This window comes from Euzebya rosea, assembly GCF_003073135.1.
Taxonomy (GTDB): Bacteria; Actinomycetota; Nitriliruptoria; order Euzebyales; family Euzebyaceae; genus Euzebya; species Euzebya rosea.
This window is the reverse complement of the sequence record NZ_PGDQ01000008.1, coordinates 110,834-166,601: the sequence shown is the minus strand read 5'-3', so window position 1 is coordinate 166,601 and position 55,768 is coordinate 110,834. Positions and strand designations below refer to the sequence as shown.

Genomic DNA, 55,768 nt, shown 5'->3' with positions numbered 1-55,768 from the left:
TGCTGCTCCGGGCTGGGGTCGTGCATGTGTCTGGCTCCTCCCCGTGGGGTCATGGGTCACGAATGCGACACCACGACAATACATACGAGGAATAATTAGATCAAATAGTCCTCGTGTATATGTATGCCAGGAGGAGCGCCACGCGAACACAACGGCACGAGCCGGCATCGGGTGATGCCGGCTCGTGAAGCTCGTGGCTGTACTGGCTCGTGGCTGTACTAGAAGGGGACGTCGTCCGGGGTGGGCGGTTCGGCCGGGGGCGGCGCGCTGCCTCCTCCGCTGGACGGGCGGGGTCCACCGCCACCGCTGCGGACCTTGCTGACGCTCGTCTTGGCCCAGCGCAGGCTGGGGCAGACCTCGTCGGCCTCGATCTCGGTGGACCAGCGGGTCTGGCCGTCGCGGTCCTCCCAGGACCTCTTGGTCAGCCGACCGATCACGACGACCCGGTCGCCCTTGTTCAGCGACTCGGCGACGTTCTCGGCGTGGTCACGCCAGATGTTGACGTCGAAGTACCCGTCGAGCTTGTCCTCCCACTCGTTGGTGTCCTTGTTCCGCACGCGCCGGTTGACGGCGACGCTCAGGCTGGCCACGGCGATGCCGGACTGCGTGTAGCGGAGATCGGGATCCTTGGTGAGGTTGCCGATGACGGTGATGTTGTTCTGCTCGTTCGCCACAGTGTGTGTGCTCCTCGGACTGAAGTTGGAGGATTCGTACCACAGGGGTGCGACAGCGGCAGGCGCCGGGTCGGGCGACGAGGCCCGAGCAGCCGGGTCAGAGCTTCTTGCTGCGGACCTCGGGGCGCACGAACTTGTGGCGCACGACCTCTTCGGCGTTGCCGAGCTGACGGTCGAGCTCCTTCAGGCCGTCGCCGTCGATCTCGAGGTCGACAACGGTGTAGTAGCCGCTGTTCATGTGGTTGATCTCGTAGGCAAACTCGCGCTTGCCCCAGTGGTCGACGTTGAGGACCTTGCCGCCCTGCTCGCCGATCAGGCCGGTGAACCGGCGGATGTTGGTGTCGACCGCGACGTCGTCGAGGTCGCCGCGGGAGATCATCATGAGTTCGTAGGTTCGCATCGCAAACCATCCTTTGGACTAGTAGCGGCCCTCACGTCGAGTGCGCGGTTCGCACGCGTGGAGGACAGGACGGACGCGAAAGCGTACACCGATCCCGGCTGATCGGCTCGTCGAGGCCTTGTCCGGTCGTCGGCGCCGACCGGGGGTCAGGCGGCGCGGGCGGCCAGCTCGGGGGTGGCCTCGGCCGTCGAACCCGAGTCGTCGTCGGGGTCCTGGTGGGTGGCCACCGGGCGCGGCTCCAGCCGGGTCCAGGCCTGCCAGCGCAACGACGGCCCCAGCTCCTCGGCCTCGATCTCGTGGGTGTAGCGCGTCTCGGTCTTTCCCTCCCCCAGGTCGGCCTCGTAGGGGCGGCGCATCATCCGGCCGACGACGGTGACCCGGTCCCCCTTGCGCAGGGCCGTGGCGGCGTGCTGGCCGAGGTCGCGCCACGCGGTCACGTTGAAGAACCCGTCCTGGCGGTCCTCCCACTCCTTGGTTTCGGTGTTCTGCACGCGTCGGCTGACGGCGACGCGCATCCGCGCGAACGGCACCTCGGCGCTGGTGCGGCGCAGCTCGGGGTCGGCGGTGAGGTTGCCCGACACGGTGATGGTGTTGACGGAGGTCATGGCACGGGGTCCTTTCTGGACGGCTGTTGGGTGCGATGAGCGCACCGTAGGCAGCAGCGTCCGACCCCGTCCGACTTCTTCGGCCGGGTTGTGGACAACCGGTCCGGTCGGCCTCAGCCCAGCGTGTCCACCCATGCCTCGAAGAGGGTCTGCCCGGCGGCGCGGTGTGCCGCGTTGCGACGGCGTGCCTCGGTCACGAGCTCCTCGGGCGTCCAGCCGTTGGCCCCCAGGTAGCGGGCCACGCCGGGCGCCTCGACGTAGCCGGCCACGAAGGAGGCGTCGATCTCGGGGTGGTGCTGCAGTCCGAGCGCCGCGGACAGCCGGAAGGCGTGGACGTCGGTGTCGGCGGAACGCGACAGCAGCGACGCGCCCGGGGGCAGGGACACGAAGTCGGCGTGGGCGTTGAAGAAGGGCGTGCCGTCGGGGACGGCGGCGACGACCGGGTCGTCCCGGCCCTCCTCGGTCAGCTCGATGGGGATCCAGCCGATCTCGGGCGTGCCGTGGTGCACCGACCCACCGCCGGCTTCGGCCAGCAGCTGCGCACCGAGGCACAGGCCCAGCGTGGGGACGGCCTCGTCCAGCGCCACGCGGAGCAGGTCGCGGACCTCGCGGAGGTGTGGCCAGTCCTGCTCCTCGTCGGTGTTCATGTCCCCGCCGAGGACGACCAGCGCGTCCATCCCGTCCAGGGTCGTCGGGACCGGCTCGGCCCAGGCACGGCAGCGGACGACGTCGATGTCGCGGGTCACCAGCACCTCGCCGAGCACGCCTTCGTGTTCGTGGGGCAGGTGCTGGACGATCAGCAGGCGGGTCACGGGGTTTCCTTGAAGAGGCGCTCGACCATGCCGTCGAGGTCGGTGACGGTCTCGACCAGGTCGCGCACGTCGGGACGCAGCGTGCCGGCGTCGACCATGTGGTCCAGCAGGGCGTGGAGGGGCGCCCAGTACCCGTCGACGTCGACCAGCACGATGGCCTTGTCGTGGTACCCCAGCGAGCGGGTGGTCAGCACCTCGACCAGCTCGTCGAGGGTGCCGATGCCGCCCGGCAGGACGACGTAGGCGTCGGTCCGGTCGTCCATCAGCTGCTTGCGTTCGGCGAGGGTGTCGCACAGCACCAGGTCGTCGATGTCGTCGAAGGCGACCTCACGGCGGTTCAGCGAGTGCGGGATGATGCCCGTGACCGGACCGCCGGCGGCCAGCGCCGCCCGAGCGACCTCACCCATCAGCCCGACCTGGCCGCCGCCGTAGACCAGCCTCCAGCCGGCCTTCGCGATGGCGGTCCCGACGTCGCGGGCCAGGACGCGGTAGCTGTCGGCCACCCGTTCCGAGGACGCGGTGAACACACAGACGGCGAAGGTCGTTGGGTCGGGGCGGGAGGTCATCGGCGGCACTGTACGTCGTGGGGCCGGGTGCGTCGGGCGCCGGGGCCTCGCCCCGTCGGCCGGGTCCGGGACGGAGCGTGACGGTCGCCCGTCAGGTGCCGGCGAGCAGCGCCCGTGCCCGACGTGTCGCGTCGGGTGTGGCCCGCACCTCACCGGTGGCGATCCACCACAACCTGGCGATGTCGTCGGCCTCGGGCGGCAGCGCCTGCACCCATGCGATGGCCTCGGCCGCCTCCTCGGCGTGGCCGTCGCACCAGCCCTCCACTCCGGCGGCGATGGCGCAGCGGCGGCCGAGCGCCCAGTCGGGGGTGGCAGGCCCGGACAAGCCGGCGGGTGGCGGCCCACAGGGCTGCACCATCCGTGGCTCGTGGCCGCAGCGATCGCACTCGCCTGCCGCGACCGACTGGGGGCCGCGGTCGGTCTCGGCGAGGAACGGATATCGCTCGCGGAGGACCCGTCGAAGGGCAGCCCGGTCCAGCTCGTCGCTCACCGATCCCACCACAGGGTGGTCAGGGGCTGGTCGGGCATCCGCACCCGCCCGTGGTCGTCGGTCACGACCACCTCCGCGAGCGCGTCGGCGATGGCTGGATCGTGGTCGGCGGTCAGGCACAGCCGCTGGCGCTGATGGGCGACCAGCTCCGCGAGGGCGTCGTAGCGGCCGCTCGGCCGGGTGTGGCCCTCCATCAGGGCGGTGACGCCCAGCACCTCCTCGATGACCTCCCCGAGCAGCTCCACCGTGGGCCCATCGGGACGGTGGAGGTCGTGGAACCGCCTGAACAGCGGGGAGGTGTCGCTCCACGGATGGGTGGCGGTCAGCTCGAGCACGACACGTCGTTCGGCGGCGTCGTGCAGCGCACGCAGGAAGGGGCCCACGTCCTGCACGTCGTAGAGGACGTGGGTGGACAGCACCACGGGTGCCGTTCCCACCGCGGGCGCCAGCTCCGGCCAGCGGCCTCGGTGGACGTCGATCCCGCGTTCGGCGGCCGTGTCGGCCAGCCCATCGCGGGGCTCGACGCCGACGACACGGAAGGTGTCGGTGAACGCCCCGGAGATCCTCCCAGCCCCGCAGCCCACGTCCAGCAGTGACTCACCCGGTGCGAGCCGTTCCAGCACGCGCAGGCCCGTCGGGGTCGTCAGCGGATCGACGGTCGGCGTCGTGATCGTCCCCGGTGGGAAGGCGTAGGGGTTCGCGGGTGCGGCGCGCAGGATGGGCTCGGGGATCGCCCACGCCTCCAGCTGCGCGCGCCAGGACCGGGCGGCGGGTCCATCGGAGGGGTCGCTCATGGGTCCGATCCTGCCACCGCCCGTCTCGTGCCAGAACCGCCCGGCTCGTGCCAGAGTGGCGGGCGATGAGCAACGACGACGCGCTGCCGCCGGAGCTGGACCTCGAGCTCGGCCGCATGGCCGCCGAGCTGGACGCGGAGATCCGGGCCGAGCAGGCGGAGTACGAGGCCATGGCGATGCAGGCCGCCTGGCGTGCCCGGCGGATCGTCGACGTCGCGCGGGCCTGGATGGTGCACGGCGACACCGTCGAGGTCGCCGTCGGCGGCGTGACGCTGGTCGGGACGGTCATCCACACCGGCACGGACCTGATCGTGCTGCAGACGGACCTGCGTGGCCGGGTCGACGTGGCGGTGGCGGCCAGCCCCCTGCTGCGGCTGGTCCGTTCCGCCGACCGCGGTGGGGTGCCTCCCGGCCCGGGCCCGCGCACGTTCGTGGCACGCCTGACCGAGCACGAGGTCGCCGCCGCCTCGGTCGTGCTGGTGCTCGACGACGGGGTGCAGGTCGACGGGACTGTCATGGCGGTGGCTGCCGACCACGTGCTGCTGGACAGCCGCCAGGGGCAGCGGGTCGTGCCGCTCTCCCGTGTCGCGCTCGCCTGGCTGGCCTGACCGAAGCGGAACGCGTGCCGAGGCCGCCGTGCCGGTCGGATGCCGGCAACGCCGGTCAGCTGGAGGAGGCCTGCTCCTCGACCTCGGTCTCGTGGGCGGGCAGGCCCCGCAGCCACTCCACGACCTCGTCCTTGAAGTACCTGAACGCACGTCCGCCCGGCATCTTGTGCGCCGGGATCTTGCCCTGCCGCGACATCTTGCGGACGTAGTCCAGGTTCATGCCCAGCATCTCCGCGACGTGGGCGGCGGTGAGGATGTCCGGGAACTCGTCCAGCCCTTTGTGGTCGGCCATGCTGGCCTCCTCGAAGTCGGGGGTGTTCGGGGCGAGTCTAGCGGTGACGGGGTGGACCAACGGGAGTTCTCCACATCCGAGCGGAGGCCGAACGGACGGTGCGTCTGGGCCTGCCGCTGGGTCCCCGACCGGCCGTAGCGTCGCCGTCGACGGCCGCTCCCGGCCGAGGAACGACCCATCGCCGTGACCCAGCAGATCGACCGGACCACATCGACACCCGCACCCGCGGGCCGGCCCCCCTCATCCGGCCCGCGGGTGCATCGGGGTTGGGCGCTGATGGTCGTCGCCGGGCTGATCGCCGCGGTCGCCAACCTCGTCGCCCTGGGCGGCGGCACTGACGGGGTCGAGGTGCTCGCGGTCGCCACCGACACCCCGCCGGGCACCCCCGTGGGCCAGCTGGCCACGACCGTCGTCACGCTGGCCGTGGACGACCCCGCGGGGCTGCACCTGATCACGCCGGAGCGGATGGGGGCCGGGCTGTCGGGCACCGTCACCTCCACCCGGCTCGCCGAGGGCGACCTGCTGCGCGAGGGTGACCTGCGCCCGGCGGCCGACCACTCGAGGGCGGCGATGAGCGTGCCGATCGACGCCAGCCGGGCGGTCGCCGGGGCGATCGCGCCGGGCGACGTCGTCGACGTCCTCGCCGAGGTCGACGAGGACGTGGTGGTGATCGTCGACGACGCGGAGGTGCTCGACGTCGCCACCGGCGGGGACGGCTTCGCGTCCACCAGCACCCTCGCGGTGGTGCTGTCGGTCGACGAGGACGACGCCATCGCGTTGTCCACGGCGATGCGACGGTCCGAGCTGGACATGGTCCGGACCGCGGGTGGGGCAGGCGGGTGATCGAGGACCCGTTCGTGGTGCTCGCGGCGACCCCGCGGGCGTGGGCATCGACCCTGCACGCCCACGCCGCCGACCACGGCGGGATCGTGGTGCGGGCGACCGTGCTGACCGACCCCGACGCCCGCCGGGAGCAGTGCGACGTCCTGGTCGTCGACGACATCACCTCGTTCCTGACCCCGGCGCTGGTCGCGGCGGTGCACGAGGCCGGCCGGGCGGTGCTCGGCGTGTTCGACCCCGACGATCCGCAGGGCAAGGGCGACCTGGTCGACGCCGGCGTCGACGCGCTGGTCAGCGCCGAGGCCGACCCCGACGAGCTGGTCGGCGCCATCCGCGGGCTGGCGGGCAACCGCCGGATCGCCGATCCCGAGGCACCCGCAACACCGATCGCCACGCCCGTGCGCCGCGACGCGATGACGATCGGGGTGACCGGTCCGACGGGCGGCGTCGGGGTCACCGAGATCGCCATCGAGATCGCCGCCGTGCTGGGCACGACCGGACGGCACACGGTGTTGATGGACCTCGACGAGCTCGGGCCGTGCCACGCCCAACGGCTCGCACTCGCACTCCAGCCCAACCTGCTGGGTGCGATCGACGCAACCCGCCGACGTGCCGACGTCACCCTCGGGCTGCATCGGCTGTCCCGACGACACCCGCTCCAGGCCCTCCCCGGCATGACCACCGGGCAGGACTGGACCCACGTCCCACGCGGCGCCGTGGCCGAGCTGACGGCGGACCTCCAGCGCCAACGGTCGCGCCTGGTCATGGATCTGGGACACTGCCCCGAGGTGGTGGAGGGGGCGGGCGGGCCGCGGTTCGGGCACGCGCTGGGCACGGCGCGGGCGTGCACCGACCTGGTGCTGGTCACCGCCCCGACGCCCATCGCCATCGCCCGCACGATCGAGCTGTTCAGCCGGGTGCACCACGGGACACCGCAGGATCGGCAGCGCGTCCACGTCGTGCTGAACCGGGTGGGCAAGGATCGTTGGGCCATCGAGGAAGCCATCGCCGAGCTCCGACGCGGCCTGGCCGTCGACGTGGTGCACACGGTGCCCGAGGACCGTCGCGTCGCCCGGGCGGCCTGGCAGGGCGAACGGGCCGACCGGGGCCGCTTCTGCACGGCGGTGGCCAGAGTCGTCGCGGGCTGCGGCTGGGCGTCGACGTGACCACCTACGACCGGCTGCGACGGCAGCTCCTGGACCGCCTGGACAGCGACCGCATCGACCCGGCCGACCAGCCCGACCGGGTCCGCACCATCGTCGCCCGGCTGGTCGCGGAGTATCAGCGCGACGCCGAGATCGGCACCGAGGCCAGGCTGCGCGACGTCGGGCAGATGGCCACCCGGCTGGTCGAGTCCGTCACCGCCTACGGGCCGCTGACCCACATCCTCGCCGCCCCGGACGTGGAGGAGATCTTCGTCGAGGGGCCGCGGGTCACCTGGATGGATCGCACCGGCCGGCTGCACGGGCTGGACGTCCCCACGACGGAGGAGGAGAACCGCGCCGTCATCGACCGGCTGCTGGTCCCGACCAGCCGCAGCCTGGACACCCGCAACCCGATGGTGCAGGCCCGCGTGCTGGACGGTGCGGCACGGCTGTCGGTTGCGGTGCCGCCGGTGGCCGAGGGGCTGTCGGCGACGATCCGCCGGCACACCCGCCGGCGTCACAGCCTGGGCGACCTCGTCGGCACGGGGTCGTTGTCCCAGCCGGCCGCCGATCTGCTGACCCTGTGCATGCAGGGCTGGTCCAGCGTCCTCGTCTCCGGCCAGCCGGGTGCCGGCAAGACCTCGTTGCTGACCGCGCTGCTGGGGGCAGTCCCGTCGGAACGCTGCGTGCGGGTGTGCGAGGAGATCCGCGAGCTGACGGTGCCGCTGACCCACGGCTCGTACTACGAGACGCGGCCACCCTCGGCCTCCGGCGACGCGGCGATCACCCTTCGGGACCTGCTGAAGTTCTGCCTCGGCATGCGCTGCGAGCTGCTCGTCGTGGGTGAGGTCAGAGGGGCGGAGGCCTTCGAGCTGACGAGGGCGGTCAACGCCGGCTGCGGCTTCGCATGCACCGTCCACGCCAACTCGGGGCGTGACGCGCTGGAGGCCATCACCAACGCCGCGATCATGGCTGGGGAGAACGTGCCCGAGTCGCTGGTCCGCAAGGTCTTCTCCTCCGCCATCGACCTGGTGGTGCACGCCGACCTGCACGACCGGGGTGACGGGGGCGGTCCCCGGCGGGAGGTGCGCGAGATCGTCGCGGTCATGCCGGCCGTCGCCGAGACCTTCGCCACCGAGCCGATCTTCACTCGCCCCGCCGGCCCCGGCACTCCGCTGCAGTGGACCGGCCTGGTCCCCCCGACGCTCGAGCGGTTGGCGCGCTTGCTGCCAGCGGGTCGGACCCTGCGCGACGTGCTCTCCGCGGTCGACCAGCCACCGGGGATCACCGCCACCGGGGACCGCACCGCGGGCGCCACCGTCCCTCGCCCACGGCCGGCATCGTTCGACCCGGATCCGCTGGCCGGGGTCGGCTGAAGACGCCGTTGACGGGCCGCTCCGGAACGCGTTGTATGCGCATGTCGGGAGTCGCGGCGCACGCCGTGTCAGGAGCAGGGGGCGGGGGTTGAGGCTGGGTCCGCGGTGTCGCTGCAGGACGGATCGCCGATGCTGCCGATGCCCAGGATCCACCCGCACCCACCTCGCCGACGTTCGCGCGTGTCATCACCAGCGCGACGTCGCCCAACCGAAAGCACGTGCTCGATGACCACTCCAGACCCCACGGGACCGTCCCAGGCCACCCCGCCCACGTTCGACCCCGCCGCCACGGCCGTGATCGGCGCCGACCTGCTCCCGGCCACCGGCACACAGCCACCTGCGTCTGCACCGGTGCAGCACTCCGTCGGTGCCCCGGTGGGCGTCCCCGTGGCCTCCCACCTGCCGGTGGACGGGTACGCCGCGGGGCCCCGTTCCCTGTCCTCGGTCGGCAGGCTCATCCTGGCCGCCCTCCTCGACGGCATCCTGATGATCGTCACCCTCAGCATCGGCTGGCTGGTGTGGGCATGCATCACCGCATCCGCAGGGCAGACCCCCGGCAAGAAGCTGATGGGCATGCAGGTCGTCGATGCTCGCACCGGAGCGCCGCTGTCGTGGGGGAGCTACGTCGGCATGCGCGGCATCGTCGGCGGCTTCGTGGGCGGCCTCGCCAGCACCCTGACCCTCGGCGTGCTGTCGTTCATGCCGCTGTGGGACAAGCAGAACCAGTCCGTCGCCGCCAAGGTGTCCAACAGCGTCGTCGTCGACGTGTAGCCGTCGGCCCCGTGCGGGGCGCGACGCCGCTGCCGGCCGGCTGACACAGCACAGGAGTACGCTCCCCCCGACGTCCTCGACGGCGTCGGAGGGAGAGGGATGGCCATGGCCCAGGAGGACCGGACCGCACCAGCCGGCGGGGAGTCCGTGCCGGACCGTGCCGTCGTGCTCGTGCACGGCATCGGCAGCCAGCAGCGCGGCACCGTCCTCAGCGGCTGGGTGCAGGCCATCCTCGGCTGGGTCGAGGACACCGAGGGACTGCGGGCCCAGATCGACCGGGTGCATACCGACGATGACGGACCGGCGTGGGCCGACGTGGTGCTCGGCCACCCGGCAGGCATCGACACGGTCACGACGAGGGTGCGGCTGTACGAGGCCTTCTGGGCCGATGTCATCAGACCGCCGTCGTTCACCACGCTGGTCCGCTGGTCGGCGTCGATCCTCCCGAAGGTCATCAGCCACCACCTCCTCAGCCTGGTCATGGTCTGGCCGGAGCAGAGTTTGGCCGACCTCGCCGACGACGGCTGGGCGACACGGCTGCGGGGGGTCATGCGGGCCGTTGCGACCGTCGTCCTCCTCCCGGTCATGCTGCTGGCCCTGACCTTCGGCGCGGCTGCAGGGCTGCTGGCCGTCGCTGCCGTCTGGGTGCTGGGCCTGGTCGCGCTCGTCCCGGTCCTCAGGGGCCCGGCCAAGGCGTTGCAGAAGGTGGTCGCCACCTCCGTTGGCGACACCGCCTACATCACCACCAACGACATGCAGCGGGCCTACGTCGTGGACCGGGTCAAGCAGGCCATCGGCGCCGCCATCCACGACGTCGGCCCCGACGCGCCCATCACCGTCCTTGCCCACTCCCAGGGTGCGGCGGTCACGTACTACGCGTTGACGGAGGGGACGCCGCCGTCCCGGCCGGTCGACCTGGTCACGTTCGGTCAGGGGCTGACCAAGGTCGAGCGGATCCGCGTCCCGCTGCGCGACGCCTGGTTCGTCACGATCCCCTACCTGATGTCGGCGGTCACCGGAGTGGCCGGGTGGTGGGTGATCCGTCGTGACGCGGTCGACGGCCTGCCCGAGGCGGCCGAGGTCGTCCTGCTCGGCCTCGTCCCGCTGACGGCGACAGCCCTGTTGGTGCTGCTCGGACGGTGGCTGTGGTCGCTGGAGTCCGTCCGACCGCTGATCCGCCGCATGGGGCGGGCTCTCGGCGGGGCCCCGTCCGACGACGTGGACCGGCTGGCCTCCAGCGTGCGTCCGTGGCTGCACGCCGGACTCGGCTGGCTGCTGGCCGGGCTGGCGGCAGTGGTGGCCGGCTGGTGGCAGCTCATCGGGGCGATGGCCATGGACGTCGACCGGTCGGCGGTGGCCCTGGTCGGCCTCGTCGGCGTCGCCATGTTCGTCGGTGCCATCCAGCTGTGGCGTCATGCACGGACGCCGGCCGTGGCGTTGGCCCCCGGGCTGACGGGTGCCGCGGCGACCACCGCCGAGCAGCGGGCCAACACCGCACGGTCCCACGGCCTGCGTGTCCACCTCTCCTGGCCCTCGACGCTGCGCACGTGGACCGACCTGTGGGCGACGTCGGACCCCGTGCCCGGCGGGGCGCTCCGGACCCCTGCCGGCGCCCCGGCGGGGGCGTTCTCCTCCCGCGGCGTCGTGAACCGCCAGTCGATCCTGGGCGACCACACCAGCTACTGGGCCAACCGGCACGACTTCGTGACCACGGTCGTGGCCATGCTGCTGCCGGCGGACTGGACGTTGCGGGCGGGCCACCGGGATGCGGGCGAGGAGGGGCAGGCGCTGCGTCGCGGCTACGGCGTGTTCAACTGGTACGCCCGCGTGCTGGGGTACAGCGCCTTCCTCGCCTATGGCCTGTTCGGTCCGCCGATCCCGGTCGCCCTGCCGGTCGGCTGGATCCCCGCCGGCGTCCGGGACCGGGTCGTGGAATGGACGGCCATGTCCGCCGGTCGGCTGGAGAGCCTGGTGGTCGTCGGCGTTGCGGTGGCGGTGTTCCGCCTCGTCACGACGTGGGCCAGCGGCCGCGCAATCGACCGACGCTGGGCGCCGACGGTGACCGTCGACGTCCTCGCCGCCCAGGCCGGGCCGTTGGCGGACGCAGCCCCGGACGTGGACGGCGCGGTTGAGCCCAACGAGGTGGAGATGGCGGACGAGGTGGAGATGGCGGACGAGGTGGAGATGGCGGACGAGGTGGAGATGGCGGACGAGGTGGAGATGGCGGACGAGGTGCCCGCCATGGCGACATCCGTGGAGGCCGGTTCCCAGCCGACCGCCGAGGAGTCCCAGGCGCCGGCGCCTGCCGCCGGAGAGGACCTGGAGGTCGTCTTCTACCTCGACGGCACGCCCGTGTACTCCACCAGGAAGGACTGAGTCGCCGGGCGTCCCCCGCGTTGGGCCTGCCGCTGGGCCCCTCGACACCCGTAGACCAGACCTCGTGCATCACACCGCCGACGTCCACGCCATCGCGTCGCGGACCCCTGCCCGTCGGGTTGGCCGATGACCGTGGTGGCCGCGCTGTCCACGGGGGTCTTCGTGGCCCTGCTGGTCGCGATGTGCTCCGGCGGGCTGCCGGCACTCAGGCGCACTCCGCGACCGCGCGGGCCTTCGGCGTTGGTGGTCCAGCTGCAGCAGGCCGGGGTGACGTGGACGCCCCTGCAGGTTCGCGCGGTCACGGTCGTGGGTGCCGTGCTGGTCGCCGCCCTCGTCTGGGCGATGACCGGGATCCCGGCAATGGCACTGGTCCCCGGGGCGCTCGTGCTGGCCGCACCACAGGCGCTGCTGCGCCGCCGTGCGCTGACGCGCGTTCGGTCGGTTCGCGAGGCCTGGCCCGACGCGCTGGCGATGATCGGCGGCAGCGTCCGCAGCGGGCGGCCGCTGAGCCATGCCGTGGTGGACGTGTCGCTGGACGGACCGGTTGCCCTGCGCGGTCCGATGGCCGGTCTCGCCGCGCGCATCCAGACCGTCGGGCTGGTCCCCGCACTCCAGGCGGTGGCCGACACCGTCGGCGACCCGGTGACCGACCGGGTCGTGGAGGTGCTGTGCCTGGCCCACGCCGAGGGTGGCCGCATCGTCACCGACGTCGTGGCCGACCTGGCCCACAGCATCGGCGCGGAGGTCCAGGCCGGCGAGGAGATCGACACCCTGTCCCTGGAGGGCAAGCTGAACGCCCGCCTGGTCTTCGCCCTCCCGTGGGTCGTGCTGGTCGTGTTGACCGCACGGCCCGGCCCGTTCGCCGAGTTCTACTCGGGACCCGGCGGGGCGATCGTGATCGGCCTCGGCGCGGTCGTGTCGCTGATCGGCGTGGCCCTGGTCAGCCGGCTGTCGCGGATTCCCGACGAACCGCGGGTGCTGCGCCCGCAGGCGGCCGAGTGAGCTCCCTCCGACCGGTGACGGCATGACCGGCGTGGACCTGCTGGCCGCCACGGCCACCGGCGCCTTCGTGGCCTCGGTGATCTGGACGGTCCTGCGGCCGAAGCGCCGGCTGGCCGGACGCGTCCGCCCGTACGCCCTGTCGTCGCTGAGCGCGCTCGGCCGGCCCGTCGATGCCCGCTCGGTCCGAATCGCCTCGGGTGAGGTGGCGCCGGGGCGGGCCGGACTCGGCGGGCTGCTGGAGCGTGCGGTCGAGCTCCTGCTGTTGCGTGGGGACGCCGACGACGCGCTGCATCGAAGGCTGGTGCAGGCCAAGGTCTACGCCGTGCCGGAGCAGCGGCTGGTCGGCGAGCACCGGGTCCGCCAGGTGCTGGCTGGTGTCATCGGGATCGTCGCCGCCACCGCAGCCGGCACCGCGGTGGGCCTGTCGGGGGTGGGGACGGTCGCCCTCGGTGTGGTGGGACTGGTTGCCGGGGTCGCGCGGCCCAGCGGTGCGGTCGACCGTGCCATCACCCGTCGTCGTGAACGGATGCGCGCCGAGCTGCCCCCCGTCGCCCAGCTGCTGGCGATGCGGGCGCGCGCCGGCGGTTCGATCACCACCGCGCTCGTGGCAACCGCAGATCGCTGTCACGGACTGGTCGCCGACGACCTCGGGGATGCGCTCTCCCAGCACCGTGCCGGCAGGCCGCTGGAGGACGCGCTCGAGACGCTGGCGTCGACCACACCCGAACCCGAGGCGGCTCGCCTGTACCGGCTGCTCGCCGGTGGGATGCGTTACGGGCTGGACGTGGCGCCCGAGCTGCTTCGCCTCGCTCGCGAGGGCCGCGAACACCACCTGACCCGCCTGCGACGCGAGGCGACCAGGCGGCGGGCGACCCTGCTGCTGCCGATCATCGGCCTGCTCGCCCCGTTGATGCTCCTCTTCGTCGCCGCGCCCCTGCCCTCGCTGCTCGGCGGCTGACGAGACGAACAGGGGGTCCTGTGTCGACGCCGCGTCGAATCGACGCACGACCTGTCGCACGAGATCACCGATCGCGCCAGCGGGAGGTCCACGGAGGAGCGTCGCCGACGAACGATGCCGCGCGGCTCAGGCGAAGGGCAGGGACACGAAACGGAGCTCGGTCATCTCGCGCACGGTGTGCGCAGGCCCCTCACGGGTGTTGCCGGCGTCACGTACCCCGCCGTAGGGCTGCTGGTCGACCCGGACCGTCGGGACGTCATTGACGACGACCCCGCCGAAGTCCAGCTCGCGGACGGCCCTCATCGCGACGCCGAGGTCATCGGTGAAGACCGACGCGTGCAGCCCGAAGTCGGTGTCGTTGGCGATGGCGAACGCCTCGTCGAGGGTGTCGAACGGGATGATGACGACCACCGGCCCGAAGGCCTCCCTCCGGCAGAGATCCGCATCGGCCGGCGGGTCGTCGATGACGGTGGGCAGCATGATGCCGTCGTCGACCTTCCCGCCGACGAGCACGGTCGCACCGGCCGCCGCCGCGTCGTCGATCCACCCCTGCAGGCGCTGGGTCTCGCGATCGGAGATCATCGGCCCGACCTCGGTGGCCTCGAGCGCTGGATCCCCGACGACGATCTGCCCCACCTCGCGGGTGAGGGCATCGCGGAGGTCTGCGTGGATCGTCCGGTCGACGAGGACCCGCTGGACGGAGATGCAGCTCTGGCCGGCGTAGGCGAAGCCACCGGCACGTACCTTCCCGGCGACCAGGCCGACGTCGGCATCGGCCGTCACGATGACCGGGGCGTTGGAGCCGAGCTCGAGCGCAACCCGCTTCCTCGGGGCAGCAGCCGCGATGGCCCAGCCCACCCCGACGCTGCCGGTGAACGTGACCATGCGCGGCACAGGGTGGGTGACCAACGGCTCGCCGGCCTCTCGGCCGCCATCGGTCAGCGTCTGCACCCAGCCGGCCGGCATGCCGGCCTCCTCGAGGAGCGCCACGAAGCGCAAGGAGGTCAGTGGGGTCTGGGGGGCTGGCTTCAGCACGACGGGGCAGCCGGCCGCGACGGCTGGGGCGACCTTGTGCGCCACGAGGTTGAGCGGGAAGTTGAACGGGGTGATGGCGGCGACGACGCCGAGCGGGACACGCAGCGCGAACCCCAGGCGACCGGCCCCCGGTTCGGACGCCTCCATCGGGACCATCTCCCCGACCAGCGAACGCGCCTCGGCCGCGGAGAAGCGCAGTGTGTCGATGCAGCGTGCCACCTCCCCCCTGGCGGCGGTGATCGGCTTCCCTGCCTCGCCGCTGATCAGCCGTGCGAACGCATCGGACTGCGCGTCCAGCAGCACCGCCGCACGATCCAGGGTCGACGCGCGTGCGTGCTGGGGGAAGATGTCGCCTCGCAGGTTGGCCTCGAGCATCTGCTGGGCGGCGGTGCAGGCACGGTCCACGTCCTCTGGACCGTGACGGGGCACACGGCCGAGGACGCTGCCGTCGAAGGGGTTGCGCACGACGACTGGGTCATCCCCGACGGGCGCGGACGTGGGCACGGTGTTCACAGGGACGCTTTCGGCGAGGCGATAGGGTGGCGAGTTCCCACACAACCAGAGCGCCTGTACGATTGTCAACAATCTACTAAAGACCGTGCCTCGGTGATGTCCCGTCGGAGGTGCGTGCGAATGGGAGTACGCCCCGTGACCGCTTTCGACAACCTCCAGCCGCTCGCGGCAGCCCCGACCAACGCGCTCATCGCCGACCGCATCCTGGAGGGGATCATGGACGGCAGCATCCCTGCCGGGTCCAAGCTCACCGAGGCGCGACTCGCGGAGCGGCTGGGGGTCAGCCGCGGCCCGATCCGGGAAGCCCTCCAGCGCCTGGTGGCCCAGGGCGTGCTCGTGTCGCACCGTGGGCGCGGCGTGTTCGTGGCGACCCTCGAGCCGGAGGACGTGCTCGACGTGTACCGCTGTCGTGCGGTCACCGAGGCCGCCGCGGTCAGGCTGATCATGGCCGGCGGCGGGCGGGGACTGCAGGAGCTCGAGGCTGCGGCGGAGGACCTGGCCGCGGCGGCCCGGGACGGCGACTGGAAGCGGATCGCGAGGGTCGACCTGCGCTTCCACGAAGCGCTGGTGGCAGCCTCGGGCAGCAAGCGCCTCGCACGCATGTTCGCGACGCTGCTCGTCGAGACGCGGATGTGCCTCATGCGGTTGAAGCCCGCCTATCCGGTGCCCGCGGAAATCGTCCCCCAGCACCAGGACCTCGTGGAGGCCATCCGGTCCGGCGACGAAGCCGCCGCGCTGGCCCTGGTGCACGGGCACATGCGGCGAGCGGTCGTGCTGCAGCTGGGGGACGACGGGGTGCTGTTCCCCGAGCTCTGAGACACGGGGTGTCCGAGCGCGGGTGGTCGGATTCTCGATAATTTGTCTTGCGCAACGACAAAGTCTGCTCCTAGATTGTCAACAATCTGCAAGTCAACGATTGTCGATTCAAGGAGCCGAGCCATGCCCGCCAAGGTGCTGATCCTCGCTGGGGACGCCGCAGAGGACCTCGACGCGATGTACCCGATCTTCCGGCTGCGGGAGGCCGGATACGACGCGGTGGTTGCCTCTCCCACGTCGAAGCTCATCAAGCTGGTCGTCCACGACTTCGAGGACGGGTGGGACGCCTACACCGAGCGGCCGGGGCGACACCTGCCCGTGGACGTCACCTTCGCCGACGTCCGGCCCGAGGACTACGCCGCCATCGTCATCCCCGGTGGGCGTGCGCCGGAGTGGATTCGCCTGGACCCCGACTGCGAGCGCATCACCCGACACTTCTTCGACGAGGACAAGCCGATCGGCCTGATCTGCCACGGCACGCAGGTGCCGCAGGCGTTCGGCCTGCTCTCGGGACGGACCACCTCCGGGTACCCGCCGCTGGAGAGCGACATCGTCAACTCCGGGGCGATCTATCGCGCGGGCAAGGACGTCGTGGACGGCAAGATCGTGTCCTGCACCGGCTGGCCGGACCTCCCCGAGTGGTCGCGGGCCTTCATGGCCGTCCTGGAGGCCCACCTGGAATCCGAGGCGTCCCGTGGCTGACGGGGCCGCTCCAGGGGGTCGACTGGCGGGCAAGGTCGCGGTCGTCACGGGCGCCGCCGCGGGCTTCGGCGAGGGCATCGCCCGACGCTTCTGCGCCGAGGGTGCCCGTGTGCTCCTTGCCGATCTCGACGGCGAGAACGTCGAGGTGGTTGCCAAGGACCTGCGGGAGGCGGGGCACGACGCCATCGCCGCCGCCACCGACGTCACGGCCGACGCCGACGTCAGGCGCGCGGTGGGTCTCGCCGTGGATCGATGGGGCCGCGTGGACGTCATGGTGAACAACGCGGGCATCGCCCAGGCCCCGACGAGGATCGAGGACGCCACCGACGAGCTCTTCGATCAGCTCGTTGCCGTGAACATGTACGGCGTCTTCGCGGGATGTCGGGCCGTCGTGCCGGTCATGAAGGCGCAGGGAGGTGGCGTCATCATCAACACGGCATCGACCGCCGCGGTGCGCCCGAGGCCGCTGCTGAACCTCTACAACGCCTCCAAGGCCTTCACCCTCAACCTGACCAAGACCCTCGCGCTGGAGCTGGCACCGGACCGGATCCGGGTCAACGCCATCAATCCCGTCATGGGCGAGACCGGCATGCTGAAGGTCTTCACCGGTGAGGAGGAGATGGACAACGACCGCCGTGCCGCGGTCGTGGGCACCATCCCGCTGGGTCGCATGTCCACCCCCGACGACATCGCGTGGGCCGCGGTGTACCTGGCCTCCGACGAGTCGTCGCTCGTCACCGGCCACGGCCTCGAGGTCGACGGCGGCCGCGACGTCTGATCGCCCGCGCGGCCATCCCACGATCATGTCGACGAACCTCCACCCCGCGGTCGCCGCCCACCTGGCAGACAGCGCCGCGATGGGCCTGCGCCCCTACGAAGAGCTGACACCGGCCGACGCCCGTGCCCAGTTCACGGCGGTCGCGGCTGCCCGGCGCGGGGCCGACCACCGCCCCCCTCCCCCCGGCAGCGTCGCCGACCGGGCGATCGAGGTCGGCGATCGGACCGTCGTGCTGCGCATCCACCGCCCCGAGCCAGCGGCACGCCCTGCCGTGGCGACGGTGGTGTTCTTCCGTGGCGGTGGCTGGGTCATCGGCGATCTCGACACCCACGAGGCGCTGTGCCGCCGGATCTCGGCGGCACTTCCGGCGGTGGTCGTGGCCGTGGACTACTCCCTGGCGCCTGAACACCCCTTCCCAGCGGCGATCGAGGATGGTGAGGCGGCGACCCGCTGGGTGGCCGCACACGTCGGCGAACTCGGCGGGGACCCCGATGCGCTGGTGGTCGCCGGGGACAGCGCCGGTGGCGCGATGGCCGCGGTCATCGCGCGGCGAGCTCGGGACGCCGGAGGTCCGTCGCTGGCCGGGCAGCTGCTGCTCTACCCCGTGACCGACCTGACCATGTCGCACGCCTCCTACGTCGAGATGGCGACGGGCAAGGGCCTGACGGCGGCCACGATGGCCTGGTTCATCGGCCACTACGGTGCCCCGGCCGACGATCCCGACGCCTCCCCGCTGGCCGCCGAGGACCTCACCGGCCTGCCGCCCGCCGTCGTGACGACCGCAGGCCATGACCCGCTCCGCGACGAGGGCGATGCCTACGCCCACCGCCTGCTCGACGCCGGAGTGCCCACCGTCCATCGCCGCCACGACGGCCTGGTGCACGCCTACGCCCTGATGGACGCCGTACCGCCTGCCGTGCAGGCCATCACCGCCGACCTCGCTGCCCTGACCGACCTGCTCGCCAGCTGAACCCGAGCCAGACACGACCCCGATCCAGGAGCCGACAGATGATCGCAACCCCCCACGCCCGCTTCCGCCTGCACCGCCTGCTGGTGATGGCCCTGACCCTTGCGCTGCTGGCCGTTGCCTGCGGTGACGGATCCGCCGGGGAGGGCGCTGACCCTCCCGCGTCGGACAGCGAAACCGGCCAGGCCGACGCCGGCCAGGACGACGGCGACGGTGCCGATCAGGACGGTGCTGATCAGGACGGTACCGATCAGGAGGACCCCGGCCAGGAGGATGCCTCCTCCGACGAGGAGGTCACCCTGCGCATGGTGTGGTTCGAATGGGCACCAGCCCAGGCGCTGGAGGAGTTCGCCAACACCCACTACGCCGAGGTGGATCCGAACATCAGCTTCGAGGTCGAGACGGTGCCGTTCGGCCAGTGGCACGACGCGATCTTCACCCAGTTCGCCGCCGGCGAGACCAGCTTCGACATCCCCATCCTCGACAGCCAGTTCATCGGCGAGGCCGTGACCGGGAACCACATCGCCACCCTGACGGAGTTCGCCAACGACAACATCGACCTCGACGCCTACCCGTCGAACCTCCTGGCCGCGTACTCGCAGTACCCGGTCGCACCGGACGGACAGTTCGACCCAGACGGGGACGTCTACGGGCTGCCCCTGCTCGCCGATACCTGGGTGCTCGTCTACCGGAAGGACCTCGTCGGCGAGCAGCCGCCCGGCAGCTGGGAGGAGATGCTCGAGGTCGCCGCGCAGTGTCAGGCGGACAACCCCGACATGGCCGGCCTGGCCTTCCACGGCGCGCCTGACTACGACACCGCAGGGATCACGCTGAACCAGGTCATCTGGGTGAACGGCGGTGAGATCTGGGACGGCGAGGGACAGGTCGAGGGCATCATCAACGACGAGGTCGGCCTCGCCGCCATCGACCAGCTCGTCAACGAGATGGTCCCGCTCGCACCCGACGGCGTCGGGACGGCGTTCATCGGCGAGGTCAACGCCGCGATCAACCAGGGACAGGCCTGCATGGGCATGAACTGGGTCGCGGGCCTCGAGGGCATGCAGGACCCGGCCAACTCCACCCTCGGCGACACCGAGGAGGAGATCCTCGAGAAGCTCGGGTTCGCCGAGCTGCCGGACGGCGCCGCGGATGTCTCCCCGATGGGTGGCATGGGCATGCACGTGTCGGCCTACTCGCCCAACCAGGCGGAGGCGCTGGCGTTCATGGAGTGGTTCCAGAGCGCGGAGGTCCAGCAGATGTGGGCCGAGGCCGGCGGTGTTCCCGCCCGGACCGACGCCCTCAACTCCGAGGCCTTCCTGAGCGCGCGACCGTGGAACCAGGCGTTCACCGACTCCGTGGACAGCCTGAAGGACTTCTGGGCCATCCCCGAGTTCTTCCAGATGATCGACGTCCACTCCACCCAGGCGAACGCCGCGATCACGGGGACGCAGGGACCGGCGGAGGCCCTCGACTCCCTGGCCGAGCAGGAACAGACGATCCTGGACGGCGGTATCTGATGACTGCCAGCGCGCCGCCGACCGAAGACGTGGCAGGGCGGACGCCGATCTTCGCTCCGCCACCGGCGGCGGCGCGCTGGCGATGGCTGCCCGACCGCTGGCTGGCCAGGCTGTCGGTGGCCCCGACGCTGCTGCTGCTGTTCGGGTTGTTCATCTTCCCGCTGCTGTACGTCCTCGTCCTGTCGTTCACCGACTTCTCCGCCAGCGGGAACCAGGCCGTCAACGGCGTGGGCCTGGAGAACTACGGCCGGCTGCTCACCAGCGACCAGGTCCGGGCCAAGGCGCTCACGACCGTGCTGTTCGTCATCGGCGCGGTCGGCCTGCAGACGGTCCTCGGGTTCGGCCTGGCCTACCTCGTCCATCGCCAGAAGCGCGGCGGGGGCTTCCTCACCGTGCTGTTCCTCATCCCGATGATGCTGTCACCGGTCATCGTCGGGGCGTTCTGGCGCCTGATGCTGGACTCCAGCTTCGGGGTGGTCAACGGCACGCTCTCCCTGATCGGCGTCGACGGGCCGCAGTGGCTCAGCCAGCAAGGTGTTGCGCTGGTGTCGTTGATCTTCGTCGACACCTGGCAATGGACCCCGTTCATCATGGTGATCGCGCTGGCAGGCCTCAACGCCGTGCCCGCCTATCTGTACGAGGCAGCCGACATCGACCAGGCGAGCGACTGGTTCAAGTTCAAGAGCATCACCCTGCCGATCGTGTGGCCGATCCTCCTGATCGCGATCCTCTTCCGCGTCATCGACGCGTTCCGGCTGTTCGACATCGTCCTGATCGTCACGGGCGGCGGTCCCGGCGGCACCACGGAGACCCTCAGCTTCCACATCTACAAGCTGGCGATCCGCAACTTCCAGACCGGGCTGGCCTCGGCGTACGGGGTCCTGATGCTCGTCGTCGTCAACGTCATGGCCGTCTTCTTCATCAAGTACCTCGAGAGGCTGCAGTCGAAGTGAGCGTGATCACGTGAGAACCGTCATCGAGAAGTCCCTGCTGCTGGTGCTGGGGATCTTCATGGTCTTCCCGATCTTCTGGATGCTCGAGGCATCGGTGAAGGACCAGTCCACGATCCTCGCCAACCCGCCGTCGTTCGTCGGCTTCGAGCCGACCCTCGACAACTACCGGGACGTCTTCTTCGCCCGCGGGACCGAGGGCGAGGCGAGAGCGGCATCCGGGCTGGTCACCAACTTCGGGACCAGCGTCGTCGTGGCCGTGTCCGCGACGATCCTCGCGACGGCGATTGGTACGCCGGCCGCCTGGGCCTACTCGCGGTTCCCGCTGAAGGCGGGCAAGGACCAGCTGTTCTTCATCCTGTCGACGCGGTTCATGCCGCCGGTGGTCGCGGTGATCCCGCTGTTCCTGATGTTCAGGACGCTGGGGCTGCTGGACTCCCGGCTCGGACTGATCCTGCTGTACACCGCGTTCAACCTGCCCTTCACGATCTGGATGCTGAAGGGGTTCGTCGACGAGATTCCCGCCGAGTACGAGGACGCGGCGATGGTCGATGGCTACTCCCGCGTCCAGGCCTTCAGGCAGGTACTGCTCCCGCTGCTGCGGCCCGGCATCTTCGCGACGGCGGTCTTCTCGCTCATCTTCACCTGGAACGAGTTCGTGTTCGCCATCTTCCTGACCCCGGGTGGTGGAGCGGTTCGCACCGCCCCTCCGGCCATCGCCGGCCTCTTCGGCGGCACCGAGACCCAGTGGGGGGTTGTCGCGGCGTCGGCGGTGGTCTTCGCGCTCCCGGTCCTGGTGTTCGGCTACCTCGTCCGCAACCACCTCGTGGCGGGCATGACCTTCGGAGCAGTGAGGCGCTGATGGCCGGTATCTCCATCCAGGCCCTCAACAAGCGGTTCCCCGACGGGACCGTGGCGGTGCACGAGATCGACCTCGAGATCGAGGACGGTGAGCTCTTCGTGCTGCTCGGGCCCTCCGGCTGCGGCAAGACCACGACGCTGCGCTGCATCGCGGGCCTGGAGACCCAGACCAGCGGTGACATCCGCATCGGCGACCGGCTCGTCAACGACCTGCGGCCCGGCGAGCGAGACATCGCGATGGTCTTCCAGTTCTACGCCCTCTACCCGCACCTCACCGCGCGCGAGAACATCGGCTACCCGTTGCGGGCCGCTGGCGTTCCCCGGGCCGAGGCGGAGGCGCGCGTCGATGCCGTGGCGAGGACGATGCGACTCGACGGCCTGCTGCGGCGCAAGCCCGACAAGCTCTCCGGGGGTGAGCAGCAGCGCATCGCCCTGGCGCGTGCGATGGTGCGCGAACCCCAGGCGTTCCTCCTCGACGAGCCGCTGACCAACCTCGACGCCGAGCTGCGGCTGGACATGCGCACGGAGCTGAAGCACCTGCAGGACCGGTTGGGCTCGACGATGGTGATGGTGACCCACGACCAGGTCGAAGCCATGTCACTGGGTGACCGCATCGCGCTGATCAACGAGGGCCGCGTGGAGCAGGTCGGCGCCCCGCTCGACGTGTACGACCGTCCTGCGTCGCTGTTCGCCGCGACGTTCATCGGGACGCCAGCGATGAACATCCTGCCGGTCGAGGTGGACGACGGAGACCTTCGAGCCCCGTCGGGCCTTCGCCTGCCGATCCCGGTCGGCCTTCCCCGGACCGATGGGCTGGTGGCTGGCGTGCGCGCAGAGTGGTTGTCCGTCACCGCCCCGACCGGTGATCGACGGGGCGCCGCCCGGGTGATCGCACGCGAGGCGCTCGGTGACGAGACGATCTACGCGGTGGACATGGGTGGGCATCGTGTCCACGTCCGCACGCCACCCACCGTGCGCTTCGAGGCCGAGGACAACGTGGACGTCGCGTTCGTCGGGACCGAACCGCGCGTGTACCACGAGGGCACCGGGAGGTTGGCCGCATGAGCCGCGTGAAGCTCGACGGGATCAGCAAGTCCTTCGGTGACGTGCAGGCGCTCGCAGACGTGTCCATCGATGTCGAGGACGGGTCGTTCTTCGTGCTCCTCGGGCCGTCCGGCGCGGGGAAGACCACCACCCTGCGCGTCATCGCCGGGCTCGAGGCGCCCGACGCGGGCGAGGTCAGCTTCGACGGTGCGGCGGCAGGTGACGCAACCCCCGCAGCCCGCGATGTGGCCATGGTCTTCCAGAGCTACGCGCTGTACCCGAAGCAGACGGTCGCGGAGAACATCGCCTCCCCGCTCCGCGCGCGGCACATCCGGGTCGAGGAGATCGACAAGCAGGTGGCGGACATCGCAGCGCTGCTGCACATCGACCACCTCCTGGACCGCCATCCGGGGCAGCTGTCCGGGGGGGAGCAGCAGCGTGTTGCGCTGGGCCGGGCCCTCGTGCGCGAGCCCCGCGCCTTCCTGATGGACGAGCCGCTCACGAACCTCGACGTCAAGCTGCGCGTCGAGATGCGCGCCGAGCTCACTCGCCTGCACCGACACGTGGGGCGGACGTTCATCTACGTCAGCAACGATCAGGCCGAGGCGATGTCGATGGCCGATCGGATCGCCGTGCTCCACGACGGGAGGATCCAGCAGGTCGGCACGCCGGAGGAGGTGTACGACCACCCGGTCAACCGCTTCGTGGCGACGTTCGTGGGCAGCTCGCGCATGAACCTCCTGGCCTGCACGGTGCAGGACGCCGAGCTGGTCGGCGCGGATGGGTGGCGGCTGCCGGCCCCGCGCACGAGCGCCGGACAGGGGACACGCCTCGAGCTGGGCATCCGTCCCGAGGACCTGTCCGTGGCCGGCGAGGCCGAGGGCCCGCACGTCGTGCGCGGAACCGTGTATGCCGTCGAACCGCTGGGGGACCGCGTCCTCCTGGACGTGCAGGTCGGCGACACCATCGTCCGGGTCAAGGCGGCGCCGACCGTCTCGCACGACGTCGGCCAGGCGGTCGGGATCACCGTCGACATGGCCCGCATCCACCTGTTCGACGTCGACTCGGGCCTGGCCCTCCCCGTCCGTGACGAACCTGACCACGACCCCGTCTGCTGAGGAACCGTCCATGACCACACACGAACTGGCCGTCATCGCCGGTGACGGGATCGGGCCGGAGGTGATGACCCAGGCGCTGAAGGTCCTCGACGCCGCCGAGCAGCGCTTCGGCTTCTCCACGACCCGCACCGAGTACGACCTCGGCGGGCGCCGCTACCGCACGACCGGCGAGGTGCTGTCCGACGACACCCTGGTCGAGCTCGACGCGGTGGACGCGATCCTCCTCGGTGCCGTCGGGACACCCGACGTGCCGCCGGGTGTGCTCGAGCGCGGCCTGCTGCTGAAGCTGCGGTTCGCCTTCGACCAGTACGTCAACCTGCGTCCCGTCAAGCTGCTGGCCGGCGTGCCCACGCCGATCGCCGGGCTGACCCCCGACCGCTGCGACATGGTCATCGTGCGCGAGAACACCGAGGGCATGTACGCAGGTGCCGGCGGGTTGTTGTTCGACGGCACGGCGCACGAGGTCGCCACCCAGGAGTCGATCAACACCCGTCACGGGGTCGAGCGCGTGGTCCGGGACGCCTTCGTCCGGGCGGAGGCACGACGGGGGCACCTGACGATGGTGCACAAGACCAACGTGCTGAACTTCGCCGGTGACCTGTGGATGCGCACGTTCACCGAGGTCGGCGAGGCCGACTTCCCCGACGTCGAGCGCGACTACGTGCACGCCGACGCGATGTGCCTGTACATGGTCACCACCCCGGAGCGGTTCGACGTCGTCGTGACCGACAACCTGTTCGGCGACATCATCACCGACCTCGGTGCGGCCGTGCAGGGCGGCTTGGGCCTTGCCGCCAGCGGCAACATCGACCCCACCGGCGAGCACCCGTCGATGTTCGAGCCGGTCCACGGCTCGGCACCCGACATCGCCGGGAAGGGCTGGGCCAACCCGGTCGCCGCTGTCCTCAGCCTGGGGTTGTGCCTCCGCCACCTGGGTGAGGTCGACGCCGCGGACGCGGTCGAGGACGCTGCCGCCACCCTGCTCACCGAGCTGGGGGCGATGGCCGGCCCGACCATGGGCGGCTCGACCGACGAGCTGGGCGACCGCATCGCCGAGCACGTCGCTGACCCGTCCGCCACCTGACAGTCCCGCAGCGGGCGGTCGACAGCGACCCCGACCCTCGTCGTCCGAAAGGATGCTCGCATGTTCAACCACATGGTCATGTTCAGGTTCCCCGACGACGAGGTTGCCGCGGCCGTCATCGAGCGCCTCCACGAGCTCGCGGACAGGCTCCCGCAGGTCGAGGAGCTGATCGTGGGCCGGGACCAGCTGCACTCCGAGCGGTCGTTCGATGTCGGCACGCTGATGCGGTTCGCCGATCGCGAGGCGTTCGAGGCCTACGAGGTCCACCCGGTCCATGTCGAGGCGGCGACCTGGATCGACGACGTCGCCACCGAAGCGGTCGCCGTGGACTGGCTCGACTGACCCCCAGCTGCCGGTCGGGCTCACCCCAGCAGCGCGGCCACCGCCTCCTGCACTGCCGTGCTGACGGCGGCGACACCGCCGGCGATGCGGATGCGGGACAGGGCCTCCCGGTGGGTGGTCAGGAACGCCGCGGCGGGTGCGTCGGCCGACAGGGCGTCCCGGTCGACCAGCAGCAGCACACCACCCTCGTGGGCGGCCGCCGCACCGGCAACCAGTCCGTCGGGGAACGCCGTCGTCGTCGCCAGCCACACGACCGCCGCGGCGGCGCCGCGGTCCAGCGCCTCCTCGGCGACCACGCGGGCGGTCTCGGTGCGTGTCGCCCCGGCGATCCGGGTCACCCTGCCCACGGCCTCCTCCACCTGGGTCGCCACTGCCTGCGACACCGCCGCGGTCCCACCGACGATCGTCACGTCGGACCGGCCGGCCAGGGCGACGGCGGTCGCCGGTGGCAGCACGTCGGCAGCGGTCAGCAGGACGGGCACTCCGGCGGTCCCGCCGAGGGCAGAGGCGGCCAGGGCATCCGGCCAGCCCCGGGTCGGGTCGGCGTTGATCCCCTCCACCAGCAGGGCCTCGCCATCGGCGGGGAAGGCCTCGGCGATCGCCGCGGCCGTGTGGAACCGGGTCGGCCCCTCGATGCGGGCCACCTGCACCCCCAGCTCGGCCAGGTCCTCGGCGACCTCGGGCGCCAGCGCGGCGGTGCCGCCCAGCACGATCGCGCGGGTCGCGCCCAGCCGGGTCACCTCCGCCGCCGTCGCCGGGGACAGCGCGTCGCGGGTGGACAGCAGCAGCGGCGCGTCCTCCTGCACCGCGAGCGGGGCCCCCGCCAGGGCGTCGGCGTACTCGTCGGCCCGGGCGACCACGACCACCTCGGCCGTGTCGTGGGCCACGACCGCGACCTCCGTGACCCCGGCAGGAAGGTCGACTGCCAGCGGCCCGTCGGCCGTCGACGGGGTCAGGTCGTCGGTCAGGACCGTGGCGGCCGTCCACGCCTCGAAGCTGGTGATCGGCCGGGACGCCCCCCGGACCTCGTAGCGCACCGCCTCGCCGATGCGGCCGTCGTCGCCGGTCGGGGCGAACGTCGCCGTCGACCCGTCGACGGTGAGGTCGGTGACCCGCGCCGGCGGCGTGCAGTCGGTGCCGTGGTTGGCGGTGTGGCACGGGTCGTGGCCCTCGCTGGTCCAGTCCAGCTGCCCGACCGGGGTGTCGGTGTCCCACAGGAACCGCCAGCCCTCGCGGGTGCCCACGCCGATCTCGACCAGGCCGTCACCGTCGACGTCACCCACCGGCGGGGTCCCGATGACCCAACCACCGGTCAGCTTGGGGAAGCCGTCGACCTCGCTGCCGTCGCCGCCGTAGCCCCGCAGCAGGTACCGGCCCGACGTGGCGAGCACCTCGGCACCGGCCACGCCGTCGACGTCGGCGATCGCCGGGGCCGACAGCAGCTGGTAGTCGTCGTGCTCGACCGGCCAGCCGGGCCGGGCCGGGGTGGCGTCCATCGACCAGGCCTGCACCAGGTGCTGCTGGGGCAGGTTCTGCCCGACCAGCACCAGGTTGACCGCGCCGGTCGCCGACAACCCGCCCTTCACCACGTCCAGGCCGCCGTCGCCGTCGAGGTCGCCGATGGCGGGGTACTCGAACAGGTTCAGCGCCACGGGCAGGGTGGGACTGGAGGGCAGCTCGTCGGTGTAGGCGCGGATCGTCGACCCGTCGCCGTCGTACAGCGTCAGGTCGCCGGTGGTGATGGAGTAGGCGATCTCGTCGTCGCCGTCCCCGTCGACGTCGGCCAGCGCCGGGATGTGCTGCGGCCCGACCAGGGGGAGGATGTCGGGAAGCAGGCCGTTGACGGCAACGGGCCAGCCGTCGGCGAACGTGCCGTCGTGGTGCACCACGTACAGGCGGCTGGATCCGCCGATGGCGTTGGCCGCCAGGTTGGTCACCAACCCGCCGACGGTGTCCTCGATGCCACCCGGGGTCGGCTGGGTGGCGCCGTAGACCTCCGAGGAGCCCGACACGATCTCGAGGTCCCCGTCGCCGTCGACGTCGCCGACGGCGGGGGTGCCGATCAGCTCGCCGCCGATGTACTCCTCCTCCGCGGGGTCGGCCAGGCGCAGCGGGAAGCCGTCGTGGAGGGTGCCGTCGCCGGCCCACACGTAGAGGTGGCCGTCCAGCGCGGCGGCGATGACCTCGCGGGTCCCGTCGCCGTCGAGGTCGGCGATGGTGGGAGCGGCCAGGAACCCGCGCTTGCGATGGTCGGTGCTGGTCGGACTCGCCGCCAGCGCTGGGTCGACCGACACGGGGAACCCGTCGAGCACGACGCCGTGGCGGTCCAGCGCGAACAGCCGACCGTCGAAGGTCATGCCGACGATGTCGGCCGACAGGTCGCCGTCGATGTCGGCCACCGCCGGGGTGCGCCACCCACCGGTGACCGCAGGGACGGCACCGGTGGTGTGGGCGGCCGACCCCGGGTGGTGGAAGAACGCCGGCGGCAGCAGGAACGGATCGCCGTCGTTGAACCACGGGACGGTCCCGCCGGTGTGATCGCGGACCCACAGCCGACCGGAGGAGTCGGCGTCGATGATCTCGCTGGTCCCGTCGCCGTCGAGGTCGGCGAACACCAGCGAGGTCTCCCCGCCGGAGTCGGTGAAGATCGGCCAGCCGTCGTGGGCGGCCGGGTCGTGGTGGGCGAAGTAGACCTTGCGGTCCTCGCCGCGGTTGCCGTCGGCGTCGGTGGCGACCAGGCGGACGGTGAAGGTCCGCTCGTCGGGATCCGACGGCGGTGTGCCGTCGGCCGCGCCGGGGACGGCGGCGGCGACGTCGGCCATCGGGATCGTCCCCAGCAGCTCGTCGACGGGCGCGGTGCCGTCGCCCTCGGCCACGGTGGTGAAGTCGGTGTCCAGCGGGGCGTTGCCGGGGGCCCACTGCAGCTCGTAGGACCAGCCGGTGGACCGCTCGGCCGCCACGTGACCGCGGACCTCCAGCTCGGTCGTGGTGACGGGGTCGACCAGCGTCCACCAGGCGGGGTCGTCGATCCACGCCTCCGGCGGGACGGTGCCCGGCCCGACGGCGGCGACCGCGGCGGCGAGGTTGGCCCGGCCGTAGCCGAAGTGCGGGTCGAAGCCGTCCTGGGCGGGGTCGGGCGTGCCGACCACGCCGGTGTCGGCCGCGGTGACGTCGTCGGCGGTCATGGTCAGCAGCTGCTTGACCTCGTCGCTGGTCAACGGCTCGCCGAACACCTGCAGCGCGCGCGAGTGCAGCAGGCCCGCCGCCCCGCCGGCCTGGCCGGTCGCCTGCGAACCCGTCTCGGCCATGAAGCAGACAGCAGCGTGCTCGCCGTGCTGGGTGAGGTTGGACTGGCGGAAGTACGTCGTCGGCGGCACCTGGGAGTCGATGATCCCGAGGGCGTCCACGACCGGCTGCAGGCCGGGGACCTCGGTGCCCAGCCCGTGGGTGTCGGTGACGCAGCCGTTGATGAAGACGCTCTGGCGGTAGTTGGTCGGGTAGTTGTGGTTGGCGGTGTTGAGGTCGGAGGAGACGTGCATCAACGCCATGCCGCTGGCCGCGGCGTGGGCCGCGGCCTCGCGGGCCGATGCGGAGTTGGTCAGCACGCCGTTGGCGACCACCTGCACCAGCGCACCGTTGTCGGCGGCGTAGACCGTCGCGGCGGCGTAGCGGTCACCGGGGAGGACGAAGCTGTCGTACTCCCGCAGCATCATCACCCGGCAGTCAGGGCACACGCCGGCGTCGCCGAGGGCGTTGTCGGTCTCGGCGGCGGCCTCGCGACCGCGGCCGGTCCCGTGGCCGGAGGCGGCGGAGTAGGAGGAGTCGTCGGAGGGGTCGTTGTCGTCGTCGAAGAAGTCCCAGCCGGCGATGTCGTCGACGTAGCCGTTGTCGTCGGCGTCGGTGCCGTCGCTGAACGCCCGGATCAGGTCCTGCCCGTCGAGCAGGTCGTTGTCGTTGGCGTCGGTGACCCGGCTGTCGTCGATCCAGTCGTCGACGGTGACCGCCCCGTCGCCATCGGCGTCGTGGGTGGTCGCCCCCTCCGGCACCGGCAGCTCGCCGACGTTCAGCCAGACCTTGCGGCGAAGCTCGGTGTCGTGCCACCGCACGCCGGTGTCGAGGATGGCGATGGCCACCCGTGGGTCACCGGTCGTGGTCTTCCACGCCAGGTCCGCCGACACGCCGGACACCATCGGGTCGCCCGGCCCGTGGGTCGCGGTCAGCCGCGTCGATTCCGGCGCGAAGCCGAACAGGTTGTACTGCTCGTCGTAGACCGACGGGCATGCGTCGACGTCGTCCTCGTCGTCGGGCTCGCTGCAGTCGAACCCCGGATCGTTGGGTGTGCCGACCCGGGGATCCGGGTCGTCGCTGGGGAACCGGCTTCCCTGCGCGAGGGCAGGGAGCGCGGCGAGGAGCGCGAGCACGAGGACGAGGACGGCGGGACTGCGGCGCATCGTCGGATTATTGCACCACCCCTCCACTTTCGTGGGGATGGCCGTGCACATCCGTCGTCCACCTCGCGGACCGCGGTGCTCCCCCCGCGGCGCCCCCGGTGGCTCAGTCGGCGCCGAACTCGATGGCAGCGTCGTCGAGGGCCGCGACCTCGTCCCCGGGGGTCGCGGGGTTGGCGATGATCTGGTCCGCCCCGCCGGCCGGCAGCTCACCGAACAGCGTCCCGTGCTCGACCAGGACGGTGCCCTGCTCGATCGGCTGACCGGCGTAGACCTCGAGCTTGTCGCGGCTGTCGGCGATGTCGAGGTTGCGCATCGTCAGCTGCCCGATGCGGTCGGTCGGGCCGAACGCGGCGTTGTCCACCCGCTCCATCGACAGCTTGTCGGCGTCGTAGGAGAAGTGCTGGCCCTGCGTGTCGAGGATCGTGTAGTCCTCGCCGCGCCGCAGCCGGACGGTGACCTCGCCGGTGACCAGCGACGCGACCCACCGCTGGAGCGACTCGCGGATCATCAGCGCCTGCGGGTCCAGCCAGCGGCCCTCGTACAGCAGGCGGCCGAGCTGGCGTCCCTGGTCGTGGTAGCGGGCCAGCGTGTCCTCGTTGTGCACCGCGGCCAGCAGGCGCTCGTAGGCAAGGAACAGCAGCGCCATGCCGGGGGCCTCGTAGATGCCGCGCGACTTCGCCTCGATGATCCGGTTCTCGATCTGGTCCGACATGCCGAGGCCATGGCGGCCACCGATGGCGTTGACGGCCGTGACCAGCGCGACGGGGTCGTCGAACACCTCGCCGTTGACGCTGTGTGGCCGGCCGGCCAGGAAGCCGATCGTCACGTCCTCGGTGTCGATGTCGACGGCCGGGTCCCAGAAGCGGACGCCCATGATCGGCTGGACGATCTCCAGCGACGTGTCCAGGTGCTCCAGCACCTTGGCCTCGTGGGTGGCACCCCAGATGTTGGCGTCGGTGGAGTACGCCTTCTCCTCCGCGTCGCGGTAGGGCAGGTCACGGGCGTCCAGCCAGCGGCTCATCTCCGCCCGTCCGCCGAGCTGCTCGACGAAGTCGGCGTCCAGCCACGGCTTGTAGATCCGCAGGTTGGGGTTGGCCAGCAGCCCGTAGCGGTAGAACCGCTCGATGTCGTTGCCCTTGAACGTCGACCCGTCGCCCCAGATGTGGACGTCGTCGGCCTGCATCGCCCGGACCAGCAGCGTGCCGGTGACGGCGCGACCCAGGGGCGTGGTGTTGAAGTAGGTCCGGCCGGCCGAACGGATGTGGAAGGCCCCGCAGGCCAGCGCCGCGAACCCCTCCTCCACCAGCTCGCGACGGATGTCGAGCACCCGGGCGATCTCGGCGCCGTAGACCTTCGCGCGGTCCGGCACGCCCGACACGTCCGGGTCGTCGTACTGGCCCAGGTCGGCGGTGTAGGTGCAGGGCACCGCACCGTGCTCGCGCATCCACGCGACGGCGACGGAGGTGTCGAGCCCTCCGGAGAAGGCGATGCCGACGCGTTCGCCGGCGGGGAGACTGGTGAGCACCTTGCTCATGGACACGACCTCGGGGTTGCTGGGGTGAGACGAGCACGGTACGAGCCCGGCCGAGCCTCGCAAAAGTCTGCGTCGCGAGGGACCACCCCGGCGTCGGCCAACCACACGGGTCGCACCACACCTCCCCCATCCCCTGCAGGAAGGATGGACCGTCCTCGAGGCTCGGACAAGTGGTCGGCCGGGCGATCGGCCTGTCCGGACCACGGCTGGTCGGCGACCTACAGTCTCGTCATCGTCGTCGGGTCCGCAGGGCCATGGGAGGGTGAGCCGATGGGTGGCGAGGTGCTGGGGATCCACGAGGTCGACCGGGCGATGGTGGCCGTGGCCGGCGGCAAGGGTGCCAACCTGGGCGAGCTGACCCGCATCGACGAGGTCACCGTCCCGCCGGGGTTCGTCGTGACCACCGCGGCGTGGGACCGGGTGGTGGCCGGAAGCCCAGACCTGGCCGACCGGCTCGCCATGCTCGAACGCACCGACCCCGGCGACCCCGACGCGCTCCGCACCAGCTGCGAGGACGTCCGCCGGTCGATCGAGGCGATCGTGCTGCCCGACGACCTGGAGCACGAGGTCGTGGCGCGCCTGTCCAGCGACGCCGACGACGTGGCCTGGGCCGTCCGGTCCAGCGGGACCGTCGAGGACCTGCCCACCGCCTCCTTCGCCGGGCAGCACGACTCCTCCCTCGGCGTCACCGGTCAGGCATCGGTCCTGCGGCACATCACCAGGTGCTGGGCCTCGGCGTTCACCGAACGGGCGGTCGCCTACCGGTCGCGGCAGGGCATCGACCATCGGGCCGTGCGCATGGCGGTCGTCGTCCAGCGCATGGTGCGGGCCGACGCGGCCGGGGTCCTCTTCACCGCCGACCCGGTCACCGGCAACCGCACCCTCACCACGGTGGAGGCCGTCCCGGGCCTCGGTGACGCGCTGGTCGGGGGCACCGCCAGCCCCGACAGCTGGACGATCCACGAGGACCGGCTCGTGTCCCGCACGATCGCCACCCCCGACCGGCGGGACGGGCAGACGATCACCGACGGCAGGGCCATCGAGCTCGCCCGCCTCGGCCGACGGATCGAGGCCCACTTCGGGACGCCGCAGGACATCGAGTGGTGCGTTGCCGACGGTGATGTCCACGTGGTCCAGAGCCGGGCCATCACGACCCTCTTCCCCGTTCCCGTGGCGTCCGACGACGCCAGCCACGTCTACGTCTCCGTGGGCCACCAGCAGATGATGACCGACCCGATGACGCCGCTCGGCATCTCGGTGTGGCAGCTGACCAGCCCGGCCCCGATGTGTCATGCCGGAAGCCGGCTGTTCGTCGACGTCACCGCTGCCCTGTCCTCCCCGGTGGCCCGCGACGGGCTCCTCCGAGCGCTCGGCACGTCGGACCCCCTGATCGGTGACGCCCTTCGAACGCTCGTGGCCCGCGAGGGGTTCCTGCCCGACGCCAGCGGCATGCCGTCCGCCCCGTCCGCGGGATCCCGACCGGGGGACGGGCCCCCGACGGACGCCCCGCCAGCGGACGGGCCCTCACCGGACGCCGTGGCCGTCCTGATCCGCGCCATGGCCGCCGAGAACGCCTCGTGTGCGCGACGCATCGCGGGACTGACCGGTACGGCGTTGATCGACTTCGTCCTCGACGACCTCCGTGCGCTTCGCACCACGCTGTTCGACCCACGCAGCCATCAGGTGATCGTGGCCGGGATCGAGGCGGCCACACGGCTCAACGAGCGGTTGTTCGCCTGGCTCGGCGAGCGCAACCTCGCCGACACCCTCGCGTTGTCCGTGTCCGGCAACGTCACCGCCGAGATGGGGCTGGCGCTGCTGGACGTTGCCGACGCAATCCGGCCACACCCGGCGGTCGTGGCGTTCCTCGACGGCGTCGCCCCCGACACGACCGCAGCGGACCTCCTCGAGGAGCTGGGCACCCTGCCGGGTGGAGGTCAGGCGCGCGCGGCGATCGAGTCCTTCCTCGACGTGTACGGGGTCCGCTGCGTCGGCGAGATCGACATCGCCCGCCCCCGATGGCACGAACGCCCCGGCCTGCTGGTGCCGATGATCCTCGCCCATGTCAGGACCGCCGAACCGGGGGCCGCGCAGCGACGTAGCGAGGAGGGACGACAGCGTGCGCGGGCCATGCGAGAGGAGGTGCTGACGCGCGTGCGGCGCCTGCCGGACGGTCACGCCAGGGCCGCCGAGGTCGACGCGCTGATCGGCCGACTCCGGGCCTTCGCTGGCTACCGGGAGTACCCGAAGTACGCCATGGTCGTCCGCTACTGGATCCACCGACAGGCGCTCCTCGGCGAGGCCGACCGGCTGGCCGCTGCCGACGTCATCGAGGACCCCGACGACATCCACTTCCTGTCGCTGCAGGAGTTGCGCGACGTCGTGGACACCCGGCATCTCGACCACGAGCTGGTCGTCCGACGTCGCGAGGCGTTCCGCGCCCACCACGCCCTCGTGCCCCCGCGGGTCATCACCTCCGACGGCGAGGTCGTCACCGGCGACTACCGCCGGGACGACGTGCCTGCCGGGGCGCTGGTCGGCCTCGGTGTCTCGGCCGGCACCGTAGAGGGACGCGCACGGGTCGTCGCCGGGATCGGCGAGGCCGATCTCGCACCCGGCGACATCCTGGTCACCGCGTTCACCGATCCGAGCTGGACCCCCACCTTCCTCGGGATCGACGGGCTCGTGACCGAGGTGGGCGGCCTGATGACCCACGGCGCGGTGATCGCCCGCGAGTACGGGCTGCCCGCCGTCGTCGGCGTCGAGCACGCCACGCAGCTGATCCGGGACGGACAGCGGATCCGCATCCACGGCACCGAGGGGTACGTCGAGATCCTGCCCTGATCGGCGGTGCCGTCCGGGGTCGACCCGCGACGCGTCCCTGCGCGGACGGATCGGCGATGATGGACCCGATGCGGGTCGTGGAGGTCGTCGGCTGGACAGTCGGCGTCGTGCTGGCCTCGTGGGCGGTGATGGTCCTGCTGGCCGCGCGGCTCCCCGAGGGGACGCTGAAGGAGCTGGCGGGGTTCCTCCCGGCCTGCCTGACCACCGTCCGCCGGCTTCGGGCACATCCGGACGTGCCCCGACGGGCGAAGGTCGTCGTGGCGCTGGCCGGCCTGTGGGTCCTGTCACCGATCGACCTCATCCCCGAGTTCCTGCCGGTCATCGGGCCGCTGGACGACGTGGTCGTCGTGGCGCTGGCGTTCCGCTTCGCCGCCCGTCGGGTCCCGAGGTCGGTACTGCTGGAGGCGTGGCCCGCGAACCCGGCAACCATCGAGCGCCTCCTCGGGGCGGAGCGGGCCTGATGCCCGCGCCTTCGTGGACCCGCCGGCAGGTCCTCCGCACGGCGATCGCCACCGGCGGGGTCCTGCTGGGCGCCTGTGCCGAGGAGGTGGTCGAGCCGCCGACCGGCCGTCCCGTCACCCAGCCGACCGCTGCCCTCGTCACCCGCTGGGCCGCTGATCCGCTGGCGGGCGGGAGCTACAGCTTCCTCGCCCTCGGCTCGACGCCCGAGGACCGGGAGATCCTGCGCACCCCGATCGGGGACACGCTCGTCCTCGCCGGCGAAGCGGTCCACGAGGACCACCCGGCCACCGTGCACGGGGCGCTGCTCAGCGGCATCGACGCTGCGGAGCTGGCCTACGACGCCGACGCCGGGTCCGTCGTCGTCATCGGCGCCGGCGCGGCAGGGCTGGCGGCCGCGGCCACCCTGGTCGAGGAGGACATCGACGTCGTGGTCCTGGAGGCCCGGGACCGGATCGGGGGTCGCGTGTGGACCGACCGCTCGCTGGGCTTTCCCGTGGACCTCGGCGCCAGCTGGATCCACGGGACACGCGGCAACCCCCTGACCGACCTGGCCGAGGATGCCGCCGTCGACCTGCACGAGTTCGACTACGACGACGCCGATCGCCGCGAGCTGGACACCGACGAGGGCACCGACGACGTCGACGAGGCCGTCGCGTCGCTGGAGCGCGACCTGGGCGCTGACCTCGACGAGGTGTCCCCCGATGCGGCCCGCGAGGGGGACGAGCTCGGCGGCGGCGACGCCCTCGTGCCGGCCGGGTACCGCTCGCTGCTGGAGGTGCTGGAGGAGGAGATCGACGACCTGCGACTGGGCTCCCCCGTGACCGACGTCGTCCACGGTCCCGACGGGGTGGTGGTCGCCGGGCCGTGGGGTCGGATCGAGGCCGATGCGGTCATCGTCACCGTGCCGCTCGGCGTCCTGAAGGCCGGGACGATCACGTTCGATCCGCCGCTGCCGGCCGCGACTCGAGGGGCCATCGATCGGCTCGGCATGGGGGTGCTCGACAAGGCCGTGCTGGTCTTCGACGAGCCGTTCTGGGCCGAGGACGCGGCCGGCATTCGCATCGTCGGCACCACCGACGGCGAATGGGCCGAGTGGGTCAACCTGCTGCCGGTCGTCGGCCAGCCTGCCCTGATGGGCTTCAACGCCGGCTCGACCGCGCGTCGCCTCGAGGCTCTGGACGACGGTGCCGTCGTCGCCTCGGCACTGGCCGCCCTCCGCGCCGCCTACGGCTGACGGGGCTGGTGGCGGTTGTGACGAGGCGCTGAACCGGCCCGTGTTCGACCGGCCTCGCGACTACGCTCCCCGCGTCCCCCGAGTCCAGGAGCCATTCCCGTGCGTCGCTCGTCGTCCCTGCTCGTCACCGTCCTGGCGCTCGTGCTGTCAGCGGTGCCCGCCGCCGCCCAGTACTCACCCGCCCCCTTCTCCAACACGCCCGACGCGGTGGCCCGCATCGACGGCGCCACCCCGGCCGAGTACGCGGTGAACCTGTCACGAGCCGTCAACGACTTCGGCGTCGACAAGGGCGTGATCGTCTCCGACGCCGCGTTCGCTGACGCGCTGGCCGCCAGCGCGCTGACGGACTTCGGGGCGATCTTCTTCGCCAGTCCGGGCCAGCCGCTGGACGACGACACCCTGGCCGAGCTCGACCGGGTCGTCCTCGATCCGCAGGGCGAGTTCACCATCGTCGGGGGCACCGCCGTCATCGACCCGCAGGTCGAGGCGCAGCTGGCTGCCCTGGCCGGCGACCGTCCCGTCATCCGCCTCGCCGGAACGACCAGGTACGAGACCGCGATCGCGGTCGCCGACTACGTCCTCGGTGACGACGCCGCACCCGCGTCCTACGAGGTCTTCCTGGCGCGGGCCTTCGGCCCCGACGGCAACCCGACCGCGGCGTGGGCCGACAGCGTCGCCGCCGGCCCCGCCGCTGCCCGGGACCGTCGGCCGATCCTGTTCACCCCGACCGAGGAGCTGCACCCCTCCGTCACCTCGTGGCTGGAGGGTCGATCGCCCCGGCGCGTGACCGTGCTGGGCGGGACCTCGGCGATCAGCGCCGGAGCCATGCAGCAGGTCGACGCGCCGGTCCGCCGGGTGGCCGGATCCTCCCGAGACGAAACCGCGGCGGCCATCTTCCGCCAGGTCCTGCGCGACGGGTACGGCGCCCCTCGGCCGATGGCGCTGGTCAACCTGTACGACGAGCAGGGATGGGCGTACGGCCTGGCCGCCGCCCCCGTCGTCGGCCAGTACGGCGGCGGCATCCTCGCCATCAACCCCGAGGTCGACTCCGCGGCGACCCAGGGCGTCCTGGCGTGCGCCCGTCCCACCGAGGTGCTGGTCGCCGGCCCGGTCGCGATGGTCAGCCACGAACGCGTCGACGGGGCGCAGACCTGTCCGGACGGTGGTGGGGCATCCGCCCCGACGGGACCGGTGGAGCTCCGGGGTGACGGGCTCGGCCGGGGCATCGACTTCGGGCAGCCGGCCGACGTCGCCCTCGAGGCGATGATCGCGGAGTTCGGTGCACCGACCAACGACACCGGACGCGTCCAGCCGTCCTGTGAGCTGGCCGGTCCGGACGGGCCCGCCGGGCGGTACGTGACCTTCGACAACGGGCTGACCGCCACGTTCGCCGAAGCCGTCGTCGGCGAGATGTTCTTCGACGGGTGGTTCGTCGACGGCGGGGCGCTGTCCACCCCCGAGGGCGTGACGGTCGGCAGCACCAGCCGGGAGCTCGAGGCCATCCACGCCCACGACTACGTCCTGGCCGAGGGGTCGACGGAGGAGTTCCCCCCGCCCATCGGCTACGTCGACACCGTCCGGGGTCCGATCGACGCCATCCTCGACGGCAACGTCCCGGACTCCCGGGTGACCTCCCTCTACGGCGGCGGGGCCCTGCAGTTCTGCGAGTGATCGGTCGATCCCGCTGACCTCGGGCCCCGTCACGCGTCTGCATCGGGGGGACGTCATGGCGTCGGGCTGAACCGGCGGAGCAGGAGAAGTCCCTGCCGGCGTCGAACAGACCAGCCGAACGACCTGGTGCCTCCCGGCCCCGACGGTCCCGAGCCCAGAACGAGGTTGGTTGTGCGACGTCTCGCAGCGTTGATGGCAGTGGCGATCCTGGCCGGCGGCATGCTGCCCGCCAACGCCGTCCCGGTCCCCGTGATCGCGTCCGACAACGTGGAGCTGCTGTCCACGATCCCCCTGGCGGGCGCGATCTCGACGGCCTTCGACCCGACACGGCCCTACATGTACGTCAACACCACCGAGGGCATCACGGTGTTCGACATCAGCGACCCGGCGCTGCCGGTGCCGGCGGGCAACCTTGTCCTGCCGCACTTCGAGAACGAGGGCATGGCGATCGGGCAGCGCGCGGACGGCACCACGTTCGTGCTGATCGGCATCGACCTGTTCGGCGTCAACCCCGGCGGCCCCGGGCAGGTCACCGTCGACGGCTCCTCGGTCTACGTCGTGGACGTCACCGACCCGGGCGCCCCGACCGTGCGGTCGTGGCTGAACGTGACCTCCTCCACCCACACCATCCAGTGCATGAACCCCGAGTGCACCGTGGCGTGGACCTCCGGCGTCTACGGCGGCGGCAAGATGCACGCCGTCGACATCACCGACCTGTCCGCACCCCGCGAGATCGGGCAGCTGAGCAACATCAACGGCTCCAGCTACGGCGTGCACCAGTGGACGATGGTCGGCGAGGACACCGTCGTCGGGACCGGCGGCCGCGGCACCGGCGTCTACGACGTCAGCAACCCGCTGGCTCCGGTGCCGCTGAACACCACCGACCAGAACGGCTCGCGCGCGCCCTACAACGACTTCATCCAGCACAACGGCGACCTCAAGAACGCCGATCGCCTGCTGGCCCTGGACCTGGACGACCAGCTGGCGCTGGCCAACGCCGATGACTTCAGCATCGACAACGGCAACGTGCTGCTGGTCACCGAGGAGGACTACGACTCACCCGACTGCCAGGGCACGGTCGGCATCGACGCACCCGAGGGTGGCTTCTCGACCTGGGCGGTGCCCTACCTCGACGCCGGCCAGCACCTGGCCGACAACCCGGAGCTGAAGGGCGACGCCGGCACGGTGTACCCGCTGGACACCTGGAACACCGAGCTGTACGACACCGGCATCGCCACCCCCGCCGGCGCGCTCTGCTCGGCCCACTACTTCACCACCCACGAGGCCGGCTTCGTCGCCCAGGGCTGGTACGGGCAGGGCACCCGCATCCTCGACGTGCGCGATCCGTCCGACATCACCCAGGTCGGCTACTTCATCGCCGCCGACACCTCCGAGACCTGGCACGCCTACTGGGTTCCCGAGCGCGACGAGGACGGGGCCGTCACCGGCCACGACACCAACATCGTCTACACGAACGACGCCGTCCGTGGCATCGACGTGCTGCAGGTCGAGCTGCCCGAGACCGCCCCGGAGGACACCCCCGGCGTCATCGCCCCGATCCTCGGGGCCTGGCTGGACCCGGCTGCCGCTCCGCGACTCAGCCCTGCTCGGTTCGGCTGTCGGCTGCCCTCCACCGTGCCGGCCGCTCCCACGACCGACACCGGGGTCGGCGTGTCGCTGCTGGGCACGACCCAGTAGGACAGCCCTCACGGGCGACCGCGGACCGAGCGCCACCCGGCGCTCGGTCGCCACGGGGTCGTGGGTCAGCCGACCGGTGCGGCGAGCAGCTGGGTCAGGCGGATGCTGTTGCCCGAGGGGTCACGGAACCCGGCGTCGATGCCGTAGGGGCGTTCCTCGGGGGCCTCGGTGAACTCCACGCCGGCGGCGGTCAGGCGGGCATGTTCGGCGTGGACGTCGTCGGTGGTCAGGAACATGGTGCCGGCGAAGCCCTTGCCCATCAGGTCGGCCAGCTGCTGGGTGGTGGCCTGGTCCATCATCGGGGGGCCGGGGATCGCCATGAGCACGATCGCGATGTCGTCCTGACCCGGAGGGCCGACGGTCAGCCAGCGGAAGTTCCCCATCTCGGGCAGGGTGACGTCCTCACGGACCTCCATGCCGACCGTGTCGGTCCAGAAGGCCAGCGCCTCGTCCTGGTCGTGCACCCAGAGCTGTGTGGTCGAAATGCGCATCATGTCGGTGAGGATCTCCCGTGTCGTCGAAGGGTTCGGATGCCGCTCGGCTGCCGGCGTGGGCGGCGGTTGCGGTGACAGCGGTCACGGTACGGACGGGCCCGGCCGTTCGTCTTCTCGAAAAGTGCGGTTTGCGGGACGGGAGTTGGCTCGCACCACACACGCCGGGACCCGGGCGAACGTCTGGGCCGGCGGATGCGCTGCTCGGTAGGCCGTCGGGCTCATCCCGTGGATGCGGGTGAAGCTGGAGGTGAACGAGCCCACGCTCTCCAGTCCGACCATGTAGCAGATGGCCGCCACGGTGCGATCGGTGCGGCGGAGCAGTGACGCTGCCCGTTCCAGCCGACGGGTCAGCAGGTACTGGTGCGGTGTCTCGCCGAACGCCTTGCGGAACTCGCGGATGAAGTGGGCCCGGGACAGCCCCGCCGCAGCGGCCATGTCGTCGACGAGGATCGGCTCGGCGTAGCGGGCGTCGGCCAGGTCCCTGGCGCGAAGCAGGTGACGAGACGGCGGGAGTGAGGTCACACGAGCGAGCATGGCACGGGTGGCGAGGCCGGGCGATCGGTCATCTCGACACCGGACAGCCGAAGGCCGCCGTCGCAGGAGACGGCGGCCTCGAGGACCAGCGAACGGCGTGGCCCGTCAGTCGTGGTCAGGTCGTGGAGATCAGCTCGCGGCGCGGCGCCGACGGCGACGGCGCAGCAGCAGCACGGCCAGGAACAGGCCGGCACCGATCGCGTAGTTCTTGGCGCGGTCGGGGTGCTCCTCGACGAAGGTCGAGGCCCGGTCCTGCAGCTCCTCGGCGCGCTCCTGCGCGGTGTCGAGCGCACGCTGGGCATCGCGCTTCAGCTGCTCGGCGTTGCGGTCGGCAACCTCCTTGGGGTGCACACGCTCGACGATCGCGTCGACCGTGCCGACGAGCTCGTCGCGGGTGCGCTCGATCTCGCGCTCCAGGCCGTCCGGGGAGGTGGGGGTGCCGTTCGATGCGGTCTCGGTGTTCATCGGCCGATCTCCTTGGTCGCTGCGACGGTCTCCTTGACCTGGCGGGTGGTGCGGGGGGCGGGCGGAGGGATCTCCTCGGTGTGCTTGCGGCCCATCACGGCAGCGAGGCCGGCGATGACCAGGTACACGATCCCGACGATGGCGAAGCCGGCCCACGTCCAGCCCTCACCCATGGCGGTGCCGATCCCGAACCCGGCGGCGGCCGAGAGCATCAGCACCGACAGGAGGGCGGTGACACCTGCGGCGCTGAACAGGCTGATCCCGGCCACGGCCTCGCGCATGTCCTGCTTGAGCTCGATCTTCGCCAGGGCCACCTCGTCCCGTATGAGGGTCGAGGCCTGCTGGCTGGCCTGCTTGGCCAGCTCGCCGAGGCTCTCCTCGGCGCGTGGGGGTCGTAGGTCGGTGTCCATGCGGTCGTACCTCTTCTGGGGGTCGGGGCTCGTTGCCGGGACACCTTCCCGGTGGGCGAACGGGCAAACGCCGCGACGGTCACCTGCGGTTCGGGCTGGGCCTTGTGCTGGGCCTTGTGCTGGGCCCCCTTCCCGTCCGTAGCGTTCGCCCTCGACCCGGCCCGGGGTGGGCCCGTGCATCGAGGAGACACCGTGTACCTGACCGTCGTGACCTGGCTGACCACACGACTCGCCGACGTGCGCGAGGAGGAGGGGTTCAGCACCGCCGAGCTCCTCGGCAACGCCGCCCTCGCCCTGGCGGTCATCGTCGCCATCTGGGGCGGGCTCAGCGACATGGGCGCCCAGTTCATCGACCGCATGCGCGCGGCGCTGGGCATGTGAGGCCCTCGCGTCGAGGGCGTGACGGGGACGGCGGCCACGTGACGGCGGCCTTCGTGGCGACCACCGGGTTCACGATGCTCCTCCTCGTCGTCGTCGCGAACCTGCTCGTGCTGCGCTACGCCGACGGCATCCTGCAGGCCGCGGTCGAGGAAGGTGTTCGCCAGGGCGTGGCCACCGGCGACCCGGTGTCGTGTGCCGTACGGGTCGGGTCGGTCGTGGCGGATGGACTCGGGCCGATGGCGTCGGATGCCGCCCCGGCCACCTGCACGGTTGCCCCGGAGGGTGCCGCTGCCGAGGTCCACGCCACGTTCGGCGGCTGGCTGCCGCTCGTCCCCACGCACGTCACCTCGGCCACCGCCCACAGCGCGGCGCTCGCCGTCGACTGATGCCGTCCCGGCCAGCACGTGTCGCCGGCGGTGACCAACCGACCGGGCACCGCCGGGCACACGACGACCGGGGCTTCGTCACAGCCGAGTGGATGGTCGGGGTCGCGTTGCTCGTCGTGCCGACGCTGCTGGTCATCGCCGTCCTGCCGAGCTGGGCGGCACGGCACGAGACCGTGGCGGTCGCGGCGCGGGAGGGTGCCCGGGCCGCCGCCGCCGCGACCGACGCCGTCACCGCGCGGGCGGCTGCGGCACGGGCCGCCATGGAGGTGCTCGACCGCCGAGGGCTCCCGACGGACGAGGCGACCGTGACCGTCGACCTGCCGTCCGGCCCGACCCTGCCCCGCGACGGGCAGGTCCGTGTCAGGGTGGTCCTGCCGACCGCGCCCGTGACACTGCCCGGTGGTGGAACCGTCGACGGCCCGTCGGTCACCGGCGAGCACGCCCGAGCCCTCGACCCCTACCGGGGGCGATGACCGCGATGCGGCCCGAGGACCACCGACGCCGCGCCTACCACCGAGGCCCCGCCGCCCACGGCGGCCCCGCCCCACACCGGGGCCCCGCCAACCGTCGAGGCCTCGACGATCCCGCCGGCTGCTGGGCCGAGGACCGGGGATCGGTGACGGCTTGGCTGATGGTCGTGCCGGTCCTGCTCCTGCTGCTCGGGGGCGTCAGCCTGGACCTGTGGTCGGCGGCCTCGGTCCGGGCCCGGCTGGCCGCGGTGGCCGATGACGCCGCGGTTGCCGGCGCCACCGCCCTCGACGACGGCGCGCTGCGTTCGGGCGAGGTCCGGCTCGACCCGTCGGTGGCACGTCAGCGTGCCCTCCGGGCAGTGGACGCCCACCACGACCGCACGCGGGTGGACACCGTCGTCGTCGACGCGACCGAGGCCTCGATCGGGGTCACCGTCACCGGCAACGCGGACCTGCACCTGCTGGGCATGGTCGGGTCGGACCACATCGAGCTGCAGGTGACGGGCCACGCCGCCCCCGACGTGCGACGCCGCCCCTGAACCAGCGCTCAGGCCCGACCCGGACCGATCGTCGACAGGTCGATCAGCACCTCGACCACCGAACCCTCGTTGGCGCTGACCATGGGCATGGGGACGCCCCTGAGCAGCGACAGCATGGCGCGGTTCTCCGCCTGGACGTACGCCGTGGCCGTGCGGAACCCGTTGGCGCTTGCGGCTTCGACCGTGGCCGACAGCAGCTCACGTCCCAGTCCCAGGCGCTGCCAGTCGTCGGCCACCACCACAGCGAGGTCCACGGAGTCCTTCGGGTGGGCCTGGACCAGGTACTGCCCCATCCCGACGACGGTGCGACCGCTGACGGCCAGCAGGGTCTCGCGGTCCCGGTGGTCGACGTCGACGAGGCCGGCGAGCTGGCGGTCCGTCAGCCGGTTGACCGCCGAATGGAAGCGACGGAACCGTGCGGTCGGCGACAGGGTGCGCACGAAGTGGTCGACCGACGACGTGTCGAGCGGCGTGGCGGCGCGGATCACCACGGGGCCGTGTCCGGTGGTGAGCACACGTCGTCGGGTCCAGGACCCTTCGAACAACGATGCGGCGCCCACGAGGGGCATGCCGTCGTCGGCCAGCGAACGGGGACTGGGCCCCGGTGGTGCGGATGCCGGCGGTGTGGCCTGACGCGGCGAGGACAGCGGGACGAGCACGGATACCCCCTTGAGTTCGGAATGTGAACGCAGCATGGCACGACTGAGTTCGGATTGCAAACCCAGAAGTGTGACCCTCCGCCGGGTCGGAGACCGACGGGCTTCGTTGCTACAGTCGGCCCCGTGGTGGCAACGAACGTCGAGGGCGCGACCAGCCCCGCGGTGGGCGATCGAGTTCGACTCGGTGCCCTCCGCGGCAGCGGCCTGCTCCGCCACGACACGTTCCACCACCTGGATCGGCTGACCCAGCTGGCGTCGTCGCTGACCGGTGCCCCGGTGTCGCTGATCTCGATGGTCGACGAGGATCGCCAGTACTTCACCAGCGAGCACGGACTGCACGATCCCTGGGCGAGCGCGCGCGAGACCCCCCTGTCGCACTCGGTCTGCCAGAACGTCGTCACGTCGGAGAAGCCGGTCGTCATCGACGACCTCGGGGCGGACCCGGCGTTCGTGGACCATCCCGCACGGCTGGACATCGGTGTCGAGGCCTACTGCGGCGTACCGATCCGCGATCCGGACGGCAGGATCCTCGGCAGCTTCTGCGTCATCGACGACGAGCGACATGCCTGGGACACGAGGACCGTCCACATCCTCGAGCAGCTCGCGGCCCTCGTGACCGACGCGGTGGCGACCAGCAAGGGCTACACCACGATGGTGCACGACCTGCAGCGCCGCCTGATCCCGCCGTCCCTCCCGCAGCACCCCCACGGTCGGCTGCAGGGCAAGTACCGGCCGGTCCTCGACACCCACGACGTCGGCGGCGACTTCTACGACGCGTTCCTGCGGCCGACCGGCGAGATGGACGTCGTCGTCGGTGACGTCGTCGGCCACGGGGTGACCAGTACCCACGCGGCCGCGCAGCTCCGTGCGGCAGCACGGGCCGTGTTCGCTGGACAGGCGGCGACCCCGGCGGACACGATCAACCGCATCGCGACGGCCTGCGCGGACCTTCCCGGGTGCGACGGCGCGGCGCTGCTGGCGATGCGGATCAGCGCCGACGGCCGGACGGTCCGCTGGGCCCGGGCCGGCGCGATGCCGCCCGTGGTCACGGGCCCGAACCCCCGGGTCCTGCGACAGGGTGCGTCACCTCCCCTCGGCGTGGGTCCCTGTGTGTACGACCCGGCCTGCGAGGTGCGCCTCGAGGACGGCGAGGGCCTGCTGCTGTTCACCGACGGGCTGGTCGAGCGACGGGACGAGGACCTCGACGAGGGGTTCGCCCGCCTGATGACGTGCTGCCGCGAGGGCTCGGCGATGGCACCGGACTGTGACGTCTACGCCCTTGCCCAGAAGGTCTGCCCGCATGCCACCCAGACCGACGACCTGGCGCTGGTGCACTGGGCACCCAAGGACTGACGGCCCCTCTCCGGACGGCTGGCCCGGGGGTGCAGCCGATCGGGGTCAGCCGGTGAAGCCGAAGCCGCTCTCGCCGGCGTAGCGGGCGCGGACGCGGTCGTCCTTGTCGGCCACCATGTCCTTCATGGCCTGCTGGTCCGCCGCGAGCCTGTCGGCCAGCGCGGGGTCGGCCGTGGCGAGCATCCGGACGGCCAGGAGCCCGGCGTTCCTGGCGTTGCCGATCGCGACGGTCGCCACCGGGACGCCACCGGGCATCTGGGCGATCGACAGCAGGGCGTCCATGCCGTTCAGCGCGCCGTTGGGGACGGGCACGCCGATGACCGGCAGTGTGGTGAAGGCCGCGAGCATGCCGGGCAGGTGCGCCGCGCCGCCGGCGCCGGCGATGATCACCTTCAGGCCGCGCTCGGCCGCGGTCGTGCCGTAGTCGGCCAGGACCTGGGGGGTGCGGTGGGCCGAGACGACGCGCACCTCGTGGGGGACGCCGAACTCCTTCAGCACGTCGGCGGCGGCACCCATGACGGGCAGGTCGCTGTCGCTGCCCATGGTGATCCCGACGATGGGGGCCTGGCTCATGTCGTTGCTCCTGCGCTGGTGGTGGCGGTGGTGCCCTCGAGGATCGCCACGGCCCGTCGGGCGCGCTCAGCGACCTCGGCATGATCGGTACCGGTGGCGGTCACGTGGCCGATCTTGCGGCCCGGTCGCACGGACTTGCCGTACAGGTGGATGCGGACGTCGTCGGTGACCGCGGCCACCCGTTCGCGGGGGTCGACGTCGGTCCCGACGACGTTGACCATCACCGTGACCGGCGCGGTCGGGGCGACGGACCCGAGCGGCCAGCCGAGCACCGCCCGGGCGTGGTTCTCGAACTGCGACGTCACGCAGCCGTCGATGGTGTGGTGACCGGAGTTGTGCGGTCGGGGGGCGATCTCGTTGACCAGCACCTGATCGCCGACGACGAACAGCTCGACGGCCAGGACCCCGACGGACTCCACCAGGTCGGCGACGCGTTCGCCCAGCCGCCGCCCCTCGGCCACCATCGAGACCGGCAGGTGGTCGGCGGCGGCGTGCACCTCACGGCACATGCCCTCGACCTGGACCGACTCGACCACGTCGTAGACGGCACGTTCGCCGGTTGCGGAGGTGACCACGAGGACGGCCAGCTCCATCGCCAGGTCCAGGTGGGCCTCGGCCAGCAGCGGCCGGCCGGCCGCGGCAGCCAGCATGTCCTCGGCGGCGGCCAGGTCGTCGGCCACGGAGACCCCGCGGCCGTCGTAGCCACCGCGCGGGGCCTTGAGCACGACGGGCCAGCCGTGCTCGGCAGCGAAGGCCTCGACCTCGGCGGTGGAGGTGACGCGGGCGAACGGCGGCACGGGCAGGCCGGCGTCGGCGAACGCCTGTCGCTGGTGGAGCTTGTCGGTGAACGACAGGGTCGTGCTCGACGGGCGCACCGGGTGGCCGTCGGCCTCCAGCGCCGCGATCGCGTCCAGCGGGACCAGCTCGTGGTCGAAGGTCACCACGTCGACCTGGTCGGCCAGGCGGGTCAGCGCGGCCGGGTCGTCGTGGGCGCCGTCGACCACCTCGAACAGGCCACGGACGCCCTGGTCCGAGGCGCCGGCGAGGACGCGGACGTCCACGCCGAGGCGTGCGGCGTCGAGGGCGGTCATGCGGGCGAGCTGTCCGCCACCGACCATCCCGAGGACGGTGGTGTGGGGCTCACGGGGGCGGGGCTGGGAGGAGGTCGACACGGGCGGCGAGGATACGCCCTGCGTCCGGGACCGCGCCCGACCCGTCGGCCGGTACCGCCCGGTGGCGCTCAGTCCCCCCGGCGTCCAGCGGCGTCGCGGGCCAGGCCCCCGCGGGACAGCGCGTTGGCCGTGCGGTCCCGCGGGCTGGCGTCGACCAGCTCGAATCCGGCGGCCTGCACGGCCTCCCGGGCGTGCTCCAGACGCTGCGGCGACACGCCGTCGTCGGCCCACGGGTCGTCGAGGTCCAGGGCGTTGCGCATCGTCCAGCGGGTGGGGTCGAGGTCGACGTCGACCTGGTCCCACGACAGCGGCATGGCCACCGTCGCCTCGGCCCGGGCACGGGGGCTCCACGCCGCGATCAGCGTCGACCCGCCCCCGCGGGACCAGTCGACCAGCGTCCGCCCCTTGCGCTCGGCCTTGCGCATCTCCACCGTCAGCTCGTCGGGGTGCCGCTCGGCGACCATGCGGGCGATCGCGAGGGTGAGCGGCCGCAGCAGCTCGGGCCCGTAGCGACGCTCGATCGGAACGATCACGTGGACCCCCTTGCCGCCGGAGGTCTTCACCCGGGCCGCCAGCTCGAGCTCGTCCAGGACCTCCTTGACCCACAGGGCCACCCGGCCCGGTGGGACCTGCATCGGGCCGGGATCGATGTCGAACACGAGCTGGTCCGCGCGGTCGGGACGGTCGACGCGAAGCAGCGCCGGATGCAGCTCGATGGTGTTCTGCTGGGCCAGCCACTGGAGGCCGTCGACGTCGTCGACCAGGGCGTAGGCCACCTCGCGGTCGGCCGAGTCGGCCCACACCCGCCATCGGCCGATCGTCTCGGGCGCGTGGTCGGGCAGGTCCTTCTGGAAGAACCCCTTGCCCTGCACGCCCTTGGGGAAGCGCTTGAGCGACAACGGCCGGTCGACCACCTGCGGCAGCAGGCGCGGGGCCGCGTCGGTGACGTAGGCGAACAGGTCCGCCTTGGTCAGGCCGACATCGGGCCACAGGACCTTGTCGGGAGAGGACAGCCGGACGGTCATCGCACCTCGAAGTCCTCCTCGCCGTCGACGGTCGGCCGGTCGTCCACCAGGACCTGGACGACCCGGGCGTCGGACGGCCCGGACCGGCAGAACGCCACGACCCGCTCGACCGCGTCGGCCGGCCCCTGCACCTCCAGCTCCACGGTGCCGTCGGGCCGGTTGCGGATCCACCCGGTCGTGCCGTGCTCACGGGCCGTCCGCTGGGTGGTGGCGCGGTAGAAGACCCCCTGGACGTGCCCCTCGACGCGCACGTGGCGACGGACCTCCCCGCTGGGGGTCGGTCCGGTGTCGGCGGTGGGGGTGATGGGGGTCTCCCGTTCGATCGGCGACGGGGCGGCAGCGACCGTCGTCGCTGCGCGGTGCAGCGTAGTCCTCGGGCACGGGTACGGCTGAAGGGTCGGCAACCTGACGGACGTGTGGAACGGCGGCTCCGGTCCTTTACCCTCGGCGGCCATGAGCGAACTCGACTCCGTCGCCGCACTGCCCGGCGTCACCCGCCTCGGCGCCGGCAAGGTCCGCGAGATCTTCGCGGTCGGCGAGGACCAGCTGCTGCTGGTCGCCAGCGACCGCATCAGCGCCTTCGACGTGGTCATGCCGACCCCGATCCCCGACAAGGGCAAGGTGCTGACGGCCATGACCGCGTTCTGGCTGGACCGGCTGGGGGACGTCGTCGCCACCCACCTGATCGCCACCGACCCGGCGGACTTCCCCGAGGGACTGGCCGACCACGCCGACGTGCTGGCCGGCCGCTCGATGTTGTGCCGACGGGCGCAGCCGCTGGCGATCGAGTGCGTGGCCCGTGGGTACCTGTCGGGATCGGGCTGGAAGGAGTACCGCGCCGACGGGACCGTCTGCGGCATCGCGCTCCCCGAGGGCCTGCAGGAGTCCCAGCAGCTGCCCGAGGTGCTGTTCACCCCGGCGACCAAGGCCGAGCTCGGCGACCACGACGAGAACATCGACTTCGCCACCGCGGTCGACATCGTCGGGCTCGACGTCGCCGAACGTGTCCGCGACCTGACCCTCGAGCTGTACGGCCGGGCGGCCGACCACGCCCGCGAGCGGGGCATCATCCTCGCCGACACCAAGTTCGAGTTCGGCCTCGTGGACGGCGAGATCGTGCTCATCGACGAGGTGCTGACCCCCGACTCGTCCCGCTTCTGGCCCGCCGACGATTACGAACCCGGACGCGCCCAGCGATCGTTCGACAAGCAGTACGTCCGCGACTGGCTCGAGACGCTGGACTGGGACAAGACCCCTCCCGGCCCCGAGCTGCCCGACGAGATCGTGCAGCGCACCCGCTCCCGATACGTTGAGGCCTACGAGCTGCTCACCGGCCTCCCCTTCTCCGACTGGACCTGACATGCCCCGCGTGAACGTCGATGTGATGCTGAAGCACGAGATCCTGGACCCCCAGGGCCAGGCCGTCGAACGTGCCCTGCCCACCATGGGCTTCGAGGGTGTCGCCGAGGTGCGGATCGGCAAGCACATCGAGCTGGTGATCGACGACGACGTGACCGACGTCCAGGGGCTCGCGGAGGCCGTGGCCGACAAGCTGCTGGCCAACCCGGTGATCGAGGCCTACACCGTCACCGTCGTCGACGGCTGATCCGGCATGGCCGGACCGGACCCACAGCCCGGCGCGCGTCGGGCCGTGTCGGTCTACGAGGGCGCCCGGACGGGTGAGCTCGAGGACCCGCTGCTGCCCCGCTGGTTCGTCCTGCTCGGCCTCGCGGCGATCCCCGCGGCCATCGGGGTCCTGATCTGGGCGTTCGTCGCCTTCGGGCCCGAGGAGGTCCCGGTCGCGGCACGGCGTCCACCACCGGTGGAGGGGTCGACCCTGACCACCGCGGTCGGCGAGTACAACGTCGGTGACCTCGACCCGCTCGAGCTGTCGCCGTCCTGCGCGCTGCTCGAGGGCATCCGTGCAGGTGGCACCGCCGTCGACATCGACCGCATCGCCGACGCCGTCGACGAGCTGTGCGAGCTTGTCCTCCCCGAGGCGATCGCACGTCGCCTGCAGTCCTTCGCCCGGGCCGGTGGTGTCGTGCGGTTCGCCCAGTTCGAGGCGACCGGCGTCGACTCGACCCTGGACACCGGAGGGGACGTGCCGGTGGTCCTGGTCAACGCGAGGCTCGCCCGCGACGGGACCGACCCCCTGTGGATCGGGCCGCTGATCGTGCACGACACCACCTGGCTGGAGGAGCCCGTCGGGACCGCCGCGGGAGCCTTGCTCGCACGGCAGGCCGAGGCCGAGATCTGCGGCCGCATGTTCCTGCCCGACGACCGCTCGCGTGCGTGCAACGACGCCGCGGCCCTGCTGGCGCTGGCCGACCCGCTGGGCGCGCTGGAGGCCGAGGGATTCCGGTAGGTCGCGTTTCCGGCGTCGGGTCGTCGGGAACGTGAACGGGTGAACCGACATCACCCAGGAGGTCCCTCACATGCAGGACGTCAACCACGAGATCGACCTACGCACGGCCGAGTCGCCGCGCCACGACCGGGCGGACGACGACGGCGGCGGCGGGATGGGCTACGGCCGCTTCTTCGCCATGATCGCCACCTCGACGGTGGTGATGTTCCTCCTGATGTACCTCAACACCTACGCGTGGGGGCACATCCAGTGGAGCGAGACCCGCGCGTGGATGGCGCTGCTCATGGGATCGGTCATGTCGGCGATCATGATCGGGTTCATGTGGCGCATGTACAGCCGGAAAGGGCTGAACACCGCCATCGTCATCGGATCGGTCATCGTGTTCGCCGGCTCCCTCTTCCTCGTCCGCAGCCAGCTCACCGTCGACGGCAGCGAGTACATGAAGGCGATGATCCCCCACCACTCGATCGCGGTCCTGACGTCCACCCGCGCCGACATCCAGGACGTCCGCGTCCGCCAGCTCGCCGACGAGATTATCCGCGCGCAGCGTCGTGAGATCCAGGAGATGGAGTGGCTGATCGCCGACATCGAGCTGAACGGCGTCGCGGAGACCATCGAGGAGGGCCGCGAGCGTCCCGTGCCCGAGTTCGAGGTCGAGAACCCGCCGGAGGGCAACCCGCTGGACTGACCGGGTACCCTGCCCGGCATGCGCATCGGCATCGTCACCTTCCCGGGCACCTGCGACGACCGCGACACCGCGTACGCGGTCGAGCAGATCGGCCACGACCCCGTTCGCCTGTGGCACGGGGACGCCGACCTCCAGGACGTCGACGCCGTCGTCGTCCCGGGCGGCTTCTCCTACGGTGACTACCTGCGCGCCGGCGCCATCGCGCGCTTCTCCCCCGCGATGAGCTCGATCGTTGAGTTCGCCAACGACGGTGGCCGCGTCCTCGGCATCTGCAACGGCTTCCAGGTCCTCTGCGAGGCCGGGCTGCTGCCCGGTGCCCTGACCCGCAACATCGGCCTGCGGTTCATCCACCGCAACCAGCACCTCTCCTGGGGTCCCGAGGGACGTGTCATCGAGATCCCGCTGAAGAACGGCGAGGGCCGCTTCGTGCACGACGACCCGGCCGCGCTCGCCGCCAACGGCCAGGTGCTGCTGCGCTACTGCCACGCCGACGGCACCGTCGACGAGGCCGCCAACCCCAACGGCAGCGTCGACAACATCGCGGGTGTCACCAACGAGGTCGGCAACGTCGCGGGCCTGATGCCGCATCCCGAGCACGCCGTCGACGCGCTGCTCGGCTCGACCGACGGCAAGGCCTTCCTGCTGGACCGGCTCGTCGGGGCGTCCGTCCCCGCCTGACGGCGGCGCGTCCCCTCCGCCTGACTGCAGGCGTCGGGCCGGGCCGTCGGCCACCCCCGCGGTGGGTGGGTCCGGGCCGCAGCGCGTACCCTCCTCGGCAGTATGAGCACGACTCACGACCACGCTTCCGCGCAGCCGACTCCTGCCCCCGCGCCCGATCCGCGCACCCTGGCCACCGAGCTCGGCCTGACCGACGACGAGTTCGATCGGATCGTCGAGACGCTGGGCCGGCAGCCCTCCCCCGCGGAGCTGGGCACGTACTCGGTGATGTGGTCGGAGCACTGCTCCTACAAGTCCTCCAAGATCTACCTCAAGACCCTGCCGACCGAGGGTGACCGCATCCTCGTCGGTCCCGGCGAGAACGCCGGTGTGGTCGACGTGGGTGACGGGATGGCCGTCACGTTCAAGATCGAGTCCCACAACCACCCCTCCTTCGTCGAGCCCTTCCAGGGTGCGGCGACCGGGGTCGGCGGGATCATCCGCGACATCCTCACGATGGGCGCCCGCCCGATCGCGCTCATGGATCCCCTGCGGTTCGGCGACCCGTCGCTGGACAAGACCAAGTGGGTCGTCGACGGCGTGGTCCGCGGCATCTCCCACTACGGCAACTCCATCGGCGTGCCCACCGTCGGCGGCGAGCTGTCGTTCGACCCCTGCTACAACGGCAACCCGCTGGTCAACGTCTTCTGCGTCGGCACGCTGCCGGCCGACAACATCCAGCTGGCCCGTGCCGAGAACACCGGCGACATCGCCGTCCTGATCGGCCAGCGCACCGGCCGCGACGGCATCGGCGGCGCCAGCATCCTCGCCTCGGACGAGTTCGGCGAGGACGGAGTCGACGACGCCAAGCGCCCCAACGTCCAGGTCGGCGACCCGTTCGCCGGCAAGCAGCTGATCGAGTCGTGCCTCGAGCTGTACCGCACCGACCTGCTGTCGGGCATCCAGGACATGGGTGCGGCGGGCATCGCCTGCTCGACCTCGGAGATGGCGTCGGCCGCGGGCCTCGGCATGAGCGTCGACCTCGACGACGTGCTGCTGCGCGAGGCGTCGATGGACGCCTGGGAGATCCTCTGCTCGGAGTCCCAGGAGCGCATGCTGGCGCTGGTCTCCCCCGACCGCCTGGAGGAGGTGCTGGAGATCTGCCGGCGCTGGCAGATCGACGCCACCCCCATCGGCCGGGTCGTCGAGGGCGACCGCCTGGTCTTTACCCGCCGTGGCGAGCTGGTCCACGACGCGCCCGCCGGGTCGCTGGCCCACGACGGCCCCACCTACGAACGCCCCGTGCGCGACTGGGTGCACCCGAACGCCGACGTCGACGTCGACGCCGAGGCCCCCGAGGGTGACCTGACCGCCCACGCCGAGGCCGTCCTGCTGTCGCCCAACCTCGTGCCGGCCGACTGGGTGACCCAGCAGTACGACTCCATCGTCGGCCACGGCACCGTCGCCGGGATCGGTGGCGACGCCGCGGTCCTCCGGCTGGAGCCCGGGGTCAAGCGCGGCATCGCCATGGCCACCGACGGCAACGGCCGCCTGTGCGCCCTGGATCCGACGGAGGGCGCACGACGCGTCGTCGCCGAGGCCGCTCGCAACGTCGCCTGCACCGGTGCGACCCCGGTGGCCGCCACCAACTGCCTGAACTTCGGATCGCCGGAGCGGCCCGAGATCATGGGCCAGTTCCGCGACGTCATCACCGGCATGGGCGAGGCCTGCATCGCGCTCGGCACCCCCATCACCGGCGGCAACGTCAGCTTCTACAACCAGACCGGTGACGTTGCCGTCCACCCGACGCCGGTCATGGGCGTCCTCGGCATCCACCCCGACGTGACCCGCCCGCTCGGCAGCACCTTCACGGGTGCCGGCCACGCCGTCGTCATCGTCGGCGCCCGCACCGCGCCCGGCCTGGCCGGCAGCGAGTGGGACTGGGTCACCAACGACCGGATCGCCGGACGCCTGGCCCCGATCGACCTCGCGCTGGAGAAGCGCCTGCACGCCTTCCTGGCCGCGGCTGCCGAGGGTGAGGTCGTGAAGAGCGCCCACGACATCGCCGACGGTGGGCTGCTGGCCAACCTCGTCGAGTCCTGCGGCGCCGACGTTGGCGTGACCGTCGACCTGCCCGACGCGCTGCCGGAGTCCCAGATGTGGTTCTCCGAGTCCCCGTCCCGCGTCGTGGTCTCCACCGACGACATCCGCGGCCTGCAGGCCCTGGCCGCCGAGCACGACCTGCACCTCGAGCCGGTCGGCATGACCACCGCCGCCCGTCGCCTGGTCGGCGGCACCCTCGACCTGGACCTCGACGACCTGGCCGCCCGCCGGGCCCGCGTCCTCCCCGACCTGTTCGGCGGCCAGTAGCGGTCGACCCACCCACCCCCGGACGCGTGTCGGGTGTTCGCGACGGGCGGCCCAGAACCCGACAAGCGGCGGTCCGGGTCAGCCGGGGGTGGGGGTCCAGACCGCGCCGGTCGCGGTCGGCCACTCGGCGGTGAACCCGCCCCACAGCAGCAGCGAGTCGCCGATCCACACGGCGCTGTGGCCGCTGGTGGCGGGCTGGGGTGCGGGGGGCAGCACCTCCCACGTCGCCCGTGACGGGGTCCACGCCACGCCGGGCTGGTCCTGTGGGCCGCCCAGCATGACGATCTGCTCCCCCGTCCACTCCGCCACCCGTGTGGCGGCGAACGCCTGGGGTGAGGGGGGAAGCACCGTCCACCGCTCCTCCACCATGTCCAGGGCCATCCCGCCGACGTCCTCGCTGCCCGCCTCCGGCACCCCCAACAGGACCATCTCCCGTCCCGTCCACGTCGCTGCCACCGACCGCATGCCCACCGGTGAGGGGGGCAGCAGCCGCCACGTGTCGGTGGTCGGGTCGTAGGCCGCGACGTCCTCGGGGCCCTTCCCCGTCCAGAACACCGCCTCCTCGCCCGTCCAGACCCCGGCGATCAGGCCGAACCCCCGCGGCAGGGGGGCCGGCGCGGTCAGCCGCCACGTGTCGGCGTCCGGGTCGTAGGCGCCGGCCTGCACGTTGGTCTCGAACGTGCGCGAACCGCCGAAGACCAGCATCTCCGCACCCGTCCACACCGCCACGTGGCCCGACCGGGGGTTGACCGGCGCACGGGCGATCGCTCGCCACGTGTCGGTGGCCGGGTCGTAGGCCGCCCCGTCGACGTCCTGGGCGGCGACCGCCGCCGCCTGCCCGACCGGGGCACCCTCGAACACGATCATCTCCTCACCGGTCCACACCGCTGTGTGCCCGCTGCGGCTGCCGATCGGAGACTCCGCCATCCGCCGCCAGGTGCCGGTCGCCGGGTCCAGCACCAGCCCGGTGTCCACGCCGGGGTCGGGCTGGCCGCCGAAGACCAGGACTTCGCTGCCCGTCCAGAGCATCGACTGCCGGGTCCGCGCGGTGGCCTCGGCCGCGGGCAGCACCGTCCAGCGGCCGGTCGCCACCGGGGGGCCGACGGGCTCCGGTTGGAGGGTCGGCGTCGCCGAGGGCGCGGGCTCGGGGGACTCCGAGACCACCAGCTCGGGAGGTTCCTCGGGGGCCGGCCGGGCCAGCCAGCCCATGCCGACCAGCACCAGCACCGCCAGCACCAGCCCGAGCCAACGTCGTCGGGGAGGCGTCCCCTCCTCGAACGATCTCGCGGATGACCCCGCGACCGGCTCCGGTGGCGTCATGCGTCTGCAGGACAGTATCGCTGGTCTCCGTGCCCTCGCGCCGCCCGTTACCCTGTGTGGCGTGAGCTCCTCCCCCCACACCGGGCCTCGTGACGCCTGCGGGGTCTTCGCTGTCTACGCACCCACCGAGCACGCGGCGAAGCTCTGCTACTACGGTCTGTACGCGCTGCAGCACCGTGGTCAGGAGTCCGCGGGCATCGCCGTGAGCGACGGCACCTCCATCCTGGTCACCAAGGAGATGGGCCTGGTCAACCAGGTCTTCGACGAGACCCGACTGGCGGCCCTCGACGGCCATCAGGGCATCGGGCACGTCCGCTACTCCACGACCGGCGCCTCGACCTGGGACAACGCCCAGCCGACGTTCCGGACGACACCGGACGGCACCGCCATCTCCGTCGGGCACAACGGCAACCTGACCAACACCGGCGCGCTCGCACGTGACCTCGGTCCGGCCGGCGACAAGTGCACCAGCGACTCCGACCTGCTGACCGCGCTGATCTGCGAGGCGCACGAGGGCTCGACCGACGCCGCGATGGCCAAGGTCCTGCCGAAGGTCGCGGGCGCCTACTCGCTG

Annotated in this window: 58 protein-coding genes (2 of these 58 cut by a window edge); 36 read left to right on the top strand and 22 right to left on the bottom strand. The window is 71.9% G+C overall.

All coding sequences use genetic code 11. The annotated features are described in order from the left end of the window. From CUC05_RS25345 to CUC05_RS12945, 8 genes are all read right to left on the bottom strand, one after another. Positions 1-26: the 5' portion of an arsenate reductase ArsC gene (locus CUC05_RS25345; RefSeq protein ID WP_240606255.1), read on the bottom strand. 610 nt of this gene lie to the left of the window's left edge; the window shows 26 of its 636 coding nt (coding positions 1-26); the start codon lies at positions 24-26; the stop codon falls past the left edge of the window. 192 nt (positions 27-218) lie between these two features. Next, the gene (ssb, locus tag CUC05_RS12975; RefSeq protein ID WP_205712312.1) at positions 219-674 is read right to left on the bottom strand and encodes a single-stranded DNA-binding protein; all 456 of its coding nucleotides are present in this window, start codon (positions 672-674) and stop codon (positions 219-221) included. Between the two features lie 97 nt (positions 675-771). Next, positions 772-1,074 carry a 30S ribosomal protein S6 gene (rpsF, locus tag CUC05_RS12970; protein WP_108666532.1) on the bottom strand — a complete coding sequence of 101 codons (303 nt, stop codon included), beginning with the start codon at positions 1,072-1,074 and terminating at the stop codon, positions 772-774. Between the two features lie 146 nt (positions 1,075-1,220). Beyond that, on the bottom strand, positions 1,221-1,679 hold the full coding sequence (locus CUC05_RS12965) for a single-stranded DNA-binding protein (protein ID WP_157965516.1): 459 nt from the start codon (positions 1,677-1,679) through the stop codon (positions 1,221-1,223). Positions 1,680-1,792: 113 nt separating this feature from the next. Continuing rightward, positions 1,793-2,491, bottom strand: coding sequence for a type 1 glutamine amidotransferase (locus CUC05_RS12960; protein WP_157965515.1), 699 nt, complete (start codon positions 2,489-2,491; stop codon positions 1,793-1,795). Continuing rightward, positions 2,488-3,057: an LOG family protein gene (locus CUC05_RS12955; protein WP_108666529.1), complete on the bottom strand. Its 570-nt coding sequence runs from the start codon at positions 3,055-3,057 to the stop codon at positions 2,488-2,490. Before CUC05_RS12955 ends, CUC05_RS12960 begins: the two co-directional genes overlap by 4 nt. A 91-nt stretch (positions 3,058-3,148) precedes the next feature. Further along, positions 3,149-3,547 carry a hypothetical protein gene (locus tag CUC05_RS12950; protein WP_108666528.1) on the bottom strand — a complete coding sequence of 133 codons (399 nt, stop codon included), beginning with the start codon at positions 3,545-3,547 and terminating at the stop codon, positions 3,149-3,151. Then, positions 3,544-4,341 carry a class I SAM-dependent methyltransferase gene (locus CUC05_RS12945; protein ID WP_108666527.1) on the bottom strand — a complete coding sequence of 266 codons (798 nt, stop codon included), beginning with the start codon at positions 4,339-4,341 and terminating at the stop codon, positions 3,544-3,546. The genes CUC05_RS12950 and CUC05_RS12945 overlap by 4 nt, the downstream gene beginning before the upstream one ends. A 65-nt stretch (positions 4,342-4,406) precedes the next feature. On the opposite strand from CUC05_RS12945, the gene CUC05_RS12940 reads away from it, so the two are divergent. Beyond that, positions 4,407-4,949, top strand: coding sequence for a hypothetical protein (locus CUC05_RS12940; RefSeq protein ID WP_108666526.1), 543 nt, complete (start codon positions 4,407-4,409; stop codon positions 4,947-4,949). A 55-nt stretch (positions 4,950-5,004) separates the two neighbouring features. Here the strand turns inward: CUC05_RS12940 and CUC05_RS12935 are convergent, their stop codons facing one another. Further along, positions 5,005-5,241 (bottom strand): helix-turn-helix domain-containing protein, encoded by a 237-nt coding sequence (locus CUC05_RS12935; protein ID WP_108666525.1) that lies wholly within the window; start codon positions 5,239-5,241, stop codon positions 5,005-5,007. Between the two features lie 183 nt (positions 5,242-5,424). Here CUC05_RS12935 and CUC05_RS12930 point away from each other — a divergent pair, with 183 nt between their 5' ends. The 7 genes from CUC05_RS12930 (at position 5,425) to CUC05_RS12900 (ending at position 13,709) form a co-directional block, all read left to right on the top strand. Beyond that, a complete protein-coding gene (locus CUC05_RS12930) occupies positions 5,425-6,084 on the top strand; it encodes an RcpC/CpaB family pilus assembly protein (protein WP_108666524.1) in 660 nt (219 codons plus the stop codon). Next, positions 6,081-7,247, top strand: coding sequence for a nucleotide-binding protein (locus CUC05_RS12925; RefSeq protein ID WP_108666523.1), 1,167 nt, complete (start codon positions 6,081-6,083; stop codon positions 7,245-7,247). Before CUC05_RS12930 ends, CUC05_RS12925 begins: the two co-directional genes overlap by 4 nt. Next, a complete protein-coding gene (locus CUC05_RS12920) occupies positions 7,244-8,602 on the top strand; it encodes a TadA family conjugal transfer-associated ATPase (protein WP_108666522.1) in 1,359 nt (452 codons plus the stop codon). Before CUC05_RS12925 ends, CUC05_RS12920 begins: the two co-directional genes overlap by 4 nt. A gap of 225 nt (positions 8,603-8,827) precedes the next feature. Then, positions 8,828-9,373 (top strand): RDD family protein, encoded by a 546-nt coding sequence (locus CUC05_RS12915; protein WP_157965514.1) that lies wholly within the window; start codon positions 8,828-8,830, stop codon positions 9,371-9,373. Positions 9,374-9,478: 105 nt separating this feature from the next. Next, a complete protein-coding gene (locus tag CUC05_RS12910; RefSeq protein ID WP_170128003.1) occupies positions 9,479-11,749 on the top strand; it encodes a hypothetical protein in 2,271 nt (756 codons plus the stop codon). Positions 11,750-11,875: 126 nt separating this feature from the next. Then, on the top strand, positions 11,876-12,751 hold the full coding sequence (locus CUC05_RS12905; protein ID WP_108666519.1) for a type II secretion system F family protein: 876 nt from the start codon (positions 11,876-11,878) through the stop codon (positions 12,749-12,751). 22 nt (positions 12,752-12,773) lie between these two features. Beyond that, entirely contained in the window at positions 12,774-13,709 is a 936-nt protein-coding gene (locus CUC05_RS12900; protein WP_108666518.1) for a type II secretion system F family protein, read from the top strand. Positions 13,710-13,835: 126 nt separating this feature from the next. On the opposite strand, the gene CUC05_RS12895 is transcribed toward CUC05_RS12900, so the two are convergent. Further along, complete coding sequence (locus tag CUC05_RS12895; protein WP_205712311.1) at positions 13,836-15,209, bottom strand: aldehyde dehydrogenase family protein; 1,374 nt, start codon at positions 15,207-15,209, stop codon at positions 13,836-13,838. A 183-nt stretch (positions 15,210-15,392) separates the two neighbouring features. Here CUC05_RS12895 and CUC05_RS12890 point away from each other — a divergent pair, with 183 nt between their 5' ends. The 11 genes from CUC05_RS12890 to CUC05_RS12840 all read left to right on the top strand — a co-directional run bounded on the left by CUC05_RS12890 (position 15,393) and on the right by CUC05_RS12840 (position 25,436). Next, positions 15,393-16,073: a GntR family transcriptional regulator gene (locus CUC05_RS12890; RefSeq protein ID WP_170128002.1), complete on the top strand. Its 681-nt coding sequence runs from the start codon at positions 15,393-15,395 to the stop codon at positions 16,071-16,073. Positions 16,074-16,196: 123 nt separating this feature from the next. Then, a complete protein-coding gene (locus CUC05_RS12885) occupies positions 16,197-16,775 on the top strand; it encodes a DJ-1/PfpI family protein (protein WP_108666516.1) in 579 nt (192 codons plus the stop codon). Beyond that, positions 16,768-17,553 (top strand): SDR family oxidoreductase, encoded by a 786-nt coding sequence (locus tag CUC05_RS12880; protein ID WP_108666515.1) that lies wholly within the window; start codon positions 16,768-16,770, stop codon positions 17,551-17,553. The genes CUC05_RS12885 and CUC05_RS12880 overlap by 8 nt, the downstream gene beginning before the upstream one ends. 25 nt (positions 17,554-17,578) lie before the next feature. After that, on the top strand, positions 17,579-18,523 hold the full coding sequence (locus CUC05_RS12875) for an alpha/beta hydrolase (protein WP_108666514.1): 945 nt from the start codon (positions 17,579-17,581) through the stop codon (positions 18,521-18,523). Between the two features lie 38 nt (positions 18,524-18,561). After that, entirely contained in the window at positions 18,562-20,037 is a 1,476-nt protein-coding gene (locus CUC05_RS12870) for an extracellular solute-binding protein (RefSeq protein ID WP_108666513.1), read from the top strand. Beyond that, a complete protein-coding gene (locus CUC05_RS12865) occupies positions 20,037-20,990 on the top strand; it encodes a carbohydrate ABC transporter permease (protein WP_108666512.1) in 954 nt (317 codons plus the stop codon). Before CUC05_RS12870 ends, CUC05_RS12865 begins: the two co-directional genes overlap by 1 nt. Before the next feature lie 10 nt (positions 20,991-21,000). After that, on the top strand, positions 21,001-21,849 hold the full coding sequence (locus CUC05_RS12860) for a carbohydrate ABC transporter permease (protein ID WP_205712310.1): 849 nt from the start codon (positions 21,001-21,003) through the stop codon (positions 21,847-21,849). After that, positions 21,849-22,913, top strand: a complete 1,065-nt coding sequence (locus CUC05_RS12855) for an ABC transporter ATP-binding protein (protein ID WP_108666511.1) — start codon at positions 21,849-21,851, stop codon at positions 22,911-22,913. Before CUC05_RS12860 ends, CUC05_RS12855 begins: the two co-directional genes overlap by 1 nt. Further along, the gene (locus CUC05_RS12850) at positions 22,910-24,010 is read left to right on the top strand and encodes an ABC transporter ATP-binding protein (RefSeq protein ID WP_108666510.1); all 1,101 of its coding nucleotides are present in this window, start codon (positions 22,910-22,912) and stop codon (positions 24,008-24,010) included. The genes CUC05_RS12855 and CUC05_RS12850 overlap by 4 nt, the downstream gene beginning before the upstream one ends. 10 nt (positions 24,011-24,020) lie before the next feature. Further along, positions 24,021-25,094, top strand: coding sequence for a 3-isopropylmalate dehydrogenase (locus CUC05_RS12845; protein ID WP_108666585.1), 1,074 nt, complete (start codon positions 24,021-24,023; stop codon positions 25,092-25,094). A gap of 60 nt (positions 25,095-25,154) precedes the next feature. Beyond that, positions 25,155-25,436 carry a Dabb family protein gene (locus CUC05_RS12840; protein ID WP_108666509.1) on the top strand — a complete coding sequence of 94 codons (282 nt, stop codon included), beginning with the start codon at positions 25,155-25,157 and terminating at the stop codon, positions 25,434-25,436. Between the two features lie 20 nt (positions 25,437-25,456). Here CUC05_RS12840 and CUC05_RS12835 read toward each other — a convergent pair whose 3' ends face one another. After that, positions 25,457-29,887 carry a cell wall-binding repeat-containing protein gene (locus CUC05_RS12835; protein ID WP_108666508.1) on the bottom strand — a complete coding sequence of 1,477 codons (4,431 nt, stop codon included), beginning with the start codon at positions 29,885-29,887 and terminating at the stop codon, positions 25,457-25,459. Between the two features lie 103 nt (positions 29,888-29,990). Continuing rightward, complete coding sequence (gene argG, locus CUC05_RS12830) at positions 29,991-31,421, bottom strand: argininosuccinate synthase (RefSeq protein WP_108666507.1); 1,431 nt, start codon at positions 31,419-31,421, stop codon at positions 29,991-29,993. A gap of 270 nt (positions 31,422-31,691) precedes the next feature. On the opposite strand from argG, the gene rph reads away from it, so the two are divergent. From rph to CUC05_RS12805, 5 genes are all read left to right on the top strand, one after another. After that, positions 31,692-34,265, top strand: coding sequence for a rifamycin-inactivating phosphotransferase (rph, locus tag CUC05_RS12825; protein ID WP_108666506.1), 2,574 nt, complete (start codon positions 31,692-31,694; stop codon positions 34,263-34,265). A gap of 59 nt (positions 34,266-34,324) precedes the next feature. After that, positions 34,325-34,726, top strand: coding sequence for a YkvA family protein (locus tag CUC05_RS26120; RefSeq protein ID WP_420810905.1), 402 nt, complete (start codon positions 34,325-34,327; stop codon positions 34,724-34,726). Beyond that, entirely contained in the window at positions 34,726-35,961 is a 1,236-nt protein-coding gene (locus CUC05_RS12815; protein WP_108666505.1) for a flavin monoamine oxidase family protein, read from the top strand. The genes CUC05_RS26120 and CUC05_RS12815 overlap by 1 nt, the downstream gene beginning before the upstream one ends. A gap of 99 nt (positions 35,962-36,060) precedes the next feature. Then, positions 36,061-37,632: a cell wall-binding repeat-containing protein gene (locus CUC05_RS12810; RefSeq protein ID WP_108666504.1), complete on the top strand. Its 1,572-nt coding sequence runs from the start codon at positions 36,061-36,063 to the stop codon at positions 37,630-37,632. 171 nt (positions 37,633-37,803) lie between these two features. Continuing rightward, positions 37,804-39,330, top strand: coding sequence for an LVIVD repeat-containing protein (locus tag CUC05_RS12805; RefSeq protein WP_157965513.1), 1,527 nt, complete (start codon positions 37,804-37,806; stop codon positions 39,328-39,330). Positions 39,331-39,395: 65 nt separating this feature from the next. Here CUC05_RS12805 and CUC05_RS12800 read toward each other — a convergent pair whose 3' ends face one another. The 4 genes from CUC05_RS12800 to CUC05_RS12785 all read right to left on the bottom strand — a co-directional run bounded on the left by CUC05_RS12800 (position 39,396) and on the right by CUC05_RS12785 (position 41,233). Further along, on the bottom strand, positions 39,396-39,824 hold the full coding sequence (locus tag CUC05_RS12800) for a VOC family protein (RefSeq protein WP_108666502.1): 429 nt from the start codon (positions 39,822-39,824) through the stop codon (positions 39,396-39,398). A gap of 81 nt (positions 39,825-39,905) precedes the next feature. After that, a complete protein-coding gene (locus CUC05_RS12795) occupies positions 39,906-40,358 on the bottom strand; it encodes a helix-turn-helix domain-containing protein (RefSeq protein ID WP_108666501.1) in 453 nt (150 codons plus the stop codon). A gap of 129 nt (positions 40,359-40,487) precedes the next feature. Beyond that, positions 40,488-40,823 (bottom strand): DUF3618 domain-containing protein, encoded by a 336-nt coding sequence (locus CUC05_RS12790; protein ID WP_108666500.1) that lies wholly within the window; start codon positions 40,821-40,823, stop codon positions 40,488-40,490. After that, positions 40,820-41,233, bottom strand: coding sequence for a phage holin family protein (locus CUC05_RS12785; protein ID WP_157965512.1), 414 nt, complete (start codon positions 41,231-41,233; stop codon positions 40,820-40,822). The genes CUC05_RS12790 and CUC05_RS12785 overlap by 4 nt, the downstream gene beginning before the upstream one ends. A gap of 174 nt (positions 41,234-41,407) precedes the next feature. Here CUC05_RS12785 and CUC05_RS12780 point away from each other — a divergent pair, with 174 nt between their 5' ends. The 4 genes from CUC05_RS12780 to CUC05_RS12765 are packed head-to-tail and all read left to right on the top strand — an operon-like array spanning position 41,408 to position 43,009. Then, positions 41,408-41,614, top strand: a complete 207-nt coding sequence (locus tag CUC05_RS12780) for a hypothetical protein (RefSeq protein ID WP_157965511.1) — start codon at positions 41,408-41,410, stop codon at positions 41,612-41,614. Between the two features lie 38 nt (positions 41,615-41,652). Continuing rightward, entirely contained in the window at positions 41,653-42,000 is a 348-nt protein-coding gene (locus CUC05_RS12775; RefSeq protein ID WP_108666497.1) for a hypothetical protein, read from the top strand. Then, entirely contained in the window at positions 42,000-42,473 is a 474-nt protein-coding gene (locus CUC05_RS12770; protein WP_108666496.1) for a hypothetical protein, read from the top strand. The genes CUC05_RS12775 and CUC05_RS12770 overlap by 1 nt, the downstream gene beginning before the upstream one ends. Then, on the top strand, positions 42,470-43,009 hold the full coding sequence (locus CUC05_RS12765) for a hypothetical protein (RefSeq protein WP_108666495.1): 540 nt from the start codon (positions 42,470-42,472) through the stop codon (positions 43,007-43,009). Before CUC05_RS12770 ends, CUC05_RS12765 begins: the two co-directional genes overlap by 4 nt. An 8-nt stretch (positions 43,010-43,017) precedes the next feature. Here CUC05_RS12765 and CUC05_RS12760 read toward each other — a convergent pair whose 3' ends face one another. Beyond that, complete coding sequence (locus CUC05_RS12760; protein WP_170128001.1) at positions 43,018-43,668, bottom strand: GNAT family N-acetyltransferase; 651 nt, start codon at positions 43,666-43,668, stop codon at positions 43,018-43,020. Positions 43,669-43,794: 126 nt separating this feature from the next. On the opposite strand from CUC05_RS12760, the gene CUC05_RS12755 reads away from it, so the two are divergent. Further along, entirely contained in the window at positions 43,795-45,021 is a 1,227-nt protein-coding gene (locus CUC05_RS12755; RefSeq protein WP_170128000.1) for a GAF domain-containing SpoIIE family protein phosphatase, read from the top strand. Positions 45,022-45,066: 45 nt separating this feature from the next. On the opposite strand, the gene purE is transcribed toward CUC05_RS12755, so the two are convergent. The 4 genes from purE to CUC05_RS12735 form a co-directional block, all read right to left on the bottom strand. Next, positions 45,067-45,594: a 5-(carboxyamino)imidazole ribonucleotide mutase gene (purE, locus tag CUC05_RS12750; RefSeq protein ID WP_108666492.1), complete on the bottom strand. Its 528-nt coding sequence runs from the start codon at positions 45,592-45,594 to the stop codon at positions 45,067-45,069. Beyond that, the gene (locus tag CUC05_RS12745; protein ID WP_205712306.1) at positions 45,591-46,766 is read right to left on the bottom strand and encodes a 5-(carboxyamino)imidazole ribonucleotide synthase; all 1,176 of its coding nucleotides are present in this window, start codon (positions 46,764-46,766) and stop codon (positions 45,591-45,593) included. Before CUC05_RS12745 ends, purE begins: the two co-directional genes overlap by 4 nt. Positions 46,767-46,834: 68 nt before the next feature. Beyond that, positions 46,835-47,791: a non-homologous end-joining DNA ligase gene (gene ligD / locus CUC05_RS12740; RefSeq protein WP_108666491.1), complete on the bottom strand. Its 957-nt coding sequence runs from the start codon at positions 47,789-47,791 to the stop codon at positions 46,835-46,837. Beyond that, on the bottom strand, positions 47,788-48,195 hold the full coding sequence (locus tag CUC05_RS12735; protein ID WP_205712305.1) for an acylphosphatase: 408 nt from the start codon (positions 48,193-48,195) through the stop codon (positions 47,788-47,790). Before CUC05_RS12735 ends, ligD begins: the two co-directional genes overlap by 4 nt. A gap of 49 nt (positions 48,196-48,244) precedes the next feature. On the opposite strand from CUC05_RS12735, the gene CUC05_RS12730 reads away from it, so the two are divergent. The 6 genes from CUC05_RS12730 (at position 48,245) to purL (ending at position 53,874) form a co-directional block, all read left to right on the top strand. Beyond that, positions 48,245-49,150 (top strand): phosphoribosylaminoimidazolesuccinocarboxamide synthase, encoded by a 906-nt coding sequence (locus CUC05_RS12730; RefSeq protein WP_108666489.1) that lies wholly within the window; start codon positions 48,245-48,247, stop codon positions 49,148-49,150. 1 nt (position 49,151) lies between these two features. Next, positions 49,152-49,397: a phosphoribosylformylglycinamidine synthase subunit PurS gene (purS, locus tag CUC05_RS12725; RefSeq protein ID WP_108666488.1), complete on the top strand. Its 246-nt coding sequence runs from the start codon at positions 49,152-49,154 to the stop codon at positions 49,395-49,397. Between the two features lie 6 nt (positions 49,398-49,403). Then, positions 49,404-50,159 carry a hypothetical protein gene (locus CUC05_RS12720; protein ID WP_108666487.1) on the top strand — a complete coding sequence of 252 codons (756 nt, stop codon included), beginning with the start codon at positions 49,404-49,406 and terminating at the stop codon, positions 50,157-50,159. 154 nt (positions 50,160-50,313) lie between these two features. Then, positions 50,314-50,847: a DUF305 domain-containing protein gene (locus CUC05_RS12715; protein ID WP_108666582.1), complete on the top strand. Its 534-nt coding sequence runs from the start codon at positions 50,314-50,316 to the stop codon at positions 50,845-50,847. Positions 50,848-50,865: 18 nt separating this feature from the next. After that, the gene (gene purQ, locus CUC05_RS12710) at positions 50,866-51,525 is read left to right on the top strand and encodes a phosphoribosylformylglycinamidine synthase subunit PurQ (RefSeq protein ID WP_108666486.1); all 660 of its coding nucleotides are present in this window, start codon (positions 50,866-50,868) and stop codon (positions 51,523-51,525) included. A gap of 102 nt (positions 51,526-51,627) precedes the next feature. Next, complete coding sequence (purL, locus tag CUC05_RS12705) at positions 51,628-53,874, top strand: phosphoribosylformylglycinamidine synthase subunit PurL (RefSeq protein ID WP_108666485.1); 2,247 nt, start codon at positions 51,628-51,630, stop codon at positions 53,872-53,874. Positions 53,875-53,952: 78 nt separating this feature from the next. On the opposite strand, the gene CUC05_RS12700 is transcribed toward purL, so the two are convergent. Further along, the gene (locus CUC05_RS12700; RefSeq protein WP_157965509.1) at positions 53,953-55,194 is read right to left on the bottom strand and encodes a Kelch repeat-containing protein; all 1,242 of its coding nucleotides are present in this window, start codon (positions 55,192-55,194) and stop codon (positions 53,953-53,955) included. On the opposite strand from CUC05_RS12700, the gene purF reads away from it, so the two are divergent. Further along, positions 55,193-55,768: the 5' portion of an amidophosphoribosyltransferase gene (gene purF, locus CUC05_RS12695; protein ID WP_108666483.1), read on the top strand. 918 nt of this gene lie beyond the right edge of the window; the window shows 576 of its 1,494 coding nt (coding positions 1-576); it begins with the start codon at positions 55,193-55,195; the stop codon falls past the right edge of the window. The two genes, CUC05_RS12700 and purF, sit on opposite strands and share 2 nt — an antisense overlap.

Coding starts and splice junctions, on each gene's coding strand:
- CUC05_RS12815 (WP_108666505.1), top strand. CDS start 34,726: ATGCCCGCGCCTTCGTGGACCCGCCGGCAGGTCCTCCGCACGGCGATC.
- purS (WP_108666488.1), top strand. CDS start 49,152: ATGCCCCGCGTGAACGTCGATGTGATGCTGAAGCACGAGATCCTGGAC.
- CUC05_RS12850 (WP_108666510.1), top strand. CDS start 22,910: ATGAGCCGCGTGAAGCTCGACGGGATCAGCAAGTCCTTCGGTGACGTG.
- CUC05_RS12700 (WP_157965509.1), bottom strand. CDS start 55,194: ATGACGCCACCGGAGCCGGTCGCGGGGTCATCCGCGAGATCGTTCGAG.
- CUC05_RS12790 (WP_108666500.1), bottom strand. CDS start 40,823: ATGAACACCGAGACCGCATCGAACGGCACCCCCACCTCCCCGGACGGC.
- CUC05_RS12785 (WP_157965512.1), bottom strand. CDS start 41,233: ATGGACACCGACCTACGACCCCCACGCGCCGAGGAGAGCCTCGGCGAG.
- CUC05_RS12915 (WP_157965514.1), top strand. CDS start 8,828: ATGACCACTCCAGACCCCACGGGACCGTCCCAGGCCACCCCGCCCACG.
- rph (WP_108666506.1), top strand. CDS start 31,692: ATGGGTGGCGAGGTGCTGGGGATCCACGAGGTCGACCGGGCGATGGTG.
- CUC05_RS26120 (WP_420810905.1), top strand. CDS start 34,325: ATGGACCCGATGCGGGTCGTGGAGGTCGTCGGCTGGACAGTCGGCGTC.
- purQ (WP_108666486.1), top strand. CDS start 50,866: ATGCGCATCGGCATCGTCACCTTCCCGGGCACCTGCGACGACCGCGAC.
- CUC05_RS12845 (WP_108666585.1), top strand. CDS start 24,021: ATGACCACACACGAACTGGCCGTCATCGCCGGTGACGGGATCGGGCCG.
- CUC05_RS12870 (WP_108666513.1), top strand. CDS start 18,562: ATGATCGCAACCCCCCACGCCCGCTTCCGCCTGCACCGCCTGCTGGTG.
- CUC05_RS12730 (WP_108666489.1), top strand. CDS start 48,245: ATGAGCGAACTCGACTCCGTCGCCGCACTGCCCGGCGTCACCCGCCTC.
- CUC05_RS12720 (WP_108666487.1), top strand. CDS start 49,404: ATGGCCGGACCGGACCCACAGCCCGGCGCGCGTCGGGCCGTGTCGGTC.
- CUC05_RS12795 (WP_108666501.1), bottom strand. CDS start 40,358: ATGCTCGCTCGTGTGACCTCACTCCCGCCGTCTCGTCACCTGCTTCGC.
- CUC05_RS12955 (WP_108666529.1), bottom strand. CDS start 3,057: ATGACCTCCCGCCCCGACCCAACGACCTTCGCCGTCTGTGTGTTCACC.
- CUC05_RS12835 (WP_108666508.1), bottom strand. CDS start 29,887: ATGCGCCGCAGTCCCGCCGTCCTCGTCCTCGTGCTCGCGCTCCTCGCC.
- CUC05_RS12765 (WP_108666495.1), top strand. CDS start 42,470: ATGACCGCGATGCGGCCCGAGGACCACCGACGCCGCGCCTACCACCGA.
- CUC05_RS12905 (WP_108666519.1), top strand. CDS start 11,876: ATGACCGTGGTGGCCGCGCTGTCCACGGGGGTCTTCGTGGCCCTGCTG.
- CUC05_RS12875 (WP_108666514.1), top strand. CDS start 17,579: ATGTCGACGAACCTCCACCCCGCGGTCGCCGCCCACCTGGCAGACAGC.
- CUC05_RS12855 (WP_108666511.1), top strand. CDS start 21,849: ATGGCCGGTATCTCCATCCAGGCCCTCAACAAGCGGTTCCCCGACGGG.
- CUC05_RS12945 (WP_108666527.1), bottom strand. CDS start 4,341: ATGAGCGACCCCTCCGATGGACCCGCCGCCCGGTCCTGGCGCGCGCAG.
- CUC05_RS12840 (WP_108666509.1), top strand. CDS start 25,155: ATGTTCAACCACATGGTCATGTTCAGGTTCCCCGACGACGAGGTTGCC.
- CUC05_RS12940 (WP_108666526.1), top strand. CDS start 4,407: ATGAGCAACGACGACGCGCTGCCGCCGGAGCTGGACCTCGAGCTCGGC.
- CUC05_RS12910 (WP_170128003.1), top strand. CDS start 9,479: ATGGCCCAGGAGGACCGGACCGCACCAGCCGGCGGGGAGTCCGTGCCG.
- CUC05_RS12865 (WP_108666512.1), top strand. CDS start 20,037: ATGACTGCCAGCGCGCCGCCGACCGAAGACGTGGCAGGGCGGACGCCG.
- ligD (WP_108666491.1), bottom strand. CDS start 47,791: ATGACCGTCCGGCTGTCCTCTCCCGACAAGGTCCTGTGGCCCGATGTC.
- argG (WP_108666507.1), bottom strand. CDS start 31,421: ATGAGCAAGGTGCTCACCAGTCTCCCCGCCGGCGAACGCGTCGGCATC.
- CUC05_RS12800 (WP_108666502.1), bottom strand. CDS start 39,824: ATGATGCGCATTTCGACCACACAGCTCTGGGTGCACGACCAGGACGAG.
- CUC05_RS12965 (WP_157965516.1), bottom strand. CDS start 1,679: ATGACCTCCGTCAACACCATCACCGTGTCGGGCAACCTCACCGCCGAC.
- CUC05_RS12935 (WP_108666525.1), bottom strand. CDS start 5,241: ATGGCCGACCACAAAGGGCTGGACGAGTTCCCGGACATCCTCACCGCC.
- purE (WP_108666492.1), bottom strand. CDS start 45,594: ATGAGCCAGGCCCCCATCGTCGGGATCACCATGGGCAGCGACAGCGAC.
- purL (WP_108666485.1), top strand. CDS start 51,628: ATGAGCACGACTCACGACCACGCTTCCGCGCAGCCGACTCCTGCCCCC.
- CUC05_RS12900 (WP_108666518.1), top strand. CDS start 12,774: ATGACCGGCGTGGACCTGCTGGCCGCCACGGCCACCGGCGCCTTCGTG.
- CUC05_RS12715 (WP_108666582.1), top strand. CDS start 50,314: ATGGGCTACGGCCGCTTCTTCGCCATGATCGCCACCTCGACGGTGGTG.
- CUC05_RS12770 (WP_108666496.1), top strand. CDS start 42,000: ATGCCGTCCCGGCCAGCACGTGTCGCCGGCGGTGACCAACCGACCGGG.
- rpsF (WP_108666532.1), bottom strand. CDS start 1,074: ATGCGAACCTACGAACTCATGATGATCTCCCGCGGCGACCTCGACGAC.
- CUC05_RS12885 (WP_108666516.1), top strand. CDS start 16,197: ATGCCCGCCAAGGTGCTGATCCTCGCTGGGGACGCCGCAGAGGACCTC.